The sequence below is a fragment of the Streptomyces sp. TP-A0356 genome, from assembly GCF_001417775.1.
Classification (GTDB): domain Bacteria; phylum Actinomycetota; class Actinomycetes; order Streptomycetales; family Streptomycetaceae; genus Streptomyces.
The window spans coordinates 1-57671 of record NZ_BBZJ01000025.1 but is presented as its reverse complement, the minus strand read 5'-3'; the positions used below and the strand labels follow the sequence as shown (position 1 = coordinate 57671).

Genomic DNA, 57671 nt, shown 5'->3' with positions numbered 1-57671 from the left:
GATGGCCGCGTTGACCAGGACCACCGGGATGTTGCGGTCCGCGAGCAGGCGGTAGTGGTCGTGCGGGGCGTCGGCCTGCGCGTACAGGCCGCCGGCGAAGACGACGCCGGAGACCTGCTGCTGCAGCAGCAGCGTCACATAGTCGGCCTCGGAGACGCCGCCCTTGGTCTGCGTGCACAGCACGGGCGTCAGTCCGAGCTGGGCGAGTGCGCCGCCGATCACCTCGGCGAACGCGGGGAAGATCGGGTTCTGCAACTCCGGCAGGACGAGCCCCACGAGCCGCGCGCGCTCGCCGCGCAGCTGCGTGGGCCGCTCGTAGCCGAGGACGTCGAGCGCGGAGAGCACGGCCTGCCGGGTGGCCTCGGAGACACCGGGCTTCCCGTTGAGCACCCGGCTGACCGTGGCCTCACTGACCCCGACCTTCTTCGCCACCTCAGCAAGTCGTCGCGTCATGAGCGCAAGACTAGCGCAAGGAGCGCAAGCGGCTTGCGTAACCGTAACCGTAACCGTAACCGGGGCGCCGCCTCGCAGGCGGCGCCCCCTAGATCCTGCTCTCCGTCGCCGTGTCCGCCGACATCCGCTGGGCGATGTAGATCGGGATCACCGACAGCAGGACGAGCACCGCCGCCACCACGTTCACGACCGGGGCCTGCTGAGGGCGGGTCATGTTGTTGAAGATCCAGATGGGGAGGGTCTCGACGCCCGGCCCGGCCGTGAACGTCGTCACCACGATCTCGTCGAAGGACAGCGCGAAGGCGAGCAGCGCGCCCGCGAACAGCGCCGAGCGCACCAGCGGGAACGTGACGTCGACGAAGGCGCGGAAGGTGTCGGCTCCCAGGTCCATCGCCGCGTCCTCGTAGGAGCCGGAGGTGCGGCGCAGCCGTGCGACCACGTTGTTGAAGACGACGACGATGCAGAAGGTGGCGTGCCCGACGATCACCGTGAACAGGCCGAGGCCGACCCCCAGGGGCTGCAGGACCGTACTGAACGCGGAGTTGAGCGCGATGCCCGTGACGATACCGGGCAGCGCGATCGGCAGGACGACCACGAAGGAGATGGCGTCGCGGCCGAAGAAGCGGTGCCGGGCCACCGCGAAGGCGATCAGCGTGCCGAGCACCAGCGCGATCGCGGTGGCGCCGAGGCCCGCCTTGACCGAGACCCACAGCGCGTTGCGGGCCCCCGCGTTCTCCCAGGCCACCGACCACCAGTGGACGGTCCACCCGGGCGGCGGCCAGCTCGCGCTGCGGTCGGGGTTGAAGGAGTTGACCAGCACGAGCGCGAGCGGGACGTAGATGACCGCGAAGCCGAGCCCTGCGGCGACGCGCAGCGCGATGCGCGCGGAGCGGGACAGTTGCATGACGAGGGACCTCTTCTAGAGGCTGCTGAGCGCGCCCGTGCGGCGCATCGCCAGCAGGTACAGCACGATGACCACCACCGGAACCGTGCCCAGCGCGGCGGCCATGGGCAGGTTGAGTTCGATGTTGGAGTAGACGAGGTTGCCGATCAGCTGCGTCTTGCCGCCCACGATCTGCACGGTGATGTAGTCACCGAGGCTGAGCGAGAAGGTGAAGACGGAACCGGCGGCGACGGACGGCAGCACCATCGGCAGCACGACCGAGCGGAAGGTCCGGCCGGGCCGCGCCCCGAGGTCCGCCGACGCGTCGAGGAGGTCGGCGGGCAGCTGTTCCAGGGCCGTGTGGACCGGCAGGATCATGTACGGCAGCCAGAGATACGTCAGCGTCATGACGGCCGCCGGCAGGCCGAAGCCGGGTCCGCCGATCCCGAACGGCTTCAGCATCCAGTCGGCGAGCCCGCCCTGGGACAGGATCAGCCGCCAGGCGTACACCTTGACCAGGTAGCTCGCCCACAGCGGGGTGAGGATCGCCACCACCAGCAGGGGGCGCCACCGGGGGCGAGCGACCCGCGCGGTGTAGAAGGCCAGCGGGAAGGCGATCACCGCGCACAGGACGGTGACCGCGAGGGCCACGCCGACGCTGCGCAGGATCACCTGCCGGAAGACGGGTGTGGTCAGCAGCGCGTTGAAGTTGTCGGTCGACCAGACCCTCACCACCTCGGAGGTGAAGGAGTTCGTCGTCCAGAACGCCGAGACGAACAGCACGCCGAGCGAGCCGAGATAGAGCACGGCCAGCCACAGCAGGGGGGCGGTCAGCAGGAGGGACAGCCGCAGCCGCCGACGGCGGTGCAGCAGCCCGGCGAGCCGCCGGACGGGGGTCCGTCCGGCGGCAGGCAGGCTTGCGGTCATCGTCGTGCCCTCAGCCCTTGATCTCGGTCCAGGCCTGGACCCACTTGGCGTACGGCACGCACTTGACGTCCGTACGGCCGTCGAGGCACTGCTCGATGGGCGTGTTCCAGAAGGCGACGTTCTTCCAGTAGGCCGTGTCGGCGGCGTGGAAGGTGGTGCAGAAGCTCTTGTCGCTGGTCTGGTCGCACGCCTTGGCGTTGGAGGGTGCCTCGCCGAAGTACTCGGCGACCTGGGCGTTCACCTTCGGCGAGATGATCCAGTCCATCCACTTGTAGGCGCAGTTGGGGTGCTTGGCCTTGGCCGAGAGCATCCAGGTGTCGGACCAGCCGGTCGAACCCTCCTTGGGTACGAAGGCGTTGACCTTGGCACCCTCGCTCTTGGCGAGGTTGGCGATGACCTGCCAGGCGGTGCCGACCACGGAGTCACCGCTCTTGAAGGCGGAGACCTCCTTGAGGTAGTCGCCCCAGTACTCGCCGACGTTCTTGTTCTGCTGCTTCAGCAGGGCGACCGCCGCGTCGAACTGCTTCTGGTCGAGGGCGTACGGGTCCTTGATCTTCAACTCGGGCTTGGTGGCCTTCAGATAGAGCGCGGCGTCGGCGATGTAGATCGGCGAGTCGTACGCGGTGACGTGGCCCTTGTACTTGGCCGCGTCGTCGAAGACCGCGGACCAGGAGGTCGGCGCGGGCTTGACCTTGTCCGTGTTGTACATCAGCAGGTTGGCGCCGCGTCCGTGCGGGATGCCGTACGCCTTGCCCTTGACGGAGTTCCACGCCTGCAGCTTCAGATCGCCGAAGACGTCCTTGTAGTTGGGCACGAGATCGGTGTTGACCGGCGCCGCGTCACCGGAGGCGATCAGGCGCAGGGAGGCGTCGCCGGAGGCGGAGACGGCGTCGTACTCGCCGGTCTTCATCAGCTTGACCATCTCGTCGGAGCTGGCGGCGACCTTGGAGTGGACCTGACAGCCGGTCTGCTTCTGGAAGTCGCTGACCCAGTTGACCTTGGGATCGTTGGAGCCGTTCTCGATATAGCCGGCCCAGGCGACGAGGTTGACCTGGCCCTCGGTCTTGCCCAGCTTCGACTGCGCCTTCATGTCCGGCGGGTTGAGGCCCGTCGACGGGGACGAGCCGCCCGAGCCGGACGAGCCGCAGGCGGTGGCCGCGAGCAGCACCGCGGCGGCGGCGGTGGCCTTGAGGGTTCGGGTGAGACGCACGACGTTCTCCATACGTGACGTGACAGGGGCCTGGCGTGGGGGTTCAGCGGGCGTCGGGGACCTGGACGGTGTGGCGGCGGTGCCACTGCAGCCGCACCCGGGTGCCGCGATAGGCGGCGACGTCCTCGGAGGAGGTCTCCAGGTTCTGCTGGAGCGCGGTGAGACGGCCGCCGGCGTCGAGGTCCACGAGGAAACGAGTGGCGTCTCCCAGGTAGACCACCTCGGCGACGGTGCCCGTGGCGGTGGAGTGCTGCGGCTCGTCCGCGATGGCGGACTCCTTGAGGACCCGGATCTTCTCGGGCCTGATGCTGTACGTGCCCGGGGTGCCGACGACCCTCCGGGCCGCCTCGCCGTCGAGCAGGTTCGAGGTGCCGACGAAGGAGGCGACGAACGCGGTGGCGGGGCGCTCGTAGATCTCGGCGGGCGTGCCGACCTGTTCGATGCGGCCCTGGTTGAAGACGGCGATGCGGTCGCTCATCGTCAGGGCCTCCTCCTGGTCGTGGGTGACGAACACGAAGGTGATGCCGACCTCGCGCTGGAGCGCCTTGAGTTCGACCTGCATCTGCTCCCGCAGCTTGAGGTCGAGGGCGCCGAGCGGCTCGTCCAGCAGCAGCAGACGGGGGCGGCCGACGAGCGCGCGGGCGAGTGCGACGCGCTGACGCTGACCGCCGGACAGCTGGCTCGGACGACGCTTGCCGAAGCCTTCGAGGCGTACGTCGGCGAGCGCCTTGCGGGCCCGCTGGAGCCGTTCGGCCTTGGGCACCTTGCGGACCTTGAGGCCGTAGGCGACGTTCTGCTCGACGGTCATGTGCGGGAAGAGCGCGTAGTCCTGGAAGACGGTGTGCACATCGCGCTCGAAGGGCGCGAGCCCGGTGACCTCCTGGCCCGCCAGCTCGACGGTTCCCGAGCTGGGGCTCTCGAAGCCCGCGATCATACGCAGGACGGTCGTCTTGCCGGAGCCGGACGGGCCGAGCATCGAGAAGAACTCCCCGTCGGCTATCTCCAGGTCGACCCCGGCCACGGCGGTGGTGCCACCGAACTCCTTCCGCAACCCCCGCAGCCGGATGGCGCTTCCCTCCATGGACGGGAACCTTTCTGGTGCACTCTTACGTTGAGTGCAAAGATATGAAGTCATAGTTCAAAGCTCAAGACCCCTTTAAGGTAAAGGTTGAGTCAACGCACAAGGTGGTGGCCGTGATGCACAACAGAGCCGGCGGGGCCCGGAGAGCCGTGTTCACCCCCGTGGACACCCGGGCGCGCGTCGAGACGGTCGTCCGCCGGCTCGGCGACGCCATCGAGCTCGGGCTGCTCGCCGACGGGGAACAACTGCCGGGCGAGAGCGAGCTGGCGGGACAGCTCGGCGTGTCCACCGTGACCCTGCGGGAGGCGCTGATGGCGCTGCGCCAGCAGGGCCTGGTCACCACCCGGCGGGGGCGCGGCGGCGGCAGCTTCGTCTCGCTGCCCGCGGACCCGGCCGAGGAGCGGATCAAGGCGCGGCTGGCCGGCTGGGGCACGGAGGAGCTGCGCGACCTCGGCGACCACTGGGCGGCCGTCTCCGGCGCCGCCGCCCGGCTCGCGGCCCAGCGCACCGAGCCGGACGACCTCCAGCCGCTGCGCCGCACCCTGGACGAGTTCACGGCGGCCGAGGACGCGGCGGCGCGCAGCCGTGTGTACGGCCGGTTCCATGTGGAACTGGCCGCCGCCGCGCAGTCCGCCCGGCTCACCCGGGAGCAGGTCGCGCTGCAGACGGAGATCGGGGCACTGCTGTGTCTCGTGCTCGGGGACGACGCCTATCGCGAAGAGGTGGCGGACCGTCATCGCTCCGTGATCTCAGCCGTGCAGGACGGGGCCCACGATTCGGCCAGGGAACTGGCCGAGCGGTGCGTCCAGGAATCGACGGCACGGCTCATCGCGCTGCGCCTCGCCCTGTAAGGGATCCTTGCACTATGCCCGCCCGGGTCGTGGCCGCCGGGACGAGGCGGGCCCCGGAGCCGTCGGCGACCTGAACGCCGACGGAGCCGGGGCCCCGGGGCGAGTCAGTCCTGCGGGGCGGGCACCACGCTGAGGTGGCTCACCGTGCGCCGGGGGCCGCGTCCCGCGCGCGGGCCCGGGGCCGGTCGGCGCGCCTCGCGCAGCACCAACGTCAGCCGCGAGTACCCCATGTCCTGGAGGGTCTTGGGGGTCTCCCCCACCACCCGGCAGTCGGTGCCCCAGCGCGGGTCGGGGTGCAGCAACGGGCGCACCGCCCCGTCGTGCTCCACGGCGTGCGGCCCGGCCGCGCGGATCCAGTGCGGCAGGCCGTGCCGGTAGGCGGCATCCATGATCGGGTCCTGGGCGATGTCCCGGCGGATGGACTGCAGCACATGGTCGTGGCCGTGCCGCTCCACCGCCGCGGCGAAGTGCGCCAGCATCGGCAGACACCAGCTCGACTCGTGCTCGCCGAGCACCGTGTCCGCGTCGGGGTGGAAGAGGACGAACCGCAGGAAGTTGTCGCCCGGCATGGCCGTCGGGTGCGGCGCCACCCCGCGGAAGAGCGTCTCGAAGGCGGTGTTGGCCAGGACGACGTCCCAGCGGTGGTCGAAGACGACGGACGGGAAGGGGACGGCATCGAGGAGCGTGGCATAGTCCTGCAGATACGCCCTTGCTTCGGGACTCTCGGGGACGGGCCGCGGCTGCGACCGCTGCCCTCCTGCCTGAAACGCCATCGGGAGGTCACCCCTCTTGCCCTTGCGGCCTTCACGCGGCGCCCTGATCCTGCTGCGCCGAGTCCGACGGTGTCAACTATCGTGGCATTTAACGCCGGTTGACGGCTGAATCTCGCCACAGTTGTGGCGAGACCTGGATGTGAGTTCGAGAGAACGGCTAATCTCCGGAGGGTTCCTGACGACTATGTGAACGACCTGAGAGAGACGTAGGAGATCTGTCGGTGACGGATGGCTTCGAGGTTCCGGGCGCCACGGCGACGGGTCTGCTGCCGGCCGTCGTGGCCCGTGTCACCGCCCTCGCCGACCGGCTGGGTGTGCGGCACGAGGAGATCTTCGACGTCTCACGCCTGTCGGTCGAATCCGGCGTCCCCGAGCCGGTGGTGAAGGCGCTGCTCAGCGGAGTGCCCGCCGGGGAGCCGGATCTTCAGGCCCGCTTCCTGCAGCGCTTCGACCTCTTGCGCCGCACGCGGCTGAAACCCAACGGGCGCAAGTACACGCAGCAGGAGATCGCCGACGGCGCGGGCATGTCGCGCCAGCAGGCGGGTGCCCTCATCAACGGCGACCGTCGCCCCACCATGGAGCACTGCGACGCCATACAGCGGTTCTTCCGTGTGCATGCCGGGTTCCTGACGGCCGAGGACCCCGAGGCGCTCACGAACGCGCTCCAGCGCTGCGAACAGGAGCTCCTCCAGCAACTCGCGGACCGGGAGCGCCAGGCGGCCGAAGGCGCCGACGATCCTCTGGAGCGGCTTCTGCAGGACCACGGCGTCCGCGGTATCGCCTGGCGGGCGGCCCAGCTGCCCACCGACCAGCACCGGGACAAGGTCGCGGAGTGGCTGGACATGCTCCTGGAGAGCGTCAAGCGGCCCGAGTCCTGATCCGGGGGAGAATCATGGGCATGGGAAGGGAAATGCGCCGCCTGTGCGGCGAGTTGGTCGCAGAGCTCTCGCTCTCGGCACCGGCCGAGCCCGCCGACCTGTACGCCGCGCTGTGCGAGGCAATGAGCAGACGCCGTGGCCGCCCCGTCCAGTTCCGCGTGGCCGCCTTCCCGCCCGGCACGGCGAGCGGGCTCTGGCTCGACATGGCCGACCAGGACCTCGTCGTCGTGGAGGAACGCACCGCACCCGACCACCAGTTGGTGATCCTGGGTCACGAGCTGTGGCACATGCACGCCGGGCACCACGGTCACCATGTGGCGGGCGCGGCGGTCGCGGCGCGTTCTCTGAACGACACCGCCTATCTGCAGGCGACCGTCCACCGGGTCGCCGCCCGTACACACTTCGACCTCGCCGACGAGAAGGACGCCGAGAGCTTCGGACTACTGCTGGCCAGCAAGTGCCGTACGTGGCTGGCCGGTTCCTCACTGCGCGGGCCGGTGAAGCGCGACGACCTGGCGGGCCGGATCGAGGCCTCGCTGGGGTATCGCGGGCCACAGGGCTGAGAGGCGAAGACGCCGACACGATGGATGGTTCCAGCTACTACGTACCGGCCGCCGCGATGGGGGTGGCGCTCGCCGTCAAGGCGCCCGCGCTCAGCCGGTCATGGCGCGACCCGCTGCTGCGGTCGGTGTGCGCGCTGCTCGCGCTGGCCGGGCTGGTGTTCTTCTTCGCCGCGCCGCCGACGATCGCGAAGGTCAACGACATCACGGGCATCACCAACGTCTCGGCGCCGCTGGTGTACTGCCTGCTGAGCGCGTTCAGCGCTGCCTGTCTGGTGCTCGTCGTCAACTGGCGCGGCGGCCCGGCCGAGGAGACCCGTCGCACCACGCGGCGGATCACCGGCGGGTACGGGGTGGTGATCGCCGCCCTGATCACGCTGTTCGCGCTCGGCAGCGCCCCGGCCGAGCGGCTGGTCGACTTCGACACGTACTACGCCCGCACGCCGTACATGCGCGAGATGATCGTGCTCTATCTGCTGGCGCTCACCGTCGCGGGCGTCGCGATGAACCTCATGTGCGGACGCTGGGCCCTCCAGGTGCGGGGCTGGTTGCGCACCGGTCTGCTGATCATCGTGATGGGCTACATGTTCGACCTCGCGTATCTGGCGACGAAGTTCACGGCCGTGATCGCCCGCTGGAGCGGCGGGAACCTCGATGGCCTGAGCACCTACGCCGCGCCCATGCTGGCCTCCACCGGAGCGCTGATCAGCGCCCTCGGCTTCTGCCTCCCCCTGGCCTGCCAGCGCGTCGGGGACAGCTGGACCACGTGGTCGACCTACCGCCGGCTGGGACCGCTGTGGCGGGAACTGAGGCCGGCGTCCGGCCGTACGGGACACGCGGTGCGCATCTCCTGGTGGTCGTCCGTCGAACTCCAGGTCACACAGCGGGAGTCCGACATCCACGACGGCATGCTCAGTCTGTACCCCTACTTCGATCCCCGGGTGCGCGCACGCGCCCACGACGCCGCTGTGGCGGCGGGCTCCGACCCCGTCCAGGCGCAGGCGGAGGCCGACGCGGCGATGGTCGCGGCGGCCGTGCGGGCCAGGGTCGCCGACCCGGAAGGGCGGGTCATCAGCGCGGCCGAGGTCACCGCCGCGCCCGTGCCGCCGCACGAAGGCCCCCGCGACCTCGTCCGGATGTCCATGGCCCTGCGCACGTCACCCGTCGTCGCGGCCGTCCGAGGACAGGCCCGGGCAAGGTGAGACAGCGACTGCCACCAGCGGAGCCGTCGGGCCGAGGACCGGCCGACCTTCTGCGAAGCGCACTGCGGATGCCCGCCGCGGGCCGCGCGGCTGCGGGCCGTGGCTCGCGGAGAGGGTGAGACCAGAAGAAGTCAGCCGTGAGCGGAACACGCTCCGGCCCAGCCTCGCCCAGAGGCTCCGAAACAGTGCCGACCGTAGGCGTATAGGGGTGTCGTGTGAAGTCGTACCTGGATCTCCACCGCGCGTTCTCCGCGGACATCGAAGCGGAGCTGGAAGCCGTTCTCGCACCGCTGGACGATTCGGCGCGTTCCGTCCGCGACGCGGTCGGCGAACTTCTGCGACATCAGCAGATGAAATACCCGCTGTCCGTACTGCCACTGCTGGTGCACGGCGTCGAGACGGGTTCCCCGGGGCCGGCTCTTCCGCTGTCGGCCGTCCACGTCCTGTGGTGGACCTCGGCCTGCTATCTCGACGACCTGGCCGACGGCCACGGCGCGCACTCGCCCGCCGGCCTGAGTGTGCACGAGGCCCTGCTGGCAGCGATCGTCACCGGGCATGTACTTCCCCTCAGGGCCCTCTGCTCACCCCGCGTCCCAGAGCCGGTCCGCGGTGCGATGACGGCCGAGGTGCTGGACTGCGGAATCGTCGCCGCCGAAGGACAACTCGGCGATATGCGCGGCGAGTTGGAGAGGGTGTCCCGGCACTCGGTCCTCGCGGCGTACAGGGGGAAGTCCGGCGCCCCCTTCGGCATGATCACGGCGATGGCCGCGACGTTGTCCGAGGTGCCGGACGAGCGGAGGGATCTGTGGCGGGAGTTCGGCTATGTCTTCGGTGTTCTGTGGCAGATCTTCAACGACCAGGAGGACATCACATCGGGCCGTAACGAGGACCTGCTGAACGGCACGGTGACCTATTTGCTGGTCTGCGCCCTGGAGGAGGCGCCGCCCGAGGCCAGGAGCCGAATACTGGACCTGCACGCCACCGCGCGCACGTCCGACGCTGCGCGGTCGGCCCTCATCGGCATCCTCCTCGACCCCGACGTCCTGACCCGCTACGAGAAGGACCTCCATCAGTTCCGCGACGAGGCTCACCGCATCCTGGACGAGCTCGGCGGCCACGGGACCTACCTCTCCCTCCTGCGACAGCTCGTGGACGAGACGTCCACGCCGCTCCTGGCCGTCCATGTGTGACCGCCCGTCGTGTCCCCTGCCCGCACCCGGAAGGATGCCCGCCCATGTCTGACAGAGCTGCCACCCGTCGTAGCGCGGTGGTCATCGGAGGGGGCATGACGGGCATGCTCGCGGCAGCCGTGCTCGCCGACCACGCCGATGTCACGGTCGTCGAACGTGACCTCCTGCCGAGCGGTCCGGAACCCCGCAAGGGCCTGCCGCAGGCCCGTCACGCCCATGTCCTGTGGTCCGGCGGTGTGAAGGCCCTGGAGGAACTGCTGCCCGGGATCACGGAGCAACTCGTCGCGCGCGGTGCCTGGAGGGCCCGCATCATGACCGACCTGGTCTCCAAGGCCCCCTCGGGTCAGTGGTTTCGCCGGTTCAACCACAGCCACCACACCAACCTGCTGTGCAGCCGTGATCTGCTCGACGCCGTCATCCGGGCCAGAGTCCTGGAGGATCGGCGCATCACCCTGCGTCCGCAGACCGAACTGCTCGCTCTGCAGGGCAGCGCCAACCGGGTGAGCGGTGTTCGCATACGTGCGGCGCACTCCGAGGACACCCTCACGGCCGACCTGGTCATCGACGCGAGCGGACGGGCCAGCCGGGCCCCCGTCTGGCTGCGGGACCTGGGTCTTCCCCCGGTCCTCGAACGCAAGGTCGACGCCGGCCTCGTCTACGCCAGCCGGACCTACCGTGCGCCCGGAAGCACCGCGGACGGGTTCCCCATCGTCAATGTCCAGGCAGACCCGCGGCAAGCCCCGGGCAAGGGGGGCATCATCGCCCCCATCGAAGGCGGCCGCTGGCTGGTGACACTCGCGGGAACGCGCGGCGGGCAGCCCACCGCCGACAACGACGCCTTCCTCGCCTTCGCCCGGGAACTGCCCCACCCCGTCATCGGCGAACTGCTCGCCGGCGCCGAACCCGAGACCGACGTCGTCACCACCCGCAGCACCGCCAACAAGCGGCGCTACTACGAGAGAGCCGCCCGCTGGCCCGAGGGCTTCGCCGTCCTCGGCGACGCCGTCGCCGGTTACAACCCGGTCTACGGCCATGGGCTGAGCGTCTCCGCTCAGAGCGTCATCGCACTGCGCCGTGTTCTGCGCCGCCAGGACCTCGGCGCTCGCGGCCTCGCTCGGAGCATCCAGAAGGCCGCTGCACGTCCCGTCGACAACGCCTGGAGCCTGGCGGTGGGCCAGGACGTGTTCTACCCGGGCGCCAGTGACCAGCCCCCCTCGCGGCTGGAGAGGATCCTGGCCGCCTTCGTCGACCGAGCCGTCGACGCCGGATCGCGAAACCCCCGCGCCCTGCGGGTGCTCCTCGATGTGATGAGCATGGAGACGTCCCCCGCCCGGCTGTTCATGCCCGACATGGTCGCCCTGGTGTACCTGGGCCGTAAGAAGCCGCTCCTGGACGGTCCTCCCCTGACCGAGCCGGAGCGGCGGGCCGCCGTGGCCGGAGCGCCGCTCGGGTCGGTGGAGTGACGGTCCTGGCCCCCAGGGCGACGGCCCGTCGACGCGGGGGTCTCCTGTCGGAGCTCTGCACTGCGGGAGGTCACGTCCGGCAGCGCGTCCATGAGCGTCAGCAACTCCACCGCGTCCTGTCCCAGGTCGGTGTCCAGCAGCCTCATGAGATGGGCGAACAGGGCGACTTGGAGGCGCATGCCGGGCAGGCGGAGGGTGGAGAGCACCAGGTGCGCCCCGGGCAGGGAGACGGCCCGCAGCACCGGATTGACCTCCCGGCCCACTCCTGGGGCGCTGACCAGGATCAGCCGCTCGGTACCCTCGGGGAACTGGTGGGCGAACTGCATCGCGACCCCGCCGCGCAGCCAGTGCCCCACGTAGGACCGTTGTCCACCAAGGGATTTCAAGGAGGTTTCGCCTGCGCTAAGCGGGCGAACCCGCGGGTAGCGAGGCCGCATTGTCAGTGGCGGACGGCAAGCTGGAGGTGCGCCAGGGATGCGCGCGGCGACTGTCCGCGCACCGGGCGCATGCCGTGCACCTACCGCCGCGCGACGCCCGTCGCCCGGCCGACCCGGGGAGAGCCGACCGATGCCGACCGCCGTACTGACCGACCGTCAACGCGCCGCCGTGCAGGCCTACCTGCGCCTCCTGCACACCGTACGAGCGGCGTTCGACGGCCCGCCGGACGGGCACCGACCACCCGTGGTCCCGACCGCGGTCCTGGCCGAGGCGGACCGGACCCTGGCACAGGCGGGACTCAGGGGCACCGAGGAGGAGTTCTTCCGCTTGTGCGCGCAGTGGTGTCCCTAGGGTCCTAGGGTCCTAGGAGGACGACGCTCAGGGACGGGGTACGACGACGGCCGTCGCGGCCAGCCCTCGCAGCACGGTCCAGCGGCCGTCGAAGGCCTTGATGCGGCGGCCGTCGACCAGTGGGCCCGGCACCAGCAGCCGCGCCCGGAAGCCGCCGGAGACATCCGTGGCGGCGCCCGGGTCGATCTCTATGTCCGCCTCCAGGAAGTCGAGCCACTTCCCGGTCAGGGGGAACCACGACTTGTAGACGGACTCCTTGGCGCTGAACAGCAGCCGGTCCCAGTGGATGGACGGATGGCTCCGGGCCAGGCCCCGCAGCCGGGTCTGCTCGGTGGGCAGGGCCACCGCCTCCAGGACGCCCTCCGGCAGCCGGTCGTGGGGCTCCGCGTCGATGCCGAGCGAGACGAGGTCACCGGCCGGGACCAGGGCCGCGGCGCAGTACCCGGCACAGTGCGTCATGCTGCCGATCAGCCCGTCCGGCCAGCGCGGTGCGCCGCGCTCGCCGGGCAGGACGGGTTGCGGCGGCACGCCGAGCTTCTCCATGGCCTGCCGTGCGCAGGCCCGTACGGCGGTGAACTCCCTGCGCCGCTTCTCGACGGCCTGCGCTATGACCGCCTCTTCCTCGGGGTAGAGGGAGACGCCGTCGCCGAGCGCGTCACCGTCGTACGCCTCCACGACCGCGACCGCCCCCGGGAGCAGCTCCTCGATCACCTGCTTGGACCTCCATCGGCAGAATGCGGCGCAGCCTCCCGGGCGGCTCCGCGCGCGGGCGCCATTCGCGGGGGTAGCCCACCGACACCTCTTCGAAGCGGACGCCCTCGTGGTGGGTGGTCCGCGGGATGTGCAGATGACCGTAGACCATGCAGGCGACCCGGAAACGGCGGTGCCAGTCCGCGGTCAGCCGGGTGCCGCACCACATGGCGAACTCCGGGTAGCGCAGGATGTCCGTCGGGTGGCGGTCCAGCGGATAGTGGTTCACCAGCACCGTGGAGAGATCGGCGGGGATCTCCTCCAGTCTGCGCTCCGTCTCGGCGACCCGGGCGCGGCACCATGCCTCGCGGCTCGGGTAGGGGTCGGGGTGCAGCAGATACTCGTCGGTGCACACGATCCCGGTGCCGTGCGCGTACTCCAGCCCCTGGTCCTTGGTCGTACAACCCTGCGGCAGGAACGAGTAGTCGTAGAGCAGGAACAGGGGCGCGACGGCAACCGGGCCGCCCGGACCCTCCCAGACCGGGTAGGGGTCCTCGGGGGTGGTCACGCCCAGCTTCCGGCACATGGCGACCAGGTGCTCGTACCGCTCCACACCGCGCAGGGTGACGGTGTCCCGCTGGTGGGTCCACAGCTCGTGGTTGCCGGGCGCCCAGATCACCTTGCGGAATCGCCCGGCGAGCAGTTCCAGGGCCCAGTGGATGTCGGCCACCGTCTCGGCCACGTCACCGGCGACCAGCAGCCAGTCCTCGTCCGATGTGGGTCGCATCCGCTCGACGAGGGCGCGGTTCTCCGGATATCCGATGTGCAGGTCGCTGATGGCGAGCAGTCGTCCACGGCCGTCCGTCGACTCCACCGTCGCCCCTTTCAAGAACCGGATGGGAACACAAGAACACATCGGGTGGCCGGCGGACAAGAGCGACCCGCGGCAGCCACACGGACACCTTGGGAAGCAGCCGGATCTCGCGGTGGGATCGTCTCGAATACGACCCCGCCGCTTCAACAAGGTCGGGGGGGAATCCGTTACACGCGAGTAGCAGTGAGAGCACCCGCGAGGGCCTATGATCGCCCCAACACATCCGCCACCGACGATCGTCCGTGTACGGCGGTCTGGTGTTACCTCCCCCTACCCTGGCCGGGCACGGCCTGCTCCGCCCTGCCCGCATCCCCTGAAAGGCGGCCTGCATGTTCTCTCGCGTACGCGTCTGGCTCAACCGCACGTACGCGGAGAACGTGTTCTTCGTGGATCAGTTGCGGAGAAATCCCAGCGACCGGGCCGTCGAGATCCATGCCACGCACGGCGACCCCGACTCCCCCGTCCTGGCCGCGGCGGACACCGCCGACCTGGAACCGGAGGGCCTGTCCCCGGCCGCGTACGTGGAGTACGCACTCGATCAGTGCGCGCGCCGAGGCATCGATGTGTTCGTGCCCCGTCAGCACCAGGAGGCGATCGTCGCGCACCGCGCCGAGTTCGAGGCGGCCGGTACGGCGCTGCTGGCGCCGTCCGCCGAAGCGGTGGCGGTCTTCCAGGACAAGGCGACGGCCTACCATGCGGCGCAGTCGATCGGCGTCCAGGTGCCGGCGTGGTGGCGGGTCACGAACGAGGCCGAACTCCTCGCCGCTGTCGAGGAGTTGGAGGCCGCGGGGGACAAGGCGTGCTTCAAGCCGGCGGTGGGTGCGGGCGGCGTCGGTTTCCGCATCATCACGCGAGCCCCCTTCTCGCTCGTGCACCTGAGCGGCTTCCCGGGCCCGTACGTGCCGCTCGACCTGGTCGTCCAGGCGGTGCGCGAGGCCGACGAGCCCGTCGACTGGCTGGTGATGCCGCGTCTGGAGGAACCCGAGGTCTCGGTGGACTGCCTGACCGGGCCAGACAACCGGATCCGTATGGCGGTGGGCCGCACCAAGAACGGCCGACGCCGGGGCTTCACGCTGCACGAGCAGTGGCTGGAGCCGGCCAGGCGGCTGGCGGAGGGCTTCGGACTGCACTACCTCTCCAACATCCAGTTCCGGATGTACGGCGAGGAGCCGATGCTCCTCGACGTCAACACCCGCCCGGCGGGCGGACTGCACCAGCTGTCCCTGTGCGGGATCAACGCGCCGTGGGCCGCTGTGCAGTTGGCGCTCGGCGAGGATCCGGGGGAGGTGGTGCCGCCGTTCCTGGGCACGGACTACACGGTCGTGTCGGGGCCGCGTCCCGTGCGTGCCGTTGCGCTGCCGCAGCAGAGGGTGGACGAGTTGGAGCAGGCGCCGGTGCGGCCCGCGGTGCCGGTCGACTCCGTCGGGGTCGCGGCGGCGGAGGCTCTGCCTCTGTAGGCCTTTCGCCCACCGGTATGGACCAATTCCCCCTGAAGCCTTGACACCAGGATTGGTCCATACCAACTTGGTTGCGCACCCTCCTGTACTCCCCAGCACTCCCCGAACCCCACCTTTCCTTCAGGGAGATCGCGTGCGCACACTTCTCAGACGTTCCAGACGTGCCTTCTTCGCGCTCATGGGCTCCGCCGCCCTCGCCCTGGCCGGGGCGGTCGCCCTCCCCGGGACCGCCCACGCGGCCAACATCCTGTCCAACCCCGGCTTCGAGTCGGGCGGCCTCTCGCCCTGGTCCTGCACCGGCAATCTGGGCTCGGTCGTCTCCAGCCCTGTCCACAGCGGCTCCAAGGCCCTTGCGGGCGCCGCGAGTTCGAGCGACAACGCGCAGTGCAGCCAGACCGTCCCGGTCCAGCCCAACACGGCGTACACGCTCAGCGGCTGGGTCCGTGGCAGCTATGTCTACCTCGGCGTGAACGGCGGCGCCTCGACCTGGACGACGTCCCCGTCCGCGTACAGTCAGCTGTCGGTGTCCTTCACGACCGGCGCCTCGCAGACCAGCGCCACCGTCTACGTCCACGGCTGGTACGCGCAGGGCACCTACTACGCGGACGACATCAGCCTCGACGGGCCGGGCGGCGGTGGCGGCTCGGACACCCAGCCGCCGACCGCGCCGACGAACCTGACCTCCACCGGCAAGACCTCGTCCAGCGTCTCGCTGTCGTGGTCGGCGGCGACCGACAACGTCGGGGTGACCGCGTACGACATCTACAGCGGTTCCAGCCAGGTGCTCAGTGTCTCCGGCACGACCGCGACGGTCAGCGGGCTATCGCCGAGCACGAGCTACACCTTCACCGTCAAGGCACGCGACGCGGCCGGGAACGTCTCGGCGGCCTCCAACGCGGTGACCGTCACGACGAACGCGGGCAGCGGCGGCGGCAACGGGTTCAAGCAGGCCGCCCCCTATCTCTACCTCGGCTGGGGCGATCCGCCGAGCGCGACCTCGGTGATGAGCGCGACCGGCATCAAGTGGTACACGATGGCGTTCATGCTGGACTCCGGCGGCTGCAACCCGGCCTGGGACGGCAACCGGCCGCTGACCGGGGGCACCGACCAGACCGTCATCAACCAGATCCGCTCCGCGGGCGGTGACGTCGTCCCGTCGTTCGGCGGCTGGCAGGGCAGCAAGCTCGGCGCCAACTGCTCCTCGGCGACCGCGCTGGCCGGGGCGCTGCAGAAGGTGATCGACGCCTACGGTCTCAAGGCCATCGACATGGACATCGAGAACACGGACGAGTTCGAGAACGAGGCCGTGCAGGCGAAGATCCTGACCGCGCTGAAGACCGTCAAGGCGAACAACCCGGGCCTGAGGACGATCGTCACCTTCGGCACCTCCACCACCGGCCCGACCTACTACGGCAACCGGCTGATCGAGCAGGCGCAGTCACTGAACGCCAACATCGACGTCTTCACGATCATGCCGTTCGACTTCGGCGGCGGCTCGGACATGTACGGCAACACCGTGGGCGCCGCCGAGGGCCTCAAGGCCAAGCTGAAGTCGACCTTCGGCTGGGACGACGCCACGGCCTACTCCCACATCGGCATCTCCGGCATGAACGGCCTGTCCGACCAGCAGGAGAACACCACCCCGGCGATCTGGACCCAGATCCGCGACTGGGCGAACGCGCACCACATCGCCCGGCTCGCCTTCTGGTCGGTCAACCGCGACCGGCCCTGCGCGGGCGGCGGCGTGGTGAGCAACTGCTCGGGCATCAGCCAGAACAACTGGCAGTTCACTTCCATCACGGCCGGGTTCACCGGCTGAGCGACGCCCAGACAGGGGCGCCCGGCCCATTGCGGCCGGGCGCCCCTCCGCGTGCTACGAGCGGCGCGACAGGCGCAGCGTCTGCACCTCGAACGGCCGCAGCGTCACGGCGACGCCGTCCCCGTCCGTCGCCGCCGACGCCAGCGGACGCTCCAGGAGGTCCGTGATCCCGGCCTCCACGAGCGGGAAGCCGGTGGTCAGCACCCCGGTGGCGCGGCCACCGCGGGACTCGTACAACCGCACCACGACATCGCCGGACTCGTCGTCGGCGAGCTTCACCGCCTCCACGGTCACGCCCTCGCCCTGCACGGAGACGACGGGCCCGGGCGCGCCCGCCGCGTCCGCCACGCGCAGCGGCAGGTTGAGGGCATAGCCCTCGGCGACCGCGTCCTCGACGCCGGCCCCGGGCAGCAGCGCGTAGGTGAAGCGGTGCCTGCCCTGGTCGGCCTCCGGGTCCGGGACGCGGGGGGCGCGGACGAGGCTGAGGCGGACCGTGGTCGTCGTACCCCCGTCCTCGCGGACCGTACGGGACACGTCGTGGCCGTAGGTGGAGTCGTTGATCACCGCGACGCCGTAGCCGGGCTCGCCGATGTGCACCCAGCGGTGGCCGTAGACCTCGAAGCGGGCCGCCTCCCAGCTGGTGTTGGTGTGGGTGGGCCGCTGGACATGGCCGAACTGGATCTCGGCGGAGGAGTGCGGGGCCCCGATGTCCACGGGGAAGGCGCACGGAGGCGGCATAGATCGCGGGCTTGATGCGCTGGTTGTGGACGCGCTCGACGCGCTCCTCGATCCGGCGGCGTTCGTCGTGCATGGAAGTCTGCAGGGAAAGGGGAGAAAGCGCTTACTCAAGGTACGCCAAGCCGGGGTGGACCGCGGAGTATCCGTCCACCAGTCTGCGGGCGACGTTCACGGAGTCGACGAGCGGATGCAGGGCGAAGGCCTTCACCGCCGTCGCACGGGAGCCGGACTCGGCCGCGGACAGCACCTCGCGCTCGACCGCCTTCACCGCGCAGACCAGACCGGTGGCGTGGTCGGGCAGCGGGTCGACCGCGACCGGGTGCGCGCCGTTGGCGTCGACCAGGCACGGGACCTCGATGACGGCCTCGGAGTCGAGGACCGACAGGGTGCTGCGGTTGCGCACGTTGAGGATCAGGGTCGTGCGCTCGTCCCGCGCGATGGCCCGCATCAGGGCGAGGGCGACCTTCTCGTAACCGCCGGAGAGGTCGTCGGCGTCGCGTTCGCCCGCGCCCGCCGTCTCCCGGTTCTCGGCCATGTACGTGGCCTCGCGCTCGGCCCGGGTGCGTTCCCAGACCGCCAGGGCTTCGGCGTCCGGGCGCTTGACGTCCCGATAGAAGCGGGCCTGCTGGTCGCGCAGGAAGGCGCCGCGGGTCTTCTCGGCCTCGCGGTAGGCGCGGACGGCCTCGCGGTTGAAGTAGTAGTAGTGCAGATACTCGTTCGGGATCGCGCCCAGGGACTGCAGCCACTCGGGCCCGAAGAGCTTGCCCTCCTCGAAGGACCCGAGCAGCTCCGGGTCGGCGAGCAGCCGCGGGAGTTCGTCGCGGCCCGAGACGCGCAGGCGGCGCACCCAGCCCAGGTGGTTGAGTCCGACGTAGTCGATGAAGGTCTCGCGCGGGTTCGCGACGCCCAGCACGCGCGCGATCCGGCGGCCGAGGCCGACCGGCGAGTCGCAGATGCCGATGACGCGGTCGCCGAGGTGGCGGGACATGGCCTCGGTGACGAGGCCGGCCGGGTTGGTGAAGTTGATGACCCACGCCTCGGGGGCCAGAAGGGCCACCCGTCGGGCGATGTCGACGGCGACGGGCACGGTCCGCAGGCCGTAGGCGATGCCGCCGGCGCCGACCGTCTCCTGCCCGAGAACGCCCTCCGCGAGTGCCACCCGCTCGTCGTTCGCCCGCCCTTCGAGACCGCCGACGCGGATCGCGGAGAAGACGAAGTCGGCGCCGCGCAGCGCCTCGTCGAGGTCGGTGGTGGCGCTCACCTCGGGCGCGTCGGGGATGTGCGCGGCCTGTTCGGCCAGCACGCGGGTCACCGCGGCCAGCCGCTCCGCGTCCAGGTCGTGCAGTACGACCCGGGTGACCCGCCCCTCGGCGCGGTCCCCGAGGAGCGCCCCGTACACGAGCGGCACCCGGAACCCGCCGCCGCCCAGAATCGTCAGCTTCACGCCCGCACCTCTCCTGCCACGATCACCTCGACGCCCGCCTCCTCCAGCGAAGGCCGGGTCGTCGCGTCCACGAGCCGGTCCGTCACCACCACGTCCAGTTCCTCGGGGCCGCAGACCTTCGCCATCCCGGTACCCGGGAACTTCGCCGAGTCGGCGAGCAGGACGACCCTGTCGCTCGCCCTGATCATGGCCCGCTTGACCGGCACCTCGACGACCGTCGTGTCCATCACCTGCCCACCCGGCCGCACCCCGCTGGTGCCGAGGAAGAGCCAGTCGGCGTGCAGCTGGCGCAGGTTGTCCTCGGTGAGGAAGCCGACCAGGGAGCGGTACTCGCGGCGGACCATGCCGCCGAGCAGCACCAGTTCGATGCCCTCGTCGTCGGCGAGTTCCTCGTAGACCACCAGGTTGCTGGTGATCACGGTGAGCCGGCGGCCGTGCAGCTGCCGAGCCAGACGGTAGGCGGTCGTGCCGATGTCCAGCAGCACCGACTGACCGTCCGTGATCATCGCCGCGGCCCGCACCGCTATGGCGTCCTTCTCCGGCACGCGCACCTCGGCGACCTCGGCGAAGGGCTGGTCGCCCTCGTCGGCCACGGCGCCGCCGTGCACCCGGGTGAGCAGGCCCTCCTCCTCCAGTTTGACCAGGTCGCGCCGGATGGTGGCGGGGCTCACCCCCAGCTGCTCGGAGAGATCGGTCACGGCCGCGGGGCCGCCGGAGCGCAGGGCCCGCAGGATGAGTTGATGTCGTCGTTCTGCCAGCACACCGGGAACACTACTCGTCATCTTCAATCATCTCCATGCTCAGTTCTGCTCGACTATTGACCAATCTCGCCGAGGGGCGCACGATTCCGTGCACCGAATTTGCTCAGTTCTGACGACAGGACGGATCCGCGACGTCGAGATCAGCGGCCGGGAGCTGCTGGTGAACGGGGAGCGCGTGTTCATCCGGGGCGTCAACCGGCACGACTTCCACCGTTGACCGGCCGGACGGTGGCGTACGACGACATGCGCGCGGACCTCGTCCTGCTGAAGCGCTTCGGCTTCAACGCGACCCGCACCGCGCACTACCCCAACGACCCCACGCTCTACGACCTGGCGTACGGTGCGAACCACGACGCGGCGGCGGGCTGGCTGCGCACCCACGATCCGACGCGGCCGCTGCAGTACGAAGGCGCCGCGAAGCGCGGCTGGGCGGACCCGACGGTCGCCTCCGACATCGCCTGCCCGATGTACGCACCGATCGAGGAGTCCGTCGCGCACGCCCTGTCCGGCGAGCAGACGAAGCCGCTGATCCAGTGCGAGTACTCGCACGCCATGGGCAACAGCAACGGCACGCTCGCCGACCACTGGGCGGCCATCGAGTCCACCCCGGGCCTTCAGGGCGGCTTCATCTGGGAGTTCTGGGACCACGGCATTCTCCAGAAGGTGAGCGATGGCAGACCGGCCGGGCGCGCGGGCGCCGGGCTGTATGACAACGGTGTCGCCGCGCCCGGCCACCGCTGGGCGTACGGCGGTGACTTCGGCGAGACGATCCACGACGGCGCCTTCATCGCCGACGGGGTGGTCTTCCCGGACCGCACCCCGAAGCCCGCTCAGTACGAGCACCGGGAGAACGCGGCGCCGGTACGCATCGAGTGCTTCAAGCACGAGGGGATCGTCCTCGGCAACCACCAGCACTTCCGCCGCCTGGACTGGCTCTCGGGCGAGTGGGAGCTGTCCCTGGCCGACGGCCGGACGCTGACCGCACCGGCCGAACTTCCCGACCTGTGTCCCGGCGAGACGGCGGCGGTACCGCTGCCGTTCGAGCTGCCTCGGGACGGGGGCGAGGCCTGGCTGACGCTGCGGGTGACGACGGCTCAGGACCTGCCGTGGGCACAGCGGGGCACGAAGGTGTGCGCGCCCCAGGTGCGGCTGAGGGCGGCCACCGTCGTGGCGGGCGTCCCCGTGGCGGACGCCCCCGTGGCGGACGTCCCCCTGGCGGACGCCCCCCTGGCGGACGTCCCCGGGGTGGATCGTTCCGTCGAGGTGGATGCGGAGGGCTTGCTCGTCCACCCGCTCCTCACGACCGCCCCCACGCTCTCCCTCTGGCGCGCCCCCACGGACAACGACGAGCTCGGCGGCATGGCGGCGCGCTGGCGCGCCTGGGGGCTCGACGCGCTCGTCCGCAAGGTCGTCTCCGTGCGCCGGGACGGTGCCTCGGTGTCCGTGCTCGCCGAATACGCCGGCGCGGTCGGCGTCGTCCGCCACCGGCAGGTGTTCACGCCGTTCGAGGGCGGAGTCCGGATCGACGAACAGGCGGGACTGCCGGACGAGTTCGACGACGTGGCGCGGGTGGGCTCGGTCTTCGAGACGGTGGCGGGCCTGGATCTGCTGGAGTGGTTCGGGCAGGGGCCCTGGGAGTCGTATCCCGACCGGAGCGCGGCCGCGCCGGTGGGCCATCACTCCGTGCCCGTCGACGAACTGTTCACCCCCTATCTGCGTCCCCAGGAGAGCGGCGGCCGGCACGGTGTCCGCCGCTTCACGCTGTCGGCACCGGACGCCTCGGGCCTCGCGGTCGTGCTGGACGCACCGCGTCAGGTCTGCGTCACCCGTCATCGCGCCGAGGACCTGACCGCCGCTGCGCACCACGACGAGCTCGTGCCGCGCCCGGGGTGCGTGGTGCACATCGACGCGGCACACCGGGGACTGGGCACGGCCTCGTGCGGCCCGGACACCTCCCCCTCCTACCGCATCGCGCCGGGCATCCACCGCTGGAGCTGGACCCTGCGCGTTCTCTGACCCCCACGCTTCCTCTCCCCGTCACCTCTTACGGAGCACCCGTGTGTACTTCGCATGACCACGCGCAGGGCGAGGCCGCGCAGGCCGGTGCCGGACGACGCGGTTTCCTCCGAGCCACCGCGCTGCTCGGCGCCGCCGCCACGGCCGGGGTCGCCCTGCCCGGCGTCGCCGAGGCGGCCCCGGCCACGGCGGCCCGGTGGCGGCCCGATGCGGACAGCCGCCGTTTCACACTCGCCGTGATGCCCGACACCCAGTACCTCTTCGACGGACCCAGCATCGACAAGGCGCCGGTCGAGGCGTCCCTGCGCTACCTCCTGGAGCACGGCAGGGACGAGAACATCGTCTTCCTGTCCCACCTCGGCGACCTCACCCAGAACGGCGCGCAGGCCGAGTTCGCCGCGATCAGCGATGCCTTCGAGATCCTCGACCGGCGGGGCGTCGGCTACAGCGTCCTCGCGGGCAACCACGACGTGCGGTCCTCGACCGACGACCAGCGCGGATCGACCCCGTATCTGGACGCGTTCGGCCCACGGCGCTTCAAGGACAAGCCGACGTTCGGGGGTGCCTCCCCGGACGGATACAACACCTTCCACCTGTTCCGGGCGGCCGGGCGGGAGTGGATGGTGCTCGCGCTGGACTGGCGGCTGTCGGCCATGGGCTACGCCTGGACCAAGGACGTCCTCGCCCGGTACCCGAGGACGCCCGTCATCCTCACCACCCACGAACTCGTCGTCGAGAACGACTCCCTGTCGGGGTACGGCGGGCAGCTGTGGGACCAGCTGATCGCGGACCACGACCAGATCTTCCTCACGCTCAACGGCCACTACTGGCCGGCCGGGCGGGCGACCCGCAGGAACGCTGCCGGGAACGAGGTGCATCTGCACCTGACGAACTACCAGAACCGGTACTTCGGCGGCGCGGCGATGATCCGTCTGTACCACTTCGACCTCGACCGTGACGTCATCGACGTGGAGACGGTCTCCCCCTGGATCCTCGGCCGGGCCGCGAAGGGGCTCAACGAGCTGGAGCGGCAGGAGATCCGACTGAGCGGCGACGCCGACCGGTTCTCGGTCGGCATCGACTTCGAGAAGCGCTTCTCGGGCTTCGCTCCGGTCCCGGCGCGCCCGTCGCGACCGGCCTCGAGGATGCTCGTGCCCGGCACGGTGGCGTACTGGCGGTTCGACGGACACGACGACGCCGCCGCCGTCTCCGGCACGGTCCGCGACCTGTCCGGACGCGGCAACGACCTCACCCTGGTCACGGTGGGCGGCGGCTCCCTGACCTGGTCGGCGGACCACCACCCCGACCAGCCGGGCCATGGGAGCCTGGAGTTCCAGGGCTTCAAGTCACCACTGAAGGGCGCATATCTGCGCACGGTCGACGGCGCTCCGCTCAACTCCGCCACGTTCAGGTCCGGTTACACCATCGAGGCCTTCTACCGCCTGCCCGCCGACTGGGACCCCGCGCACCACGCCTGGGCCGGGATCCTCGGTCGCATGGGCACGGGCGGTGCCGCGGGCAAGACCGCCGACGACCCGGACGAGCCGCTGGCCACGCTGTCGCTGTCCAACGGCCGCGAGCCGCAGTGGGCCGTGCGCCCCCTCGACCAGCAGGGCATCGCCACCAACTGGGGCCAGGAGACACCGCTGGAGACCTGGTGGCACCTGGCCGTGGTCAACGACGGACGGCACACCACGTTGTACGTGGAGGGCTGCCCGGCCGTCCGCAACCCGAAGGCCGTCGCGATCGGACTCACATCGGTGGGCCTGCCGTGGCTGCTCGGCGGCTACGCGTACGCGGACAAGATCGACCAGATCCTGCACGGACGACTCGGCGACGTTCGGATCGTCGAACGGGCCCTGCCCGTCACCTCCTTCATGAATCACTGAGCCGAAGGGCCCCTCACCGACCATGACCGAGCAGCAGCTGCCCGACTGGGCCGACCCGTCCGTCTCCCCCGGCCACCTCGACGCCCAGGGCGTCTCGCGCCGCGGGCTCCTGCGCCGCGCGGGGCTGTTCGGCGCCGCCTTCGCACTGGGCCCGCCGGCCACCCCGGCGGCGGCGGACGACCGGCGTCCCGGCGGCGACGATCCCCGGCTCGCCTACCTCGTCGGCGACCACCACGTCCACTCCGTCTACAGCCACGACGCCAAGTACACGTTCTCCCAACTGGCCAGGGCGGGCGCACAGTACGGCCTCGACTGGATGGTCTTCAACGAGCACTCCAACTTCGGGCACGCCCACTACGGCGCGAAGATGGAGCACGAGGAGATCCTCAAGGCACGGGCGGAGAACCCGCGCCAGCTGATCTTCCAGGGCCTTGAGTGGTACATCCCGGCCGCCGAGCACGCGACGGTGTTCGCGGCGCCCGGCCCCCACGAGGTCGATCTGCTCACGCAGTTCGAGCTGGGCTACGACGGCAAGCTGCTGGGCTACACCGACGGCGCCCCCGACAACGCGAACACGGCCCGCAACGAGGCGCACGCCGTCAAGGCCATCCAGTGGCTGGCCGAGCAGCGCCGCACCGGTTACGTCGACGACGTCCTGGTCCTCGCCAACCACCCGCTGCGCCTGGGCATCGACTCCCCGCGCGAGATCCGCAACTGGCGGGACGCGGCGCGCGAGATCGTGATCGGCATGGAGGGCGCGCCCGGCGCCCAGGGCGCGGCCATCCCCGGCCGGCGCGGTTCGACCTCGATCCGCGGCGAGTACGAGAACAAGCCGTCGGCCCAGTCGTGGTCCGGCTATCCGGCGGACGCGTATCTGACGTACGGCGGCTTCGACTGGGCGACCGCGACGGTCGGCGGCCTGTGGGACGCGCTGCTCTCCGAGGGCACGCTGTTCTCCGTCACCACCAACTCCGACGCCCACCGGGTGGTCTTCGACACCTGGAAGAACGGCGACTGGCTGCCCGGCCAGAACTTCGACAACACCGGCAGGCTGCCCGACCCCGTGAACACCGACACCCCGCAGCCGGGCAGCGACTTCTGGCCCGGCCAGTTCAGCCGCACCCACGTCGGGGTGACCCGCTACGGCTACCGGGCGGTGATGGCGGGCCTGCGCGCGGGCCGCGTCTGGCTCGATCACGGGCATCTGCTCGACGGGCTCGATGTGCGGCTGAAGCGGGACTGCGACTTCGGGCGCGGCGTCACGCTCGGCGGCCGGCTGCGGGTCCGCAAGGGCGAGAGGCTCACGCTGTACGTGACCGTGACGTCCGCCTCGCGGCCCAACGCCCATGGAGTCCTGCCCGAGTTGGCCCACGTGGACGTCATCCGGGGCGCGGTCCGCGGGGCGGCGGCCGACCGGGACACCTGGCGGGCGCCCGACACCAAGGTCGTGCACAGCACGGACGTGACGGGCCGGAGGGGCACGTACACGCTGCGCATCCCGCTGACCGCCGGGGAGGAGTCCTTCTACCTCCGGCTGCGTGGCAGCGACGGCAACCGGCACGGGGCCGGCTATCTCGGCGCCGGTGTCGACCCGCACGGACCGATCCCGCACGAGCCCGGAAACGGTGACCCGTGGGCCGACACCTGGTTCTACTCCAACCCCCTCTTCGTGGAGGTGACCGGCGGCCGGTGAGAAGCCGCCCGCCCGCTACCGGGTGACGGGGCCGACGACCACGGGCTGGGCCTTGGCGCCGTCACCCTGGGCGGGCAGGTTCACGGTGAGCGCCAGGGTATGCGCGTGCGTCTCGTTCGGCGGGGTGATCACCGCGCTGGTGAACGTCACGCCGCTGCCTCCGGTGTTGTTCTGCAGCACCCGCAGATCGAAGCTCGCGCTCCGGCCGGGAGCGAGGGTGACGGTCACCGGCGTGTGGGCGTTGCGCTGGGCGCTCACCCGGCCGTCCTTGCCGACGAGGTCCACGCCCGGGAAGCCGTGCAAGGTGCAGCTGGCGGGGCCCGAGTTGGTGAGCTTGACGGCGATGTGGGTGTAGTCCGACTGGGTGAAGGACGAGCCCTTGGCGAAGGTCAGGTTCGCGGTCTTGCAGGAGGCACCCGAGTGCCCCGTGGCTCCGGATCCTCCGGACGTGGTGCCCGAGCCGCCCGAACCACCGGCGGTGCCACCGGACTTGCCTCCGGAGGGAGCCGTCGCCCCCGAGCCGCCGTTCGCCGAACCGCCGCCCGAAGCGGCGGAGGCGGACGGGGCGGAGCTGGATCCGCTGTCGTTGCTGCCGCCGTCGCCGTTGCACGCGGTGAGCGAGAGCCCCGCCGCCAGCACGAGCGCGGCGGCGGCCGAAACCTTGCGGAACTGCTGAACATTCATGGAGATTCCCCCTGGTCGATGCGCGCAACGGGACCGCTTCATGGGCCCGGCATGGAACGTACACGCGGGGTCGTGAAGCGCGGTTGCGGCGCACGGCGGAATCCTTCCGTGCCCAATGTCACCCACGGCCGACGGAACCCGTCAGGCCCTTCGGCAGTGCGCCCCCAGGCGTAGGAGTGCGACGGGCTCTGCGGGACGGCGCGGCGTCGGTCCCGGCGTACGGCTCGCCGCGCGCGGGATCTCCCGGGCGCCGGGAGGGCAACCGGATTCACGCCGAGGGCGCCGCGCGCTCGGGGCGGCCCCGAGGGTCAGCGCGGGAGCGCGGCCAGCATCCGCCGGTCCCTGGGGGCCGGTTTGCGGTCCAGCCGGGAGTCGAGCAGTCGGCGCGCCGCGTCACAACGGCCCGCGGCGACCAGGGCGTACAGCAGGGTCTCCTCGACCACCTCGCGCTGGGCCGCGCTCCCGCCGACCTTGCCCAGGACGGGCAGGAGGGCGCCGAGGCCGCCGGCCGCCTCGTGGAAGCGTTCCTCGACGAGCGCCGCGAACGACTCGCACAGCGGGACGATGACCTCGCGCTGCACCGGGTCCGCGCCCGCCGCGTGGTCGCGCAGCCGGCGCAGGGCGGCGATGTCTCCCGCGGCGGTGAGGGCCACCGCCGCGTGCAGCGCCGTGAACGCGGTAGCGGGCCGCTCCAGGACGTCCCTGGCAACCGAGTCGAGTACGTCGGCCGCGGGCACCTCGCCCGGCCAACTGTCGCTCATCCGCGCCCGCCACAGCAGCGACCCCGAGTCGACGAGCGCCCGCACCCCGGACACGCGCCCCGGTGCCAGGTGCGCGAGCCATCGCCTGCGGACTGCGGCCGGGTCGTCCAGTGCCAGTTCGTGCAGCGCGATGTGCCAGGAGAAGTGCGCCCGGTGGACCGCGCCGCGCCCCCGTCCCGACACCCACGCGTCGAGCCAGTCCCGGCCCGCCTCATGGGCGCCGCACTCGTAGTGGACATGGGCGAGGGCGTGCACGGCGTGCCCGGAGGCGGGCTCGGCGGCCAGAGCGCGGTGGGCGAGTTCGCCCGCCTCGTGGAAGCGGCCCTGCCCCTGACGCAGGAAGGCGAGCAGCGAGAGATGGAACCAGTGGCCGTCGTATGCGGGCGAGGTCCGCTCCACCAGTCGCAGCGCGTACGCGTCGTCGAGATCCCTCACGCCGGAGAAGGCGATGGTCGGTACGGCGGCGGCCAGCGCGAGCGCGTCGCCCGGGTAGGAGTCGAGGTGGCCGAGCAGGACGGCACCGGATGCGTCGGTGCCGTGGACGCGGCGGGTGACGACGTCCACGAAGGAGCGCTCACGGTCGTCGGCCCGCTCGCGCGCGGACCGCTGTGCCTCGGCGAGGGCCCGTGGTACGTCGACGTCGGCGCCGCACTCGTGGCCGAGCAGCGCGAGCGCCGCGTGTCCGACGGCGAAGCCGGGGTCGAGCGCGACCGCCCGCCGGAAGGCGTCCTCGGCGCCGGCCCTGACCTTGAGGACCCGGTCGAGACCGGTGCGGTGGGCGGCGGCCGCCTCGGCATGCGTGGACAGGGCCAGGCCGTGCCCGTCGACGGGACGCCGCCGGGAGCGGCGTACCGGCGGGGTGAGCGGCGCGAGCAACTCCCGTGCCAACGCCGCCGCCTGGACCCGGATCTCGGGGATGGCGGTGGTCTCCCACAGTTCGCCGCGGCGGGGGGCGCCGAGCGTGAAGAGCGGCCGGTCGGCCCGGCCCTGGCTGTCGATGAGCCGGCCGTCGCGAGTGGCCACGCCCATGCCGAGGGGGCCCGGCACGGCGGCCCCGGCGTCCATGAGCGAGCGCCACAGGGGGTCGTCGAGGCGGTGGCCGGGGCCCGTACAGTCGATGACCCAACCTGCGTGGAGGGTACGGCCGTCGGCGAGGGCCACGGTGACCGTGCCGTCCGGCTCGGTGCGGGCCGTGGCGATACGGCCGGAGTGCACCCGCAGCCGCCGGGCCGCCCGCACCCGCGCCAGCGCCTCCGCCGTGGCGGGCGCCATGCGATGCCGGTGCGTGTTCCACAGCGCCCCGTCCCGCTCCAGGAACTCGGCCCGCTCCCGGGGCGTCAGGCTCCGCCAGAGCTCCGCTGTGCGCGGCCGCAGGCTGTCCAGCGCGGGGCGCCAGTCGCCGTGGCTGCGCAACGCCCGGGCGGCATGGTGGTACACGGCCCGGCGCAGCTCGGCCAGGGACGCACCCTGCAGCCCCTGGGGCGGGGGCATCGCGCCCGCCGGGTGCAGCGCGTGCGGTTGCGGAAGCAGACCGCCCCGCGACACGGCGTGCAGTGTCCGGCCCGGGCGGTCGAGGGTCAGGGCCAGGTCGACGGCGGTCAGCCCGGTGCCGATCAGCAGCACATCGGCGGTGTCGGCGCGGGGCCCGTCCAGCGCGCCCGGGCCCCAGGGCGCGGCGACGAACCGTGGTGACGTCCGCAGCCCGGGCGGCGCCCAGGCGGCGCTCCCGGGTGCGGGCCCGGTGGCGAGCACCGCGCTGTCCGCCGTCAGACGCTCGCCGTCGGCGAGCCGGAGTTCCACCCGACCGCCGGAGGTGCCCGCACAGCTCTCCGCGCGCGCCCGCAGCCGTCGCACCCGCACCACCCCGTGGGCGCGGACGATCGCCTGGCCCAGTGTGTCGGCGAGGTAGGCGCCGAAGCGGTAGCGGGTGACGAAGTCGGCGGCGGTGACGGTGGGTTCGCCGTGCCGGCACAGCCAGCGGACCAGGTGGCCGGGCACGTCGGGATAGCAACTCATGTTGCCCGCAGGCACGTTGAGCCGGTGGCGGGGGTCGGGGGTGGCGTAGGCGGTGCCACGCCCGGCCTCCGGCGCCGGGTCGATGAGGACCAGGTCCACAGGCGTACGGCGGCGTGCGGCCGTCTCGCACACCTGGATCGCGGTCAGTGCCCCGGCCGCGCCCGCTCCGACGACGGCCACGGTGTGCGGGGCGCGGGCTGGAATCACGTGTACCTCCGGTGATCGTCGGGTCGGGGGCCGCTCGGCGGAAACGCCCGCTCCTACTCTGTTCACCTTCGGTGGCACCGGGGCAACGGTCGTTCAGGCCGTCTCGGAGGCTGTCTTCACAGGAATCCCGGGCAGTGCTCCTCGGATTCAACGGTTCAACCCGTGCGAAGGCTGGACGACTCCCAGGGCACGAACGACGGCTCGGCGGCGGGCCATGCCTTCTGCCGGCGCTCGGGGGCCCTCCGGCAACGAGTGGACCTCCCCCTTCGGCACCCGAACTCCCTGGCTCCGCAAGGACTTTCTCGGCTTTACCTCTTGACGACCGGAGTGACGTAGAGCACATTGGCCGCGCTGCCTGAGAGCGCTCTCAATCCCATCCGCGCACGACCACCGTGCTCTGGCGCACCGCACACCCCCACTCCGTACCCGAAGAGGCTCCCCATGAAGGACACTTCCGGCATACCCCCAAGACGCAGCCCCCTGCGACGGGTCCTCGTCGCCGTGCTCGGCACGATGGGTCTGGCCATGGCCGCCGCCACGGCCGCCACCCTGCCCGCGAACGCCTCCGCCCCCACGCCCCCGTCCGGCTGGACCCAGGTCTTCCTCGACGACTTCAACGGCGCGGCGGGCTCCGGCGTCAACACCGCCAACTGGCAGTACGACACCGGCACCAGCTATCCGGGCGGCGCCGCCAACTGGGGCACCGGCGAGGTCGAGACGATGACCTCCAGCAGCAGCAACGTCTCGCTCGACGGCAACGGCAACCTCCTCATCACCCCGCGTCGTGACGCGTCCGGCAACTGGACCTCGGGCCGTATCGAGACCACCCGCACCGACCTCCAGCCCCCGGCCGGCGGCAAGCTGCGCGTCCAGGCGCGAATCCAGATGCCGAACGTCACCGGCGCCGCCGCCAAGGGCTACTGGCCCGCGTTCTGGATGCTGGGCGCGCCCTACCGGGGCAACTACCAGAACTGGCCGAGCGTCGGCGAGCTGGACATCATGGAGAACGTCCAGGGTCTCAACACCGACTGGGCCACCATGCACTGCGGCACCAACCCGGGCGGCCCCTGCAACGAGACGTCCGGCATCGGCGGTTCGACGCCCTGCAGCGGCACCACCTGCCAGGCCGGCTTCCACACCTACGCGATGGAGTGGGACCGGTCGACGAGCCCCGAGGAGATCCGCTTCTACCTCGACGGCGTCAACTTCCACACGGTGAAGGCGAACCAGGTCGACGCGACGACGTGGGCGAACGCGACCAACCACGGGTTCTTCATCATCCTGAACGTGGCGATGGGCGGCGGCTTCCCGGGCGCCTTCGGCGGCGGCCCGGACAGCGGCACCGAGCCCGGCCACCCCATGGTGGTCGACTACGTCCAGGCGCTCCAGTCCTCGGGCGGCGGGAGCGGTACCACCCCTCCACCGTCCGGCAACCGGGACGCGTACAGCCCGATCCAGGCCGAGTCGTACGACAGCCAGTCCGGCGTGGTGCCCGAGCCCACCACCGACACCGGCGGCGGCCAGGACATCGGCTCCCTCGCGAACGGTGACTGGGCGCTCTACAAGGGCGTCAACTTCGGCTCCACGCCGGCCACGCAGTTCTACGGCAGGGTCGCGAGCGGTGCGGCGAGCGGCGTCAGCGGACTGGTCGAGGTGCGCCTGGACAGCCGTACGAACGCGCCGATCGGCAGCTTCGCGGTGGCCAACACGGGCGGCTGGCAGAGCTGGAGGACGGTCCCCGCGAACATCGGCTCCGTCACCGGCACGCACGACGTCTATCTCACCTTCACCAGCGGCCAGCCGGCCGACTTCGTGAATGTGAACTGGTTCGACTTCGGTCACTGACGGACATCACCGAGGGGGGCGGGCCGAGGGCCCACCCCCCTCCTTCTCATCTCAGCTCGGCCCGGAACGCCGCCGGGGTCGTGTCCGTGCGCTGGTGGAAGAACTTGGAGAAGTTCGCCGGGTCGGGGAAGCCCACGGCGGCGCCGACCCGGCCTATCGGCAGGTCCGTGTGCGCGAGCAGGCGCTTGGCCTCCAGGATCACGCGCTTGTCGACGAAGCCCTTGGGGGTCTCGCCGGTGGCGCCGCGGACTGCGCGCACCAGGGTGCGGCGGGAGCAGCCGAGGGCGTCGGCGTACGCGCTGACGCTGTGGTTGGTGGCGAAGCCCTTCTCGACGGCGTCCCGGAACCGGGTGAACATGGTGTCGGCCTGCCCCCGGGCCGCCTCGGCCGAGCTGGCCGCCAGATGCGAGAGCCGCAGCAGGAACGCGGTCAGGGTGTGACGCAGGACCGCGGTGTGCAGACTCAGGGGCAGCGTGGTGGTGTCCTCGTACTCGCGCTGGAGGTGGGCCAGGGCGGCCTTGAACCCGGCGAGCTGGTCCGGGCGGGGGTGCAGCAGCGGCGGCAGGTCGTAGCGGTACAGGCCCGTGGCCTCCACCGTGGCGCGAGGCAGGAATCCGGGCTGCATGGTCAGCACGGTGCCGCGGTACTCGCTCGTCCGGGAGAACCGGTGGACCTGACCCGGGCGGATCCACAGCAGGTCACCGGCACTCGCCCGGTAATCGGCGAAATCCACCATGTGCGTCACGGGGCCGCCATTGAAGAGCATCACCACGTGGAAGTCGATGCGGTGGACGCGGTCGAGCGGCGCGTCCCGGTGCCAGACGCGCCCGGGCTCCATGGATCCCACCTGCATGCCGACGCGGCAGACGCTCAGGTCGACCGGGAAGGGGTAGGTCCTGATCCCCTCACCGTCTTGCATGTCTCTGTCCGCCATGTCCGTCTCGCGCCGCCTCGGTCACGCCATCGCTGTCCCACTTTCACCGAAGGCTGACACAGGGGGACCTTCCCTCGCAAAAGTCAGACTTTTAGGTTTGACGGCGTTCCACCAGCGATACGCATCCAGTGAGGACTTCTTGAAGATGAGTGCGCAGAGCACCGACGGATTCGCATGGACCGAGCTCGACCGGCGAGCCGTCGACACCGCCCGCGTTCTGGCGGCCGATGCCGTGCAGAAGGCCGGCAACGGCCACCCTGGCACCGCGATGAGCCTGGCCCCAGCCGCGTACACGATCTTTCAAAAGGTGATGCGGCACGATCCCGCCGATCCCGAGTGGACCGGCCGAGACCGCTTCGTCCTCTCCCCCGGCCACACCTCGCTGACCCTCTACACACAGCTCTTCCTCTCCGGATACGAGCTGGAGCTGGACGACCTGAAGGCGTTCCGCACGCACGGTTCGAAGACGCCCGGCCACCCCGAGTACGGGCACACCGCCGGAGTCGAGACCACGACCGGTCCGCTCGGCCAGGGCGTCGCCAACGCGGTCGGCATGGCGATGGCCGCCCGCTACGAGCGAGGGCTGTTCGACCCGGACGCCCCCGAGGGCACCTCCCCCTTCGACCACACCATCTGGGCGATCGTCTCCGACGGCGACCTGGAGGAGGGCATCTCCGCCGAGGCATCCTCGCTCGCCGGCCACCAGAAGCTCGGCAACCTCGTCTTCCTCTACGACGACAACCACATCTCCATCGAGGGCGACACCGCGACCGCGTTCTCCGAGGACGTGCTGAAGCGGTACGAGGCCTACGGCTGGCATGTGCAGCGCATCGAGCCCGCCGAGAGCGGTGACATCGACGTCCACGCGCTGTACACGGCGCTCAGGGCGGCGCAGGCCGAGACCGAGCGCCCCTCGATCATCGCGATGCGCACGATCATCGCCTGGCCCGCCCCGAACGCACAGAACACCGAGGCCGCGCACGGCTCGGCGCTCGGCGCGGAGGAGGTCGCGGCCACCAAGCGCGTCCTCGGCTTCGACCCCGCGAAGACCTTCGAGGTCGCCGACGAGGTCCTCGCCCACACCCGGCGGGCCCTGGACCGCGGTGCCGAGGCGCACGCGGCCTGGGACAAGCGGATCGCCGAGTGGCGCACCGCCCAGCCGGAGCGCGCGAAGCTGTTCGACCGCATCGTGGCCGGCCAACTGCCGGAGGGCTGGGAGGAGGCGCTGCCGGTCTTCGAGGAGGGGGCGTCCGTCGCCACCCGTGCCGCCTCCGGCAAGGTGCTGCAGGCGCTGGGCGCGGTCATCCCCGAGCTGTGGGGCGGATCCGCCGACCTGGCCGGTTCGAACAACACGACCATCGACAAGAACAGCTCCTTCCTGCCGAAGGGCAACCCGCTGCCGCAGGCGAGCCCGTACGGCCGCACCGTTCACTTCGGCATCCGCGAGCACTCCATGGCCGCGGAGATGAACGGCATCGCGCTGCACGGCAACACGCGCATCTACGGCGGTACCTTCCTGGTCTTCTCCGACTACATGCGCAACGCCGTGCGCCTGTCGGCCCTGATGCAGCTCCCCGTCACCTATGTGTGGACGCACGACTCCATCGGCCTCGGCGAGGACGGCCCCACCCACCAGCCCGTCGAGCACCTGGCCTCGCTGCGGGCGATACCGGGCCTGAACATCGTCCGCCCGGCCGACGCCAACGAGACGGCCGTCGCCTGGGCCGAGATCCTCAAGCGGCACTCCACCGACCCGGCCCCGCACGGTCTCGCGCTCACCCGCCAGGGCGTGCCGACGTACGCCCCGAACCCCGAGGCGGCGAAGGGCGGTTACGTTCTGCGGGAGTCGTCCACCGAAACCCCGGAGGTCATCCTCATCGCCACCGGCTCGGAGGTGCAGCTCGCCGTCGCCGCGCGGGAGCGGCTGGAGGCCGAGGGCGTGGGCACCCGGGTGGTGTCGATGCCGTCCGTGGAGTGGTTCGAGGAGCAGACCGCCGAGTACCGCGAACGCGTCCTTCCGCCGTCCGTGAAGGCCCGCGTGGCGGTCGAGGCGGGCATCGCCCTGACCTGGTACCGGTACGTCGGTGAGAACGGACGCATCGTCTCCCTCGAGCACTTCGGCGCCTCCGCCGACGCCAGGACCCTGTTCAGCGAGTACGGCTTCACCGCCGAGAACGTGGCCGCCGCGGCCCGGGAATCCCTCACCGCCGTCCGCGGTTGATCCGATCGCAAGAAAGAAGATGATCACAGTGACCGAACGAGCCGCAGCAGTGGACCCCTTGAAGCGCCTGTCCGACGAGGGCGTCTCGATCTGGCTGGACGACCTGTCCCGCAAGCGGATCGACTCCGGCAACCTCGCCGAACTCGTCCGGCAGAAGCACGTGGTGGGCGTCACCACCAACCCCTCCATCTTCCAGGCCGCGATCGGTTCCGGTGAGGGCTACGAGGAGCAGCTGGCCGATCTGGCCGTGCGCCGTGTGACGGTGGACGAGGCCGTCCGCATGATGACCACCGCCGACGTCCGCGCCGCCGCCGACATCCTGCGGCCCGTGTACGACGCGACGGAGGGCCGGGACGGCCGGGTCTCCATCGAAGTCGACCCGCGCCTCGCCCACCGCACGCGGGCGACGATCGCCGAGGCCAAGCAGCTGGCCTGGCTGGTCGACCGGCCGAACGTGATGATCAAGATCCCGGCGACCGAGGCCGGACTCCCGGCCATCACCGAGGTCGTCGGCCGGGGTATCAGCGTCAATGTCACGCTGATCTTCTCGCTGGAGCGCTACCGCGCGGTCATGGACGCCTACCTCGCGGGTCTGGAGAAGGCCAGGGCCGCCGGGCTCGACCTGTCCGCCATCCACTCCGTCGCCTCCTTCTTCGTCTCCCGCGTCGACGCCGAGATCGACAAGCGCCTGGCGAAGCTCGGCACGGACGAGGCGCTCGCCCTGAAGGGAAGGGCGGCGCTGGCCAACGCACGGCTCGCGTACGAGGCGTACGAGGACGTCTTCGGCGGTGAGCGCTGGCTCGCGCTGGCCGGCGACGGGGCCAACCGGCAGCGTCCCCTGTGGGCCTCGACCGGGGTGAAGGACCCGGCCTACAAGGACACCCTGTACGTCGACGAGTTGGTGGCGCCGGGCACGGTCAACACGATGCCGGAGGCCACCCTCCACGCCACCGCGAGCAACGGCGCCATCCACGGCGACACGGTGACCGGCGGCTACGCTCAGGCCCGCGCCGACCTCGCGGCTGTGGAGCGGCTCGGGATCTCGTACGACGAGGTCGTCAAGCAGTTGGAGGACGAGGGCGTCGCCAAGTTCGAGGTGGCCTGGCAGGACCTGCTGGACGCCGTGGCGACGTCGCTGAACGGCAAGGGAGGTGACGCGGAATGAGCAAGGAGCGTCCCGAAGGGACGGCCGCGAAGAGCGCAGCCACGGCTGAGGACGCCGCGGTGACCGGGATCCGGGAGACCAGCGGGGCCGAGGCGGCCAAGTCCCCGCAGGCTCAGGAGGCCGGGCGGAACGAGACCCCGAAGGAGGGGCGGACCGCGACTGCGGCCTCCCCCTCCAACCACTGGGTGAACCCGCTGCGCGATCCCCGTGACCGCCGTCTCCCCCGTATCGCGGGCCCCTCCGGTCTGGTCATCTTCGGTGTCACGGGCGACTTGTCGCGCAAGAAGCTGATGCCGGCCGTGTACGACCTCGCCAACCGCGGTCTGCTGCCGCCGGGCTTCTCGCTCGTCGGCTTCGCCCGGCGCGACTGGGCCGACCAGGACTTCGCGCAGGTGGTGCACGAGGCCGTGCGTGAGCACAGCCGTACGCCGTTCCGCGAGGAGGTGTGGCAGCAGCTCGCCGAGGGCATGCGGTTCGTCCCGGGCAACTTCGACGACGACGAGGCGTTCGAGCAACTGCGCGCAGCCATCGAGGAGTTGAACGTCACCCGGGGCACCGGCGGCAACTACGCGTTCTACCTCTCCGTCCCGCCGAAGTTCTTCCCGCAGGTCGTCCAGCAGCTCAAGAAGCACGGGCTCGCCAAGGCGCCGGAGGGCTCCTGGCGGCGCGCGGTGATCGAGAAGCCGTTCGGCCACGACCTGGCGAGCGCGCGTGAGCTGAACCGGATCGTGCACGACGTGTTCGAGCCGGACCAGGTCTTCCGTATCGACCACTACCTGGGCAAGGAGACCGTCCAGAACATCCTGGCGCTGCGCTTCGCCAACCAGTTGTACGAGCCGATCTGGAACCGTTCGTACGTCGACCACGTCCAGATCACCATGGCCGAGGACATCGGCATCGGCGGCCGCGCCGGCTACTACGACGGCATCGGCGCCGCCCGCGACGTCATCCAGAACCATCTCCTGCAGCTGCTGGCCCTCACGGCCATGGAGGAGCCCATCGCCTTCGACGCCGAGGCACTGGCCACCGAGAAGCTGAAGATCCTCAGGTCGGCGAAGCTGCCGGAGGACCTCGGCGGCCACACCGTGCGCGGGCAGTACGCGGCCGGCTGGCAGGGCGGCGAGAAGGTGGTCGGGTACCTGGAGGAGGAGGGCATCGACCCGGGGTCCACCACGGACACCTACGCGGCGATCAAGCTGGAGATCGACAACCGCCGCTGGGCGGGCGTTCCCTTCTACCTGCGCACCGGCAAGCGTCTGGCCCGCCGGGTCACCGAGATCGCGGTCGTCCTCCAGCGGGCGCCCCACTCCCCGTTCGACTCCACGGCCACCGCGGAGCTGGGCCAGAACGCGATCGTCATCCGGGTGCAGCCGGACGAGGGCATGACCGTGCGCTTCGGTTCGAAGGTCCCGGGTACCTCGATGGAGATCCGGGACGTCACGATGGACTTCGCCTACGGCGAGTCGTTCACCGAGTCCAGCCCGGAGGCATACGAACGACTGATCCTGGACGTACTGCTGGGCGACGCCAACCTCTTCCCGCGCACCGAGGAGGTGGAGGAGTCCTGGAAGATCCTCGACCCGATCGAGAGGTTCTGGGCGACGCAGGGCAAGCCCGCGCAGTACCGGGCGGGCACCTGGGGTCCCGAGGAAGCCGACGAGATGCTCGCACGAGACGGACGGAGCTGGCGCAGGCCATGAAGATCGACCTGACCGACACTACGTCAAGCAAGATCAACAAGGCGCTGGTGGAGGGCCGCCGAGCCCTCGGCACCCCCGCCGTGGGCATGGTCCTGACGATGATCATCGTGACGGACGAGGAGAACGCCTACGACGCGCTCAAGGCGGCCGAGGAGGCCTCGCGCGAGCACCCCTCACGCACCCTGGTCGTCATCAAGCGGCACTCGCGCATCCCGCGCGATCGCACGCATTCGCACCTCGACGCCGAGGTGCGGGTGGGCGCCGACGCCGGCACCGGCGAGACGGTCGTGCTGCGCCTGTACGGTGAGGTGTCCGACCACGCGGACTCGGTGGTGCTGCCGCTGCTGCTGCCCGACGCCCCCGTCGTCGTGTGGTGGCCGGTGGACGCGCCGGACAACCCCTCCAGGGACCCGCTGGGTGGCCTCGCACAGCGTCGCATCACCGACATGTACGCCGTGGAGGCCCCGCTGACCGCGCTGGCCACCCGGGCCGCCTCGTACGCGCCGGGCGACACCGACCTGGCCTGGACCCGGCTGACGCCCTGGCGGTCGATGCTGGCCGCGGCCCTGGACCAGGCCCGTGCGGAGGTGACCTCCGCCGCCGTCGAGAGCGAGGCCGAGAACCCGAGCGCCGAGCTGCTGGCCCGCTGGCTGGAGATGCGCCTGAAGGTGTCCGTCGACCGGATCGTCACCGGCGGACCGGTGGTCACCGCCGTCCGGCTGGGCACCGACAACGGTGAGATCGTCATCGACCGGCCCGAGGGCCCGATGGCCACGCTCACCCTGCCGGGCCAGCCCCCGCGCAGCATGGCGCTGAAGGTGCGCCCCACCTCCGAACTGATCTCCGAGGAGCTGCGTCGCCTCGACGCGGACGAGATGTACGCCATCGCCCTGCGCGGCGAGGCCGGCAAGGAGAACGCCCACCATGTCTGACCGTCCCAGGCTCACCCGCCGTCCCGAGTGGACGGCCCTGGAGGACCACCGCGCGGGGGCGCTGCTCCACCCGAACCTGCGCGAGCTGTTCGAGAGCGACCCCGGGCGCGCCCGGCGCTACACGGTGCGCGTCGGCGACCTGCTCATCGACTACTCCAAGCACCTGATCACCGACGAGACCCTCGCCCTGCTCCAGGAACTGGCCACCGCCACCGACGTGTTCGGCCTCAGGGACGCCATGTTCCGCGGCGAGCGGATCAACGTCACCGAGGACCGGGCCGTCCTGCACACCGCGCTGCGGGCGCCGCGGGACGCGGTGATCGAGGTCGAGGGCGAGAACGTGGTGCCCAAGGTCCACGCGGTGCTCGACAGGATGGCCGCCTTCGCCGACCGGGTCCGCTCGGGCGAGTGGAGCGGTCACACGGGCAAGCGGATCCGCAACGTCGTCAACATCGGCATCGGCGGCTCGGACCTGGGTCCGGCGATGGCGTACGAGGCGCTGCGCGCCTACACCGAGCGCTCGCTGACCTTCCGGTTCGTCTCCAACGTGGACGGCGCCGATCTGCACGAGGCCACGCGTGACCTGGACCCGGCCGAGACGCTGTTCATCGTCGCGTCCAAGACCTTCACCACCATCGAGACGATCACGAACGCGACCTCGGCGCGGTCCTGGCTGCTGGCCGGGCTGGACGGCGACGAGAAGGCGGTCGCCAAGCACTTCGTCGCCCTCTCGACGAACGCCGGCAAGGTCACCGAGTTCGGTATCGACCCGGACAACATGTTCGAGTTCTGGGACTGGGTCGGCGGCCGCTACTCGTACGACTCGGCGATCGGCCTGTCGCTGATGATCGCCATCGGGCCGGAGCGGTTCCGGGAGATGCTGGACGGCTTCCGCATCGTCGACGAGCACTTCCGCAGCGCCCCCGCCGAGGCCAACGCCCCGCTGCTGCTCGGCCTGCTGGGCGTGTGGTACGGCAACTTCCTCGACGCCCAGTCGCACGCGGTGCTGCCGTACTCGCACTACCTGTCCAAGTTCACCGCCTACCTGCAGCAGCTGGACATGGAGTCCAACGGCAAGTCCGTGGACCGTGACGGCCACCCGGTGGAGTGGCAGACCGGGCCGGTGGTGTGGGGCACGCCCGGCACCAACGGACAGCACGCCTACTACCAGCTCATCCACCAGGGCACCAAGCTGATCCCGGCCGACTTCATCGGCTTCGCCCGGCCGGTGGACGAGCTGAGCGCGGGACTCAGGGCCCAGCACGACCTGTTGATGGCCAACCTGTTCGCCCAGGGCCAGGCGCTGGCCTTCGGCAACACCGCCGAGGAGGTACGGGCGGAGGGTGTGCCGGAGGAGCAGGTGCCGCACCGCACCTTCAAGGGCAACCACCCCACCACCACGATCCTGGCCGCCGAGCTGACCCCGTCGGTCCTCGGCCAGCTCATCGCCCTCTACGAGCACAAGGTGTTCGTCCAGGGCGCGATCTGGAACATCGACTCCTTCGACCAGTGGGGCGTCGAACTCGGCAAGGTCCTCGCCAAGCGCGTGGAGCCCGCCCTGACCGAGGGCGCGGACGTCCCCGGTCTCGATCCGTCCACCGCCGCCCTCGTGGCCGCCTACCGCACGCTCAAGAGCGCTCAGGGAGAAGTGAACTGACATGCAGATCGGACTGATCGGCCTCGGCAAGATGGGTGGCAACATGCGCGAGCGGATCCGCCGCGCGGGCCACACCGTCATCGGCTACGACCGCAACCGCGACGTCTCCGACGTCAACAGTCTCACCGAACTGGTCGAGAAGCTGGAAGCTCCGCGCGTGGTGTGGGTGATGGTCCCGGCCGGCGCTCCCACCCAGTCCACGATCGACGAGCTCGCCGGCCTGCTCTCCCCCGGCGACACCGTGGTCGACGGCGGCAACTCCCGCTGGACCGACGACGAGAAGCACGCCGAGCAACTGGGCGCCAAGGGCGTCGGGTTCGTGGACGCCGGAGTCTCCGGCGGCGTGTGGGGCCTGGAGAACGGCTATGCCCTGATGGTCGGGGGCGACAAGGAGCACGTGGACCGGCTGAAGCCGATCTTCGACGCGCTCAAGCCGGAGGGCCCCTACGGGTTCGTCCACGCGGGCAAGGTGGGTGCGGGCCACTTCTCGAAGATGGTCCACAACGGCATCGAGTACGCGATGATGCAGGCCTACGCCGAGGGCTGGGAGCTGCTGGAGAAGGTCGAGTCCGTGGAGAACGTCCGCGAGGTCTTCCGCTCCTGGCAGCAGGGCACGGTGATCCGCTCCTGGCTGCTGGACCTCGCGGTCAACGCCCTGGACGAGGACGAGCACCTGGACAAGCTGCGCGGCTTCGCCGAGGACTCCGGCGAGGGCCGCTGGACCGTCGAGGCGGCCATCGACCACGCGGTGCCGCTGCCCGCGATCACGGCGTCCCTGTTCGCCCGGTTCGCCTCCCGGCAGCAGGAGTCGCCGCAGATGAAGATGGTCGCGGCGCTGCGCAAGCAGTTCGGCGGTCACCCCGTCGAGTCCGTCGAGTCCGCGGACTAGGCGCACCATGGGCGACCTCCTTCTGGTCCGCCACGGCGAGACCGAGTGGAGCCTGTCGGGTCAGCACACCAGCTGGACAGACCTCCCGCTCACCCAACGGGGCGAGGAACAGGCCAAGTCCCTCGCCCCGCTGCTCGCCGGGCACACCTTCACACGCACTCTCACCAGCCCCCTCGGCCGCGCGATACGCACCGCGGACCTCGCCGGCCTGTCCGGCGCCGTACCCGATCCCGAGCTGCACGAGTGGGACTACGGCGGCTACGAGGGGATCACCACCGCCGAGATCCACCGGACCCGTCCCGACTGGTGCCTGTGGACCGACGGGGTGGCACCGGGGCCGCCCGGGCATCCCGGCGAGTCGCCGGACGAGGTCGGGGCACGCGCCGACCGCGTGCTGGCGCGCATCGTGCCCGCCCTCGCCGAGGGCGATGTGGTCCTCGTGGCCCACGCCCACTTCCTGCGGGTGCTGACCGCCCGCCGTCTGGGCCTGTCGGCCGCCGAGGGGCGGCTGTTCCAGCTCGCGACCGGCACCGTCAGCCGTCTGTCCACCGAGCACGGCCGGCCCGTGATCGCGGAGTGGAACGCGGCCGGAACTTCCGCGGGCCCCCACTAGTTGGTCCTACGTTGCCGTAGAAACCAGAGGTGTGCGGCCCGCTCCCCCAGGGGGCGGGCCGGCCTCGACTACGTAGGGAGTTCTCATGGCCCTGTGGGACCGCATCAGGGAATCCGCGTCGACGATGCAGACCCAACTGCTGGCGAAGAAGAACGATCTGAAGAGCGGGGCGTTCCGTGACGCGAGCATGGCGATGTGCGCGCTCGTGGCGGCGGCTGACGGCACGGTGGACCCGTCCGAGCGCCGGCGCGTCGCCCAGCTCATCGCCACCAACGAGGTGCTGCAGAACTTCCCTGCCGACGACCTGCACCGCCGTTTCGAGGACAACCTGAACAAGTTGGCCGCGGACTTCGATTTCGGCAAGGTCAGCGTGTTGCAGGAGATCGGCAAGGCGAAGAAGAAGCCCACCGAGGCCCGTGCCGTGATCCAGATCGGCATCGTCATCGGTGGCGCCGACGGGGACTTCGACAAGGACGAGCAGGCGGTCGTCCGGGAGGCGTGCTTCGCGCTCGACCTGCCGCCGCACGAGTTCGACCTCTAGGGCGGAAGAGCCCTAGGACCGGAGGACGTCCGGCCACCGTCAGCGCACCGGCCGCCCCCCGTGCTGCGCGGCCAGCCGCACCGGTGCGTTCGCGGCGCCGTAGCCCCGGTATCCGCCGTCCCGCTGGACCAGTTCGAAGAAGACACGGCCGACGGTCTGTGTGTAGCAGTGGCGGAAGGTGCCGTCCGCGTCGCGGTCGTAGAGGATCCCCAGGTCGCGGTACGTCTCCAGCTCGCCGTCGGCGAACTCGTACCGGGCCGCCAGGTCGTCGTGGTAGTTCGCGGGCACCTCCAGGAGCCGGCCGCCCGCCTCGCGGAAGCGCCGGGCGGCCGCGACCACATCCCCGGTGGCGAGCGCGATGTGCTGCGCGCGGGCGCCGTCGTCGGTGGGCGCGGGTCCGACGCTCAGGGCGATGCGTACGCTGCCGTCGGCGTTGGTGACGGCGCGGCTGCGGTGCAGTCCGTACGGGTCGGCGACATCCACACTGTCCTGGGCGTGCAGTCCGAGCACGCTGCGGTGGAAGAGGGCCGCCTCGTCGAACTGGTGCCAGGGCTGGGTGAGGGCGAGGTGGTCGATGCGGTCCACCGCGGGGGCCGGGGGCTCGTGCGGCACGTCCTCGAAGTCGCGCCGCCAGCCGGCCGGTTCGGGCCGGTCGGATGCGCAGAAGAACAGCTCCGTGCCGTCGGGCGCGGCCACCGCCTCCAGCGGCGCGTCCTGTGCGGCGCGCCGACGCGGCAGGACCGGTGCGAGGAGGACCTCGGCGCGGCGGGCGGCGGCCGTCGGGTCGGGTGATACGAGGCCGACGGCGGCGAGCGCGGTGCCGTCGCGGCGCGCGGCCGGCCCGGTGTTGACGAGGACGCGGGCCCGGCCCTGCTCCCAGAGGTCCACGGGCTTGGTGCGGTGCCGGGCTGTGCGGGCGAAGCCGAGCGCGCCGAGGACCGCGGCGACCGGATCGATGTCCGCGGTGACGAGTTCGGCGAAGGCGACACCGGTCGGCACGACGGGCGGCGGCGGGGTGGCGAGCCCGGTCGCCTCCTGCAGGACGAGCAGGGACCGCCGCGCGTCCACGGCGGTGGGGCCGGACTCGGCCTGCCGGAAGACGTCGTTGAAGACCTCCAGGGACAGCGGTCCGGTGTAGCCGGCGCGCATCACATGGCCGAGCAGCCCGGCGACGTCGAGGCCGCCCTGACCGGGGAAGCAGCGGTAGTGCCGGCTCCACTGCAGGACGTCCATGGCCATCAGCGGAGCATCGGCCAGCTGCAGGAAGAAGATCTTCTCGCCGGGGATGTCCTCGATGCCCCGGGGGTCGCTGCCCCGGGCCAGGATGTGGAAGCTGTCGAGGCAGGTGCCGAGCGCGGGGTGGTCCGCCGCCTCGACGATGCGCCACGCGTGGTCGTACGTACTGACGTGCCGCCCCCAGGCCAGTGCCTCGTAGGCGACACGGATCCCGAACTCCTGGGCGAGGTCGGCGAGCCGGCGCAGCTGCCGGGCCGCGAGGGCGTCGTCGTCCTCGGCGAGCGGGGAGACGCTGGAGCAGACCAGGACGGTGTCCGCGCCGAGCCGGTTCATCAGCTCGAACTTGTGCCGGGCCCGGCGCAGACTGCGCTCGAACTCGTCCGCGGGGACGGCCTCGATGTCGCGCAGCGGCTGGTAGAGGTCGATGGTCAGCCCTAGGTCGGCGCAGCGCGCCCGGACCTCCTCCGGGGTCAGGGGACTGGCGAGCAGGTCGTTCTCGAAGATCTCGACGCCGTCGAAGCCGGCCCGGGCGGCGGCCGTGAGCTTCTCGGTCAGGTATCCGCTGAGCGAGACGGTGGCGATGGACGTACGCACGATGGCTTCCCTCCAGAAGCGACCTAGTTGCGGGCGCCGGCGGCCCCGGCCAGCTCGGCGATGTCCGTGAGCATGCGCGTGGAGTCGGGCTCCCGGCCAGTGAACAGGCGGAATGCGTCCGCGGCCTGGAAGACGGCCATGCCACCACCGTCGAGCGTGGCGCAGCCGAGCGCGCCGGCGGTGCGCAGCAGTTCGGTCTCCAGCGGGCGGTAGACCACCTCGGCGACCCACAGACCGGGGTGCAGCAGCTCGGCCGGGAGCGGCAGGCCGGGGTGGGCTGCCATGCCGGTGGGGGTGGCGTGCACGATGCCGTCGGCGTCCCCCAGCAGTGCCGGCAGCGCCTCGGGGCCGGCCGCGGCCGCGCGCTCGGCGCCGAAGTGCCGCTTCAGGGCGGCGGCGAGACCGGCCGCGCGGTCGGGCAGCGCGTCGACGACGGTGAGGTGTCCGGCGCCGAGCGTCAGCAGGGCGTGCGCGACGGCCGCACCCGCTCCGCCCGCGCCCAGTTGCGCCACCCGCTCCAGCGGGGCGTCGGGCAGCCCGCGGGCGAAGGAGGCGGCGAAACCGGTGACGTCCGTGTTGTGGCCGACGGCGCGGCCGTCCTCGAAGACGACGGTGTTGACCGCGCCGAGGGCCTCGGCCTGTGGGGCGAGCGCGTCGAGGTGCGGGATGACGAGCTGCTTGCACGGGTGAGTGATGTTCAGTCCGTCGAAGCCCAGGTCGCGGGCGGCCCGCACGAGGTCGCCGACGGCCTCCGCGCCGACGCCGAGGCGGTCGATGTCGATCAGCCGGTAGAGGTAGCGCACCCCTTGGCGGTCGGCCTCCCGCTGGTGCAGCGCGGGGCTGAGCGAGGGACCGATGCCCGAGCCGATGAGGCCGACGAGATACGAGTCCTGGGGCACCATGGTCCTCCTACAGCAATGTACGAACTAGTACGTTAGTCATAGCAGCCGTCCCGGGGCAGGGGAAGACCTCTCGGGGAACGCGGCACGAACGGGCTTCCACGCAGGCGCGAACGGGCTTCTACAATCGCGGGCACGCGAGTGAGCCGCAGGGGCGCCCCGGAGGCGCACGAGCCGGCAGACCTGCCCCACGCCCGAAGGAACCCGATGACCAGCGTCGACGAACCGGCACGACCAGGCGGCCGCATCCGCGACGCCGCCCGCACGAAGGCCGAGATCCTCGACGTGGCGACGCAGGAGTTCGCGCGCGCCGGGTACGACGGGGCCAGGGTCGACGAGATCGCCGCCCGCACCCGCACCACGAAGCGGATGATCTACTACTACTTCGGCGGCAAGGAGCAGTTGTTCACGGCCGTCCTGGAGCGGGCGTACGGGGTGATCCGCCAGGCGGAGCAGGAGCTGGACGTCGAGCACCTGGACCCGGTCGCGGCCATCCGCCGGCTCGCCGAGCTCACCTTCGACCACCATGAGCGGCACCCCGACTTCATCCGCCTGGTGAGCATCGAGAACATCCACGGCGCCGAGCACATCGCCGCGTCCGAGGAGCTGGGCACGATCGGCTCGCCCGCCCTGGAGGTGACCGGCCGCATCCTGGCGGCGGGCCGCGCCTCGGGGCTGTTCACGGCGGACGTCGACGCCGTCGACCTGCACGCGCTGATCAGCTCGTTCTGCTTCTTCCGGGTCGCCAACCGGCATACGTTCGGGGCCCTCTTCGGCCGGGACCTGGTGGCCGCCGACCAGCGGGAGCACTACCGCAGGATGCTCGGTGACATGGTCATCGCGTATCTGACGGCGGATCGCACGGAGGACTGAGCCGAACGCCGTCGGCGACCGGGTCCGGCGAAGAGCGTTCGGCGCGACCTCTTGACACCCGGGAAACGTCGGCGCAACATCACTGGCCAACCCACTACTAACTACCCAGTGGGTTAATTAGCCGGGTAGCACCCGGCACGGCCGCCCCGTCACCCCAGGGATCCGGCACTCCCTCCTCGCCCTGCCCCTCCCTGCCCCTCCCTGCCCCTGACTCCGCTTACGTCGGAGTCCCCTCGAAGGAGCACGCCGTGTCTGTCCCCGCCGCACCCCCGGACGCCCCGCCCGGCCAGCCGAAGAAGGCCGCGACGGCCGCCTGGATCGGCAGCGCCCTGGAGTACTACGACTTCTTCCTCTACGGCAGCGCGGCCGCCCTGATCTTCCCCAAGGTCTTCTTCGACGCCTCCGACCCGGCCACCGCGACCTTGCTCTCGCTGGCCACCTTCGGCGTCGCCTACGCGGCCCGCCCCATCGGCGCGCTCTTCCTCGGCCACTTCGGCGACCGCCTCGGCCGTAAGAAGATCATGGTCTTCACGCTGATCCTGATGGGTCTGTCGACGTTCCTCATCGGCTGTCTGCCCACGCGCGCCCAGGTCGGGGGCCTCGCCCCGGTGCTGCTGGTGCTGTGCCGCGTCCTGCAGGGCATCTCGGCGGCGGGCGAGCAGGCCAGCGCCGGCTCCATGAGCCTGGAACACGCACCACCGCACCGGCGCGGCTTCTTCACCAGCTTCACGCTCAGCGGCACCCAGGGCGGACAGCTCATCGCCACGCTCGTGTTCATCCCGGTCGCCGCGCTCCCCGAGAGCCAGCTGGTGTCCTGGGGCTGGCGGGTCCCGTTCTGGCTGAGCATCGCGGTCGCCGTCGTCGGCTACGTCATCCGCCGGGGGCTCGCGGAGACGCCGGCCTTCGCCCAGCAGGCCACCACCGAGGGCGTCGCGAGGCTGCCCCTGGCGGTGCTGCTGCGTGAGCACTGGGCGGACGTGCTGCGGGTGGTGGCGGGTGCGCTCATCGCCTCGGTCTCGACGATCTTCACCGTCTGGGCGCTGGCGTACGCGACCAGCGAGCCGGTCGGGATGGGGCGCTCCTCCATGCTGTGGGTCGGCGCACTCGCCAACCTCGTCGCGCTGGCCGCCATTCCGCTGTGGGCCATGCTGTCCGACCGTATCGGCCGTCGCCCGGTGTATCTGATCGGCGCGGTCGGCAGCGCCGTGACGATGTTCCTGTACCTGTGGGCGATCTCGACCGGCTCCTATCCGCTGACCCTGCTCCTCGGGATCGTCGCCTTCGGCGTCGTCTACAGCGCGGCGAACGGCGTCTGGCCCTCCTTCTACGGCGAGATGTTCCCGACCCGGGTCCGGCTGTCCGGCATGGCGATCGGTACGCAGATCGGCTTCGCGGTCGCCGGGTTCGCGGTCACCTTCGCCGCGCAGATCGCGGGCCCGAACGGGACCGACTGGTTCTCGGTGGCCCTGTTCTCCGCGGCCCTGTGTCTTCCCCCGGTCGTCGCCGCCCTCACCGCCCGTGAGACCCACAAGGTGCCGACGGAGCGGCTCGGCGAGCACCCGGCGCGCGAGGCCTCCAGCCGGGAGACGGTCACGGCCTGAGACACCGCGTTCACCCGGGTCCCCGGCACCGCTCCGGTCGGGGATCCGGTCCGCCGGGCGGGGCACCGCGGGCCGAAGGCCCGTGGGTCACAGCCCGAGCGCCACCGGGTGGAGCGGCTCGTACAGGCCGATCTCGCCCCCGCCCGGGAGCCGGAAGCCGGTGAGCCGACCCCAGCGGGCCTCGACGACCGGGCGGGTGAACTCGACGCCCTTCGCGGTGAGTTCGGCCATCGTGACGTCGAGGTCGTCGCACATCAGCATCAGCTCGTGCCACGGTTCGCCGTCGGCCGGGTGGAGAGCGACTTCGGCCGGCGGGGCCTTGAAGACGAGCCAGCCGCGGCCGGCGTCCACGTGCGGCCAGCCGAGGACGTCCCGGAAGAAGGCCCGGTCCTCCTCGGCGTCGCGGGAGTAGATCACGACGTGTGCCCCATTGATCACGTGCGGACGTTACGGGCGGGCCCGCACGGGCGGCAAGCGCGGCACGCGGAGGTCGATGCGAAGCCCCGTTCCGGTCGCCCGAAGGGCTCTCGGGACGCACGCCGCGCCTGCGCGGCCAACCGGGTCCGACGCGGCCGGGTGCGGGCCCGGCGGTCAGTCGTTCCGTTCGACGCTCGCGTCGAGCAGCGGTCCGAGCTGCCGCGCCACGGTCGTCAGCGCGGGTATGCGTTCCAGCACGCCGCCCGCGAACACGTCGTAGAGCGGCAGGGTTTCGAGGTGCACATAGCCGATGTGGCAGTCACACACCGCGAGCGGGCAGGGACGGGGGCGCAGCGCGGTCCGGTACGAGCCGTCGTAGAGGTTGCCGAGCTCCGTGCGGACGAAGTGGCAGCGGCGGACCGTGCCGTCGCCGTCGACCGAGAGCACGGATTCACCGGTGCGGCAGGGCAGGCCCGCGCTGGCGTGGGGGTGACGGCTGTAGGGGAAGAGGGGATCCAGGGCCGTCCAGTGCCCGGCTTCCGCGTCGTCGTACGTATGGCCCTCGGCCGCGTTGACCCACAGGTACACCTGCTCGGGCAGATCGGCGCGCAGGCGCCGGGCCTGCTCCAGGTGTTCGGGCAGGCCGACGACACCGACACTGAAGCGGACCCCGCGCCGGGCCAGGTCCTGGCACTTGGCCAGGAACCGGTCGTAGGGAGTCTGTCCCGGGTGGTACGTGCACCACAGGGCCAGGGTGTCGAGATCGGCGTCCGCGAGCCAGTCGGTGCGGCAGCTGAGGTTGGTCTGGATCGCCACGCGGCGGATGTGCGCCCGGTGCGACAGCTCGACCAGGGTGCGCCGGTACCAGGAGCGCACCAGGCCCTCGCCCCAGGGGGTGAACAGTACCGAGAGCCGGTCATCGGTCCGGGCGGCGGCCCACCCGGCGAACCGTTCCAGGCAGCGGCGGTCGGTGTGCAACTGCTCCCGGCTGTCGCGCCGCTTGGCGAACGGGCAGTAGGGACAGTCGTAGTCGCAGGACGCCAGGGGACCGCGGTACAGGAGCGTCAGGTCCATGGAGCGAGCCGTCACTTCCCCTCGTAGGCGGCCATGTCGGCCCGCACGGCCGGCGAGAACAGCTCCGGGCCGATGGCGTCGGAGTGCGCCAGGCCCTCCGGGGTCAGCCGCAGCGTCTCCACCCGCGGACCGCTGTCCCCCAGCCAGCCCCGCTCGGCGAATCGCCGCAGTTCGGCTCCGAAGTCATCGGTGGGGAGGCGTCCGAACCTGGTGCGATAGTCGGCGATCCGCAGGCCGTCGGCCTGCAGCAGCGACTGCAGCAGATGGCGTCGGCGGGCCTCGCCCGCGTCGATGCGCCGGCCGTACTCGGCGTGGGCGAAGTCGGCCGCCGGGCGGGCGACGTAGTCGTCGATGATCGAGCGGACCTGGTGCATGCCGACGGCGTAGTCGAAGGAGTAGTGCAGGCCGGCGGTGTAGGAGCGGGCGCCGCAGCCCAGCCCGATCATGCCGTCGGTCTGGCAGGCGTAGTCGTCCGCGCCCTGGGGCGGGGCGTCGGCACGGCGGAACATGCGCATGGACCGCTGCTCGTAACCGTGTGCCAGGAGGTGGTCGCGGCCCAGGCGGTACAGCCGCAGGCGCTGCTCGTCCCAGGCGGGGTCGGTGCCGGTGCCGCGCCTGCCGAGCCCGGTCAGGGGCCGTATGTAGAGCGGGTAGAGGTAGAGCTCCTCGGGCCGCCATTCCAGGGCCGCGTTCAGGGAGCGCAGCCATGTCTCGTCCGTCTGACCGTCGATTCCGTAGATCAGGTCGATGTTCAGTACCGGGATGCGGGCTTCGCGTATGCGGCCGAGTGCCGCCTCCACGTCAGCCCGTCGCTGTGGGCGTACGGCCGCTCGGGCCTCGGAGTCGTCGAAGCTCTGGACGCCCAGGCTCAGCCGCGTGGTGCCCCGCGCGGCCAGTACCTCCAGCCGGTCGGCGGTGGCCGTGGCGGGCGAGGCCTCCACCGACAGCGGGACGGCCGCGAGGTCGGCCCCCATGCGGTGCTCGGCGATGTCGCAGAGCCGTTCCAGTTCGGCGGCCGTGAGGAAGGTGGGCGTGCCGCCACCGAAGGCCGCGGTGGCGAACCGGACCCGCTCCTCTTCTCCCAGGGCCGCGCGCACGGCGCTCGCCTGGCGGTCCAGGGCGTCGAGATAGGCGCTGGTCAGACCGTCGGGGGCGCCGATACGGGTGAACAGGTTGCAGAATCCGCAGCGGACTTCGCAGAAGGGGATGTGCAGGTAGAGCGAGAGGGCGTCCTTCGGCTCCGCCGTCCACAGCGTCCGCAGCGAGGGGCGCTCGGGGAGCTTCCGGTAGGCGGTCTTGTGCGGGTAGGCGTACACATAGCTCTGGTACGGGCCCTCCTGGGGCAGCCGGTCGGCGCCGGGGCCCTGCCGGGTCGCGGTGGTCATCGGGCGGCCTCCGCGGGAAGGGCGGCGGGGTCGAGGACGAAGTGGGCGTAGGGCACGGTCCACACGGACTCGTGGCCTATGCGGTGACCGGTGTAGCCGTCGTCTCCGTAAGCGGTGCCATGGTCGGAGCAGACGATCGCGAAACAGCGGCGCCTGCTGCTCGCGGCGGCGAACAGGCGGCCGATGTGCCGGTCCACGTACTCCAGGGCCGCGGCGTGCGTGGCGCGGGAGTCGCCGGCCTCCCGGGTGGCCCCCGGCAGGTGGAACCAGTTGGGCTGGTGCAGAGCCGCAACGTTCACGAAGAGGAACAGCCGCTGCTCGGTGGGCAGTTGGCGCACGACCCGCTCGGCGCACGCCACCTGCGACTCGAACGACGTCGGTGAGGCGACCCCGAACTCCGGCTCCCAGTGGGACTCCTGGAAGAGGCCGGGCAGCACCGAGCCGAGCGGGCCCCGCTTGTTGAAGAAGCCCACTCCGCCGATGCACACCGTGCGGTACCCCACCTGTTCGAGGCCGGAGACGAGATCCGGGGTGTCGTAGACGTACGTGCGGTCCGCGGTGGTCTCACTGCCGGCGAAGCTCGCCGCGAAGAGGCGGGGATGCGCGCCGGGTGCCGCGGGGGTCGGCAGGAAGCCCGCGAAGATGGCCTGGTGGGAGGCGTAGGTGAAGCTGCCGGGGGCGTGCCGCTGCTCCCAGCGTCCGCCGGGCAGATGGCGGGCCAGGTTCGGGATGCGCCCGGCCGCGGCCAGTTCGGCCGCGACGTCGTGACGCAGCGTGTCGAGGGTGACGAGCAGCAGGTCGTGGCTGCCGACGATCTCGTTCATGTCCGGTTCGCCGGGCGCCACGGGTCGTGGGGCCGCGTCGGCGCCGTGGGGCGGGCGCGGCGACGGGGGCGTCGGTTCACGCGATGACATGGTCGTCTTCCGTTCTGTTCCGGTGGGGCGAGGTGGTGGGCGCTTGGCCCCGGCGGTGGTGCGCGGCGGTGGCCGGCCGGGCGTGCTCGCGGCGCCGCAGGGCCGCCGCCACTTGGGCCGCGTAGGTGTCGAGGCCCTCGGCTCCGCTTCCGGGCAGCCCGGTGAGCCGGGGCAGGAGATCGCCGAAGGCGTTGACCTCGCCGACCGCGACCCGGCGCCACCCGACGGCCGGCAGCAGGTCGACCCCGACGCAGAGGGTGCGGGGGAAGCAGGCTGCGGCCCGCTCGCACACGGCGAGAACGTCGGCCCAGTGGGCGCCGGCCGACTCGACGGCTCCCCGTGCCGCGGTGAGGTCTCCGCGGCTGCCGCCGAGATGGAGGTTGGTCAGTGGCGAGGCGCTGGTGCGCACCACCGCGTGGGTGACCCTCCCGTCCACGACGACCACCCTCAGGTCGGCGGCGCGACCCCCTTGTGCGGCCTTGGGCCACCAGCGCTCCAGGTGCAGCCCGTCCGGGGCGAGTGCGTCCACGATGGCCGCGATGTCCCCCTCCCGGTCGTAGCGGCGCACCTTCAGGGAGTTGAACAGCCGTCCGTCGGGGGTGAGTTCGACGGACGTGGTGGCCCTGATCCGGCCCGTGGCCGCCGATTCGACAGCGAGCACACCGGAGGCCGAGGAGCCGTGCGCGAGCTTCACGAAGAGCCGTGGCATGCGGTGCTCACGCATCAGCGCGCGCACGTCGTCCCAGCCGCCCACCGCCGCGCCCGAGGGACCGGAGGTGGGAGAAGCCGGGACCGGGACTCCCGCCGCGTGCAGGACGGCGTGGCAGCGCCGCTTGTCGAACAGCACCGCCAGCTCGTCCGGGTCGTCGAGGCGGATGCCGCCCCGCAGAGTGCGCGACGCCGCCATGAAGCCCGCGTACCAGCGGGCCGAGCCCTCCACGCGTGTGGGGTCCTGCGCGCCGCGCAGCAGAAGGTCGACGTCGGCGTTCTCGCCGGGCGAGTCGACCCGGACGATCTCCTGCCCGGAGAAGTCGGCCCCGCCCGTGCGCAGCACGTCCTTCCAGGACACGACACGCGGTGCGGGCAGCCCGGCCGCGCGCACCGCGTCCGCGAACAACGCGACCCGGCGGTTCTCGGGATTGCCGACGACCGCGAAGCGGGCCGGCGGGTCGTCCGCCGGCGCGGAAGGGTGGCTCATGGGGTCGCGGTCACTCGCCCACGGCGACATAGCGGTGGACCGTGCCGTCGTCGTCCTCGTCCTCGTCGGCGTCGTCCCGGTCGAGGTTCAGTTCGACACCGGCGGGTTCGAGTGTCTGCCGGATGCGCTGCTGGACGGGCTCGCTGAGGTAGTGGTGGTGCAGGTCCAGCTTCTTGAGATGGGTCAGCGGCTGGCCGCCGAGCAGCGCGACGGCGCCTTCGTCGCTGAGGGTGCCCATGGAGAGGTCCAGCACGTCCAGGCGTGCAAGGACCGGTGCGGAGGCGAGGGCCGCGGCCACGTCGTCCTGGATCTCGCTGTTGCGCAGCGCCAGGTGCCGCAGGGACGGCAGGCGCGTGCCGGACAGGATCGGCTCCAGGTCGGGGACCTCGCAGTCGGCTCCGTACCACGACGTGCCCAGCCACAGGTCGAGATGGACCAGCGCGGGCAGCTCGCTCGCGCCGATGCCGCGCACGACGTCGACGGGGAGGCCTCCGGTCTGCACCGTCAGCGAACGCAGCTCGTCGTGGCGGATCGCCGGGAACCGCAGTCCCGATCCCCCGCGCACGCCGAACTCCTCCAGCCGGGGGAAGCCGGCCAGCAGCCCGGTGACATCGGTCTGGTTGATCCAGGAGATCTCGCACTCCTCCATGACCATGTCGCCGAGGAACAGCGCCCTCAGGTCGGGCAACCGGTCACGAGCGGCGACAAGTGCCTCGATGACGGCGGACGGATCGGTGTCGTACGCCTCCTGCCAGGCACCGACTATCAGGGCGCGCACGCGTGTGGTGTCCACCGCCGAGCAGAAGCGCGCGAAGGCGTCCTCCCAGTCCTCGTCGGCGTCGTAGACGTCGCTGGTGATCCGCCAGGCCACGGAGTCCGGTTCGGGCAGCGGCCGCTTCTCGTCGGGCCCGGGGAAGACGAAGGCGGGCAGCCCGTACAACTCCTGCAAGTGGTCGCCGATGGTCATGCGGCTGCTCCTGACGTGTAAAACGGATGCGCGGTAAGGGTGCGCGGTACGGATGCGCTGTGTGATGCGCCAGCAGTTCTACCAACAGGCACTGACAACCCACGGCGGCGGGGCGCCGTCCCGGCCGGTTGTCAGTGGCCGCTCGTACTGTCTCCCCCATGAAGCCGGTGCGCCGTGCGCCGGGTGGAAGGGGGAAGCCATGTACCGGCAGGGAGACGTGCTGATCGTGCCCGTCACGGACGAGGCGGTGCCACCGCACGTCGCACACGCGCCGAAGGAGCCGCGCGACGCCCGGGGGCGGCTCGTCCTGGCGTCGGGCGAGGTCACCGGGCACGCCCATGCGATAGCGGGACCGGGCGAACTCGTGCGTGAGCCGGGCCCGTTCGGCCCGCTGCTGCTGCGCCTTCCCGAAGGCGGCCGGGTGGTGCACGAGGAGCATGCGCCGATCACCCTGCCCAAGGGCTGGTATCGCGTGATCCGGCAGCGCGAGTACGTCCCCGGGTCCGTGCGGATCGTGGCGGACTGAGAGCTCCGGCGGACAGGACAGGAGGGGAACCGAGCGTAGTGGAGGAGACGTTGACGACTCGGGGGGCACCGGTGGACGAGGTCCAGCGCTGGCGGGAGTACGCGACAGCGGCCGTTCCCGCCGACCGCGCCGACGCGGAGGAGGGCGTGCGGCTGGCGTATCGGCGGGCCGGACTGGCGGAACCGGAACGCGTGGTGTGGGCCGGCTCCCCGCGCGAGGGCGTCACCCTGATACGGGAGATGCCGGACCCGGGGGCCAACGTGCGCGAGGCGGTACGCACCGCCCCCTGGGCGCTGGAGCGTCGCCGTATGAGCGAGGCGCTGGGCGCTTCGGGCTGGTCGGCACGCTGGTCGGCGACCGGCGGCCGCCTGTGGGACTCGACGCAGGCGCTCGTCGACCGCATCCGGACCGGCGTGCTGGAGGAACTCGCGGAAGGCGACCGCCGCACCGAGGCGCGGATCCGGTTGATCCTGCTGGGTGCCGTGCTGGGACAGCATGACGCGCCGTGGCTCGCGGCGTTCCGTACGGACCGCGCCCCGCTCGACGGACTGGCCCAGGTGTGCCGCAGCGCAGGCTGGTGGTGGCCGTTCGAGAAGGTCGCGGTGGTGTGCGAACGCCCCGTCGCGCTGCACCGGGACGAGGCGGGCCGCCTCGACCGCGCGGACGGTCCGGCGCTCGCCTTCCCGGACGGCTTCGCCCTGTACGCCTGGCGCGGCATGCGGGTGCCGGCCGCCTTCCTGGAGGAGCTGCGTGCGCTGACCCCGGATCGGATCCGCGCCGAGGAGAACGCCGAGCTGCGCCGGGTCATGCTGGAGCACTACGGCTACGACCGCTATCTGGCCGACTCCGGCGCCCGGCCCGTGCACCGGGACGGGACCGGCACGCTCTGGCGCGTCGATCTGGTGGGCGACGAGCCGGTCGTGATGGTGGAGGTGCTCAACTCCACACCGGAACCGGACGGTACGCGACGTACGTACTGGCTTCGGGTGCCGCCGACGACCCGCACGGCCAGGGAGGGAGTGGCCTGGACCTTCGGGCTCGACGCGGAGGTGTACGCCCCGGTGCGCGAGACATGAGCCCCCGACGTCACGTTCCCGGCGCGTCCAGGGGAATGCCGTACGCGCGCTCGACACGCAGCCGCAGGACGAGCCGGCGGTCGCGGACCATGGCGGCTCGGTAGTCGTCCCAGTCGGGATGCTCGCCGAGGACGTCGCGGTAGAGCCGGACGAGTTCCTCGACCGTCTCGTCGTGGGGGTCCTGCGCGACGGGCGAGAGGTCGGCCGTGCCCTCGGCGACCGTGTACGCCCGTCGGTCGGGGCCGGTCACGTGGTACGAGGCCCGTCGGTCGCGGCGCAGATTGCGGGTCTTGGCGCGGTCGTCCGTGATCGAGACCCGGATGATGCGCTCGTGAGGGTCGTAGGCGTGGCTGACGTTCGACAGCTGGGGGCGGCCGTCGCGTTTGAGGGTGACCAGCACCCCGCCATGGCCCTCGGAGAGCAGTGCGAGCAGCGCGTCCTGTGTGGCGTCCTGAGTCATACCTCGGTCAACTCGCTCGGCAGAGCCACACATTCCTTAGTAGACACTGTCTACATGCTGGTAGACAGTGTCCATGAGCGAGCTGGAGACAGGACTGCGGGCCCGGCTGATCGATGTCGGCGTCGCCCTGGTGGCCACGGAGGGCGCCCAGGCGCTGACCCTGCGGGAGATCGCCCGGCGGGCGGGCGTCTCCCACGGGGCACCGCGCCGTTACTTCCCGACCCATCTGGAGTTGCTGTCGGCCATCGCGCGCCGGGGCTTCACCGACCTGGCGACGCGGGCGGCCGAGGCGGTCGGCGAGGGCGTGGCGAGCCCCCGGGAGCGCCTCACCGCGCTGGCGCACGCCTACCTGGAGTTCGCGCTGACCCACCGGGGCATGCACGAACTGATGTTCCGTCATGATCTCCTGGAGAGCGGTCATCTGGGGCTGCGCGAGACGAGCCTTCCGCTGTTCTCCCAGTTGGTGGACCTGGTCGGCCGGGCCAGGCCGGACGCCGACGCGCGGCTCGTCGCGGGATCCCTGCTGGCGAACCTGCACGGCATCGCGCAGTTGTGGAGCTGGGGCAGCCTCCAACTCGCCACCGGCGCCGACGACGTCATGCCTCTGCTGCGCACCGCCCTGGACGCCCATCTCGGTCCGGAGGCCGAGTGAGAGCGCACCGGCGGCCGGCCCCCGGGGGCAGCGTGGTCGGCGCGGTGATCGTCCCCGGTCCCGTGGCGGACCATGTCATGTTGGACCCGGAGGCCCTGGCGAGGCACCGGGAGAGACCAAGGAGAACGATGGGACATCTGCGGCAAGAGGTGGAGCCGGACGAGGTCGGCCTCGACCCCAAGGCGCTGGCCCGACTCGACCAGCACTTCGCACACGAGGTCGACGACGGTCGGCTGCCCGGCTATCTGGTGGCCGTCTCCCGGCACGGCCGCACAGCCCACCTCACCGCCTATGGTCACCGTGACGTCGAGGGAAGGCTTCCGGTCGAGACCGACACGCTGTGGCGGATGTACTCGATGACCAAGCCGGTCACGTCGGTCGCGGCACTGATCCTCATGGAGGAGGGCCGCTTCGGGCTGGACACGCCCGTGGCCGAGTTCCTGCCGGCCTTCGCCGATCCACGGGTGTACGTCGACGGTTCCGGCCCGGACGTCCGGACCCGCCCCGCCCGGCAGCCGATCCTGGTCCGCCATCTGCTCACCCACACGGCGGGGCTGACGTTCGGCTTCTACCACGCGCATCCCGTCGACGCCCTGTACCGGGAGGCGGGCATCGAGTCGTCCGTGGTGCCCGGTACGGACCTGGCCCGGACGTGCGAGGCGTATGCGCGGCTGCCCCTGCAGTTCGAGCCGGGCACACAGTGGAACTACTCGGTGGCGACGAACGTCGTGGGCCGGCTCATCGAGGTGGTGTCGGGTCAGGACCTCGACGACTTCCTCGCCGAACGGGTCTTCGGCCCGCTGGGCATGCGGGACGCGGGTCTGAGCGTCACCGAGGCCCAGGCGCCCCGCCTCGCCGAGCTGTACGGCGAGACGGAGGACGGGGGTATCGCCCCGGTCCCGGGCCTGCCCCTGCACGGCCGCCCCCGGCTTCTCTCCGGCAGCGGCGGCATGGTGGCCACGGCGCACGACTACCACCGCTTCATGGAGTTCCTCCGCCGCCGTGGCGAACTGGACGGCGTCCGCCTGCTCAGCGCCGACACGGTGGCCAGGCTGACGACGAACCACCTCCCGGGCGGTGCCGACCTGCGCTCCTTCGGCAGCCAGGTCCACCGCCAGCCCAGTAAGGCGGGCCTCGGCTTCGGCCTGGGCGTCTCCGTCGTCACCGACCCCGAGCTCACCCGGTCGCCCGCGGTGCTGGGCACGTTCGGCTGGAGCGGAGTGGCCACGACGACGTTCTGGGTGGACCCGCACCACGACCTGACGGTGCAGTTCCTCACCCAGCTGCGCCCCACCGGCTCGCACACGGTGTACCCGGAACTGAAGCGGCTGGTCCACGAGGCCGTGTCCGGCTGACGCTCACCGTGCGGCCTCGCGTGGACCAGACGGCGATGTCCACCGCGGCGAATGTACGGGACAGGGCTTCGCGCCAGTAGGTCCGTCGTTGATCGGTGGGCACCGAATCCGTGCTGTAGATGGTGCCCGAGAACTGCCTAGTGCCGTGGCCGGAAAGGTTTGCCGGGAAGCTCGCGGCGTCCGGTGCGGTGCATCGCAAGGCGGAGCGTCGCCCGCGTACTGGATGTACTCGGGCGATGCGACAACGCGGCGAGGTGCCGTGCCGGGCGTCGCGAGCCGGTGAACCTTTCCGGTCGCAGCACTAGTGCCGCATCAAGCAACGTTCGCCCTGCGATGAGGCGCCGCTCTGTTGCTGTCCTGGGCGGCGCCGGACGGCCAGAATGATCGCGTGGCTGAACGTGTGCAGGTCCGGGAGATCGATGACGACGAGGGCAGGCGGTTGCTGCGGATCGTCCGTAGGGGCACCGGTTCGGTGGTGACCTGGCGGCGGGCCCAGATGGTGCTGTTATCCGCGCAGGGCATGCCCGTGGCGAAGATCGCCGAGGTGACGTTCACCAGCCCGGACCGGGTCAGAGATGTGATCCACAACTTCAACGCGGACGGGTTCGACTCGCTCTATCCGAAGTACAAGGGCGGCC

General features: G+C 71.3%; 49 protein-coding genes and 3 pseudogenes (1 of these 52 running past the window's edge). 28 read left to right on the top strand and 24 right to left on the bottom strand.

Annotated elements, in window-relative coordinates:
• The 5 genes from ASC56_RS26645 to ASC56_RS26625 form a co-directional block, all read right to left on the bottom strand.
• A protein-coding gene (locus ASC56_RS26645) for a LacI family DNA-binding transcriptional regulator (protein ID WP_199836075.1) crosses the window boundary here: on the bottom strand, positions 1–453 show its 5' portion. The gene continues 543 nt to the left of window position 1, outside the view; the window shows 453 of its 996 coding nt (coding positions 1–453); the start codon lies at positions 451–453; its stop codon lies beyond the left edge, outside the window.
• Positions 454–541: 88 nt separating this feature from the next.
• A complete protein-coding gene (locus tag ASC56_RS26640; protein ID WP_055494096.1) occupies positions 542–1357 on the bottom strand; it encodes an ABC transporter permease in 816 nt (271 codons plus the stop codon).
• Between the two features lie 15 nt (positions 1358–1372).
• Entirely contained in the window at positions 1373–2263 is an 891-nt protein-coding gene (locus ASC56_RS26635) for an ABC transporter permease (RefSeq protein ID WP_055494095.1), read from the bottom strand.
• Between the two features lie 10 nt (positions 2264–2273).
• Entirely contained in the window at positions 2274–3473 is a 1200-nt protein-coding gene (locus ASC56_RS26630; protein WP_055494268.1) for an ABC transporter substrate-binding protein, read from the bottom strand.
• Positions 3474–3516: 43 nt separating this feature from the next.
• Positions 3517–4554, bottom strand: coding sequence for an ABC transporter ATP-binding protein (locus ASC56_RS26625; protein WP_055494094.1), 1038 nt, complete (start codon positions 4552–4554; stop codon positions 3517–3519).
• A gap of 116 nt (positions 4555–4670) precedes the next feature.
• Here ASC56_RS26625 and ASC56_RS26620 point away from each other — a divergent pair, with 116 nt between their 5' ends.
• Positions 4671–5405, top strand: a complete 735-nt coding sequence (locus ASC56_RS26620) for a FadR/GntR family transcriptional regulator (RefSeq protein WP_055494267.1) — start codon at positions 4671–4673, stop codon at positions 5403–5405.
• A 104-nt stretch (positions 5406–5509) separates the two neighbouring features.
• Here the strand turns inward: ASC56_RS26620 and ASC56_RS26615 are convergent, their stop codons facing one another.
• The gene (locus ASC56_RS26615) at positions 5510–6178 is read right to left on the bottom strand and encodes a hypothetical protein (RefSeq protein ID WP_055494093.1); all 669 of its coding nucleotides are present in this window, start codon (positions 6176–6178) and stop codon (positions 5510–5512) included.
• Between the two features lie 221 nt (positions 6179–6399).
• Between ASC56_RS26615 and ASC56_RS26610 the strand changes: the two genes are divergently transcribed.
• The 5 genes from ASC56_RS26610 to ASC56_RS26590 all read left to right on the top strand — a co-directional run bounded on the left by ASC56_RS26610 (position 6400) and on the right by ASC56_RS26590 (position 11471).
• Complete coding sequence (locus ASC56_RS26610) at positions 6400–7056, top strand: helix-turn-helix transcriptional regulator (protein WP_055494092.1); 657 nt, start codon at positions 6400–6402, stop codon at positions 7054–7056.
• Positions 7057–7088: 32 nt separating this feature from the next.
• On the top strand, positions 7089–7619 hold the full coding sequence (locus ASC56_RS26605; RefSeq protein WP_055494091.1) for a hypothetical protein: 531 nt from the start codon (positions 7089–7091) through the stop codon (positions 7617–7619).
• A 20-nt stretch (positions 7620–7639) separates the two neighbouring features.
• Entirely contained in the window at positions 7640–8818 is a 1179-nt protein-coding gene (locus ASC56_RS26600; RefSeq protein WP_055494090.1) for an MAB_1171c family putative transporter, read from the top strand.
• A 215-nt stretch (positions 8819–9033) separates the two neighbouring features.
• Complete coding sequence (locus tag ASC56_RS26595; RefSeq protein WP_055494089.1) at positions 9034–10008, top strand: polyprenyl synthetase family protein; 975 nt, start codon at positions 9034–9036, stop codon at positions 10006–10008.
• A 44-nt stretch (positions 10009–10052) separates the two neighbouring features.
• Positions 10053–11471: an NAD(P)/FAD-dependent oxidoreductase gene (locus tag ASC56_RS26590; RefSeq protein WP_055494088.1), complete on the top strand. Its 1419-nt coding sequence runs from the start codon at positions 10053–10055 to the stop codon at positions 11469–11471.
• A 47-nt stretch (positions 11472–11518) separates the two neighbouring features.
• On the opposite strand, the pseudogene ASC56_RS42155 reads toward ASC56_RS26590, so the two are convergent.
• A pseudogene (locus ASC56_RS42155) lies at positions 11519–11827 on the bottom strand (alpha/beta hydrolase); the annotation flags it as partial.
• A 211-nt stretch (positions 11828–12038) separates the two neighbouring features.
• On the opposite strand from ASC56_RS42155, the gene ASC56_RS26585 reads away from it, so the two are divergent.
• Positions 12039–12260: a hypothetical protein gene (locus tag ASC56_RS26585; RefSeq protein ID WP_055494087.1), complete on the top strand. Its 222-nt coding sequence runs from the start codon at positions 12039–12041 to the stop codon at positions 12258–12260.
• A gap of 27 nt (positions 12261–12287) precedes the next feature.
• Here the strand turns inward: ASC56_RS26585 and ASC56_RS26580 are convergent, their stop codons facing one another.
• Positions 12288–12971, bottom strand: a complete 684-nt coding sequence (locus ASC56_RS26580) for a 4'-phosphopantetheinyl transferase (protein WP_055494086.1) — start codon at positions 12969–12971, stop codon at positions 12288–12290.
• Positions 12916–13824, bottom strand: a complete 909-nt coding sequence (locus ASC56_RS26575; RefSeq protein ID WP_055494085.1) for a metallophosphoesterase — start codon at positions 13822–13824, stop codon at positions 12916–12918. The genes ASC56_RS26580 and ASC56_RS26575 overlap by 56 nt, the downstream gene beginning before the upstream one ends.
• A 329-nt stretch (positions 13825–14153) precedes the next feature.
• Between ASC56_RS26575 and ASC56_RS26570 the strand changes: the two genes are divergently transcribed.
• Together ASC56_RS26570 and ASC56_RS26565 are read left to right on the top strand one after the other, a co-directional pair.
• Entirely contained in the window at positions 14154–15281 is a 1128-nt protein-coding gene (locus ASC56_RS26570) for an ATP-grasp domain-containing protein (protein ID WP_055494084.1), read from the top strand.
• A 133-nt stretch (positions 15282–15414) separates the two neighbouring features.
• Positions 15415–17100, top strand: coding sequence for a carbohydrate binding domain-containing protein (locus tag ASC56_RS26565; protein WP_055494083.1), 1686 nt, complete (start codon positions 15415–15417; stop codon positions 17098–17100).
• Between the two features lie 54 nt (positions 17101–17154).
• Here ASC56_RS26565 and ASC56_RS26560 read toward each other — a convergent pair.
• The 3 genes and pseudogenes from ASC56_RS26560 to ASC56_RS26550 all read right to left on the bottom strand — a co-directional run.
• Positions 17155–17820 (bottom strand): annotated as a pseudogene (locus ASC56_RS26560) (glycoside hydrolase family 38 C-terminal domain-containing protein); the annotation flags it as partial.
• A 121-nt stretch (positions 17821–17941) separates the two neighbouring features.
• Positions 17942–19282: a 6-phospho-beta-glucosidase gene (locus tag ASC56_RS26555; protein WP_055494081.1), complete on the bottom strand. Its 1341-nt coding sequence runs from the start codon at positions 19280–19282 to the stop codon at positions 17942–17944.
• Entirely contained in the window at positions 19279–20043 is a 765-nt protein-coding gene (locus ASC56_RS26550) for a DeoR/GlpR family DNA-binding transcription regulator (protein WP_055494080.1), read from the bottom strand. Before ASC56_RS26550 ends, ASC56_RS26555 begins: the two co-directional genes overlap by 4 nt.
• Before the next feature lie 127 nt (positions 20044–20170).
• Here ASC56_RS26550 and ASC56_RS26545 point away from each other — a divergent pair.
• From ASC56_RS26545 to ASC56_RS26535, 3 genes and pseudogenes are all read left to right on the top strand, one after another.
• A pseudogene (locus tag ASC56_RS26545) lies at positions 20171–22059 on the top strand (glycoside hydrolase family 2 TIM barrel-domain containing protein); the annotation flags it as partial.
• Positions 22060–22100: 41 nt separating this feature from the next.
• Positions 22101–23948 (top strand): LamG-like jellyroll fold domain-containing protein, encoded by a 1848-nt coding sequence (locus tag ASC56_RS26540; RefSeq protein ID WP_055494079.1) that lies wholly within the window; start codon positions 22101–22103, stop codon positions 23946–23948.
• Between the two features lie 22 nt (positions 23949–23970).
• The gene (locus ASC56_RS26535) at positions 23971–25641 is read left to right on the top strand and encodes a PHP domain-containing protein (RefSeq protein ID WP_055494078.1); all 1671 of its coding nucleotides are present in this window, start codon (positions 23971–23973) and stop codon (positions 25639–25641) included.
• 15 nt (positions 25642–25656) lie between these two features.
• On the opposite strand, the gene ASC56_RS26530 is transcribed toward ASC56_RS26535, so the two are convergent.
• Both ASC56_RS26530 and ASC56_RS26525 read right to left on the bottom strand, forming a co-directional pair.
• The gene (locus tag ASC56_RS26530) at positions 25657–26325 is read right to left on the bottom strand and encodes a DUF4232 domain-containing protein (protein ID WP_055494077.1); all 669 of its coding nucleotides are present in this window, start codon (positions 26323–26325) and stop codon (positions 25657–25659) included.
• Positions 26326–26633: 308 nt separating this feature from the next.
• Positions 26634–29309 (bottom strand): FAD/NAD(P)-binding protein, encoded by a 2676-nt coding sequence (locus ASC56_RS26525; protein WP_234377068.1) that lies wholly within the window; start codon positions 29307–29309, stop codon positions 26634–26636.
• A gap of 441 nt (positions 29310–29750) precedes the next feature.
• On the opposite strand from ASC56_RS26525, the gene ASC56_RS26520 reads away from it, so the two are divergent.
• Positions 29751–31154 carry a glycoside hydrolase family 16 protein gene (locus tag ASC56_RS26520; protein ID WP_055494076.1) on the top strand — a complete coding sequence of 468 codons (1404 nt, stop codon included), beginning with the start codon at positions 29751–29753 and terminating at the stop codon, positions 31152–31154.
• Between the two features lie 46 nt (positions 31155–31200).
• Here the strand turns inward: ASC56_RS26520 and ASC56_RS26515 are convergent, their stop codons facing one another.
• The gene (locus ASC56_RS26515; protein WP_055494075.1) at positions 31201–32088 is read right to left on the bottom strand and encodes an AraC family transcriptional regulator; all 888 of its coding nucleotides are present in this window, start codon (positions 32086–32088) and stop codon (positions 31201–31203) included.
• Positions 32089–32233: 145 nt separating this feature from the next.
• Between ASC56_RS26515 and tkt the strand changes: the two genes are divergently transcribed.
• The 8 genes from tkt to ASC56_RS26475 all read left to right on the top strand — a co-directional run bounded on the left by tkt (position 32234) and on the right by ASC56_RS26475 (position 41806).
• Entirely contained in the window at positions 32234–34309 is a 2076-nt protein-coding gene (gene tkt, locus ASC56_RS26510) for a transketolase (RefSeq protein ID WP_055494074.1), read from the top strand.
• A gap of 19 nt (positions 34310–34328) precedes the next feature.
• A complete protein-coding gene (gene tal, locus ASC56_RS26505) occupies positions 34329–35474 on the top strand; it encodes a transaldolase (RefSeq protein WP_055494073.1) in 1146 nt (381 codons plus the stop codon).
• Positions 35471–37174, top strand: a complete 1704-nt coding sequence (gene zwf / locus ASC56_RS26500; protein WP_055494072.1) for a glucose-6-phosphate dehydrogenase — start codon at positions 35471–35473, stop codon at positions 37172–37174. The genes tal and zwf overlap by 4 nt, the downstream gene beginning before the upstream one ends.
• On the top strand, positions 37171–38106 hold the full coding sequence (gene opcA / locus ASC56_RS26495) for a glucose-6-phosphate dehydrogenase assembly protein OpcA (protein WP_055494071.1): 936 nt from the start codon (positions 37171–37173) through the stop codon (positions 38104–38106). Before zwf ends, opcA begins: the two co-directional genes overlap by 4 nt.
• Positions 38099–39763 carry a glucose-6-phosphate isomerase gene (gene pgi / locus ASC56_RS26490; RefSeq protein WP_055494070.1) on the top strand — a complete coding sequence of 555 codons (1665 nt, stop codon included), beginning with the start codon at positions 38099–38101 and terminating at the stop codon, positions 39761–39763. Before opcA ends, pgi begins: the two co-directional genes overlap by 8 nt.
• Before the next feature lies 1 nt (position 39764).
• Positions 39765–40652 (top strand): phosphogluconate dehydrogenase (NAD(+)-dependent, decarboxylating), encoded by an 888-nt coding sequence (gene gnd, locus ASC56_RS26485; protein WP_055494069.1) that lies wholly within the window; start codon positions 39765–39767, stop codon positions 40650–40652.
• 7 nt (positions 40653–40659) lie between these two features.
• Positions 40660–41265, top strand: a complete 606-nt coding sequence (locus ASC56_RS26480) for a histidine phosphatase family protein (RefSeq protein WP_055494068.1) — start codon at positions 40660–40662, stop codon at positions 41263–41265.
• A gap of 85 nt (positions 41266–41350) precedes the next feature.
• Positions 41351–41806, top strand: a complete 456-nt coding sequence (locus ASC56_RS26475) for a tellurite resistance TerB family protein (RefSeq protein ID WP_055494067.1) — start codon at positions 41351–41353, stop codon at positions 41804–41806.
• Between the two features lie 39 nt (positions 41807–41845).
• On the opposite strand, the gene ASC56_RS26470 is transcribed toward ASC56_RS26475, so the two are convergent.
• Together ASC56_RS26470 and ASC56_RS26465 are read right to left on the bottom strand one after the other, a co-directional pair.
• Entirely contained in the window at positions 41846–43636 is a 1791-nt protein-coding gene (locus ASC56_RS26470; protein ID WP_055494066.1) for a bifunctional sugar phosphate isomerase/epimerase/4-hydroxyphenylpyruvate dioxygenase family protein, read from the bottom strand.
• Between the two features lie 23 nt (positions 43637–43659).
• Positions 43660–44535 (bottom strand): shikimate dehydrogenase, encoded by an 876-nt coding sequence (locus ASC56_RS26465; RefSeq protein ID WP_199836079.1) that lies wholly within the window; start codon positions 44533–44535, stop codon positions 43660–43662.
• 207 nt (positions 44536–44742) lie between these two features.
• On the opposite strand from ASC56_RS26465, the gene ASC56_RS26460 reads away from it, so the two are divergent.
• Positions 44743–45408 (top strand): TetR/AcrR family transcriptional regulator, encoded by a 666-nt coding sequence (locus ASC56_RS26460; protein WP_055494064.1) that lies wholly within the window; start codon positions 44743–44745, stop codon positions 45406–45408.
• Positions 45409–45656: 248 nt separating this feature from the next.
• Positions 45657–47009: an MFS transporter gene (locus ASC56_RS26455; protein WP_055494063.1), complete on the top strand. Its 1353-nt coding sequence runs from the start codon at positions 45657–45659 to the stop codon at positions 47007–47009.
• 87 nt (positions 47010–47096) lie between these two features.
• Here the strand turns inward: ASC56_RS26455 and ASC56_RS26450 are convergent, their stop codons facing one another.
• The 6 genes from ASC56_RS26450 to ASC56_RS26425 all read right to left on the bottom strand — a co-directional run bounded on the left by ASC56_RS26450 (position 47097) and on the right by ASC56_RS26425 (position 52964).
• Positions 47097–47447, bottom strand: a complete 351-nt coding sequence (locus ASC56_RS26450; protein ID WP_055494062.1) for a VOC family protein — start codon at positions 47445–47447, stop codon at positions 47097–47099.
• 153 nt (positions 47448–47600) lie between these two features.
• On the bottom strand, positions 47601–48500 hold the full coding sequence (locus ASC56_RS26445; RefSeq protein ID WP_055494061.1) for an STM4011 family radical SAM protein: 900 nt from the start codon (positions 48498–48500) through the stop codon (positions 47601–47603).
• Positions 48501–48511: 11 nt separating this feature from the next.
• The gene (locus tag ASC56_RS26440; RefSeq protein ID WP_055494060.1) at positions 48512–49885 is read right to left on the bottom strand and encodes an STM4012 family radical SAM protein; all 1374 of its coding nucleotides are present in this window, start codon (positions 49883–49885) and stop codon (positions 48512–48514) included.
• Entirely contained in the window at positions 49882–50709 is an 828-nt protein-coding gene (locus ASC56_RS26435) for an STM4013/SEN3800 family hydrolase (RefSeq protein ID WP_055494265.1), read from the bottom strand. Before ASC56_RS26435 ends, ASC56_RS26440 begins: the two co-directional genes overlap by 4 nt.
• A 76-nt stretch (positions 50710–50785) precedes the next feature.
• Positions 50786–51997: an STM4014 family protein gene (locus tag ASC56_RS26430; RefSeq protein WP_199836073.1), complete on the bottom strand. Its 1212-nt coding sequence runs from the start codon at positions 51995–51997 to the stop codon at positions 50786–50788.
• 10 nt (positions 51998–52007) lie between these two features.
• A complete protein-coding gene (locus ASC56_RS26425) occupies positions 52008–52964 on the bottom strand; it encodes an STM4015 family protein (RefSeq protein ID WP_055494059.1) in 957 nt (318 codons plus the stop codon).
• A 199-nt stretch (positions 52965–53163) separates the two neighbouring features.
• Here ASC56_RS26425 and ASC56_RS26420 point away from each other — a divergent pair, with 199 nt between their 5' ends.
• Entirely contained in the window at positions 53164–53490 is a 327-nt protein-coding gene (locus ASC56_RS26420; protein WP_055494058.1) for a hypothetical protein, read from the top strand.
• A gap of 50 nt (positions 53491–53540) precedes the next feature.
• Positions 53541–54566: a DUF6745 domain-containing protein gene (locus ASC56_RS26415; RefSeq protein ID WP_107309359.1), complete on the top strand. Its 1026-nt coding sequence runs from the start codon at positions 53541–53543 to the stop codon at positions 54564–54566.
• Positions 54567–54576: 10 nt separating this feature from the next.
• On the opposite strand, the gene ASC56_RS26410 is transcribed toward ASC56_RS26415, so the two are convergent.
• Positions 54577–55026 carry a PPOX class F420-dependent oxidoreductase gene (locus tag ASC56_RS26410; protein ID WP_055494056.1) on the bottom strand — a complete coding sequence of 150 codons (450 nt, stop codon included), beginning with the start codon at positions 55024–55026 and terminating at the stop codon, positions 54577–54579.
• 73 nt (positions 55027–55099) lie between these two features.
• Here ASC56_RS26410 and ASC56_RS26405 point away from each other — a divergent pair, with 73 nt between their 5' ends.
• The 3 genes from ASC56_RS26405 to ASC56_RS26395 form a co-directional block, all read left to right on the top strand.
• A complete protein-coding gene (locus ASC56_RS26405) occupies positions 55100–55678 on the top strand; it encodes a TetR/AcrR family transcriptional regulator (RefSeq protein ID WP_055494055.1) in 579 nt (192 codons plus the stop codon).
• Positions 55679–55806: 128 nt separating this feature from the next.
• Positions 55807–57033, top strand: coding sequence for a serine hydrolase (locus ASC56_RS26400; RefSeq protein ID WP_055494054.1), 1227 nt, complete (start codon positions 55807–55809; stop codon positions 57031–57033).
• A gap of 388 nt (positions 57034–57421) precedes the next feature.
• Positions 57422–57671 (top strand): helix-turn-helix domain-containing protein (locus ASC56_RS26395; protein WP_159039704.1); only part of this gene is annotated, 250 nt, incomplete at its 3' end.

Coding starts and splice junctions, on each gene's coding strand:
- ASC56_RS26605 (WP_055494091.1), top strand. CDS start 7,089: ATGCGCCGCCTGTGCGGCGAGTTGGTCGCAGAGCTCTCGCTCTCGGCA.
- ASC56_RS26445 (WP_055494061.1), bottom strand. CDS start 48,500: ATGGACCTGACGCTCCTGTACCGCGGTCCCCTGGCGTCCTGCGACTAC.
- ASC56_RS26615 (WP_055494093.1), bottom strand. CDS start 6,178: ATGGCGTTTCAGGCAGGAGGGCAGCGGTCGCAGCCGCGGCCCGTCCCC.
- ASC56_RS26590 (WP_055494088.1), top strand. CDS start 10,053: ATGTCTGACAGAGCTGCCACCCGTCGTAGCGCGGTGGTCATCGGAGGG.
- ASC56_RS26460 (WP_055494064.1), top strand. CDS start 44,743: ATGACCAGCGTCGACGAACCGGCACGACCAGGCGGCCGCATCCGCGAC.
- ASC56_RS26435 (WP_055494265.1), bottom strand. CDS start 50,709: ATGAACGAGATCGTCGGCAGCCACGACCTGCTGCTCGTCACCCTCGAC.
- ASC56_RS26520 (WP_055494076.1), top strand. CDS start 29,751: ATGAAGGACACTTCCGGCATACCCCCAAGACGCAGCCCCCTGCGACGG.
- ASC56_RS26420 (WP_055494058.1), top strand. CDS start 53,164: ATGTACCGGCAGGGAGACGTGCTGATCGTGCCCGTCACGGACGAGGCG.
- ASC56_RS26405 (WP_055494055.1), top strand. CDS start 55,100: ATGAGCGAGCTGGAGACAGGACTGCGGGCCCGGCTGATCGATGTCGGC.
- ASC56_RS26625 (WP_055494094.1), bottom strand. CDS start 4,554: ATGGAGGGAAGCGCCATCCGGCTGCGGGGGTTGCGGAAGGAGTTCGGT.
- ASC56_RS26425 (WP_055494059.1), bottom strand. CDS start 52,964: ATGACCATCGGCGACCACTTGCAGGAGTTGTACGGGCTGCCCGCCTTC.
- tal (WP_055494073.1), top strand. CDS start 34,329: ATGATCACAGTGACCGAACGAGCCGCAGCAGTGGACCCCTTGAAGCGC.
- ASC56_RS26430 (WP_199836073.1), bottom strand. CDS start 51,997: ATGAGCCACCCTTCCGCGCCGGCGGACGACCCGCCGGCCCGCTTCGCG.
- ASC56_RS26515 (WP_055494075.1), bottom strand. CDS start 32,088: ATGGCGGACAGAGACATGCAAGACGGTGAGGGGATCAGGACCTACCCC.
- ASC56_RS26440 (WP_055494060.1), bottom strand. CDS start 49,885: ATGACCACCGCGACCCGGCAGGGCCCCGGCGCCGACCGGCTGCCCCAG.
- ASC56_RS26535 (WP_055494078.1), top strand. CDS start 23,971: ATGACCGAGCAGCAGCTGCCCGACTGGGCCGACCCGTCCGTCTCCCCC.
- ASC56_RS26620 (WP_055494267.1), top strand. CDS start 4,671: ATGCACAACAGAGCCGGCGGGGCCCGGAGAGCCGTGTTCACCCCCGTG.
- gnd (WP_055494069.1), top strand. CDS start 39,765: ATGCAGATCGGACTGATCGGCCTCGGCAAGATGGGTGGCAACATGCGC.
- ASC56_RS26410 (WP_055494056.1), bottom strand. CDS start 55,026: ATGACTCAGGACGCCACACAGGACGCGCTGCTCGCACTGCTCTCCGAG.
- ASC56_RS26480 (WP_055494068.1), top strand. CDS start 40,660: ATGGGCGACCTCCTTCTGGTCCGCCACGGCGAGACCGAGTGGAGCCTG.
- ASC56_RS26530 (WP_055494077.1), bottom strand. CDS start 26,325: ATGAATGTTCAGCAGTTCCGCAAGGTTTCGGCCGCCGCCGCGCTCGTG.
- tkt (WP_055494074.1), top strand. CDS start 32,234: ATGAGTGCGCAGAGCACCGACGGATTCGCATGGACCGAGCTCGACCGG.
- ASC56_RS26475 (WP_055494067.1), top strand. CDS start 41,351: ATGGCCCTGTGGGACCGCATCAGGGAATCCGCGTCGACGATGCAGACC.
- ASC56_RS26585 (WP_055494087.1), top strand. CDS start 12,039: ATGCCGACCGCCGTACTGACCGACCGTCAACGCGCCGCCGTGCAGGCC.
- ASC56_RS26600 (WP_055494090.1), top strand. CDS start 7,640: ATGGATGGTTCCAGCTACTACGTACCGGCCGCCGCGATGGGGGTGGCG.
- pgi (WP_055494070.1), top strand. CDS start 38,099: ATGTCTGACCGTCCCAGGCTCACCCGCCGTCCCGAGTGGACGGCCCTG.
- zwf (WP_055494072.1), top strand. CDS start 35,471: ATGAGCAAGGAGCGTCCCGAAGGGACGGCCGCGAAGAGCGCAGCCACG.
- ASC56_RS26640 (WP_055494096.1), bottom strand. CDS start 1,357: ATGCAACTGTCCCGCTCCGCGCGCATCGCGCTGCGCGTCGCCGCAGGG.
- ASC56_RS26635 (WP_055494095.1), bottom strand. CDS start 2,263: ATGACCGCAAGCCTGCCTGCCGCCGGACGGACCCCCGTCCGGCGGCTC.
- opcA (WP_055494071.1), top strand. CDS start 37,171: ATGAAGATCGACCTGACCGACACTACGTCAAGCAAGATCAACAAGGCG.
- ASC56_RS26400 (WP_055494054.1), top strand. CDS start 55,807: ATGGGACATCTGCGGCAAGAGGTGGAGCCGGACGAGGTCGGCCTCGAC.
- ASC56_RS26570 (WP_055494084.1), top strand. CDS start 14,154: ATGTTCTCTCGCGTACGCGTCTGGCTCAACCGCACGTACGCGGAGAAC.